This is a genomic window from Azospirillum sp. (assembly GCF_035627195.1).
Lineage (GTDB): Bacteria > Pseudomonadota > Alphaproteobacteria > Azospirillales > Azospirillaceae > Azospirillum.
In genome coordinates, this window is record NZ_DASPMG010000436.1 from 1 (window position 1) to 42011 (window position 42011).

Here is a 42011-nt window from a genome sequence, read left to right on the forward strand (position 1 = left end):
CATGTTCTCCTTCTACTGCCGCACGCCGTCGGGCTTCAACCTGGAGATCGGATACGGCGGCATCGTCATCGACGACGCGTCCTGGACGGTCGCCAGCTACTCGCAGCTGAGCGACTGGGGCCACAAGCGCTCCGCCTGACCCACATCCTCCCACACACGAGACCTTCGATGACCGCGTTTCCCCTGACGGCCGCGCCGGCCGCCTCCGATCCGGCCGTGTCCAGTGAACGTTTTCTGGCGGGCATGCGCCTGTTCGCTGCCGGCTGCACGATCATCGCCGCCCGCCATGGCGGGGTGCGCGCCGGGTTGACGGCGACGGCGCTGTGTTCGGTGACCGCCGATCCGCCGCGGCTTCTGGTGTGCGTGAACCAGAAGGTGCGCGCACACACCCTGATTGCCGCCTCGGAGGCGCTGAGCGTGAACGTGCTGGCGCACGGGCAGGAGGCGGTAGCCCGGCGTTTCGCCGGGATGGTCGAAGGGGTGGCCGGTGAGGACCGCTTCCAGGGGGCCGACTGGGTCGAGCGGGTGACCGGGGCGCCGGTGCTGAAGGACGCGCTGGTCGGCTTCGACTGCCGGGTTGCCGAAACCATCGATGCCGGCACGCACAGCGTCTTCCTGTGCCGCGTCGTCGACGTGCAGGTCGCCGCCGCTCCCGTCGCTCCCGACCCGCTTCTCTACTTCGACGGACACTTCGCAAAACTCGCCTGAGGCGACGCGCGAACATTTTCAGATATTGGAGTGCTTCTCATGAACATTGCTGTTGCTGACGCCCGAATTCCGTCGGCGGATGAACTGGTGGAGCGCGCGCGGGCCTTGATCCCGATGCTGCGCGAGCGCGCCGACGAGGTCGAGAAGGCGCGCTGTGTGCCCAAGGAGACGATCGACGCGTTCAAGCAGGCTGGGTTCTTCAAGATCCTGCAGCCGAAGCGTTGGGGTGGCTGGGAAATGACCCCGGACGTGTTCTGGCGCGTGCTGATGGAACTCGGCCGCGGCTGTGGCAGCAGCGCCTGGAACATGATGATCCTGGGCGTCCACCAATGGGAATTCGGCCTGATGGATCCCCGTGCCGGTGACGACGTGTGGGCCAAGGACAACACCGTTCTGGTCGCCTCCTCGTACGCGCCGTTCGGCACCGTCACAAAGGTCGAAGGCGGCTACGTCCTGAACGGGACGTGGGGCACCTCGAGTGGCACCGATCATGGCGACTGGGCTTTCATCGGTGTTTGGCTGAAGGATGAACAGGGCCGTCCGATCAACCGTCTCGCTCTGCTGGTGCCGCGTTCCGACTATGAGTTCCTCGACGACTGGTTCGTCTTCGGCCTGGCCGGGACGGGCAGCAAGAGCCTGGTCCTGAAGAACGTGTTCGTGCCCGAGCACCGGGCCCACAGCATGATCGACTACCACCTCAGCGATGGGGCCGATACGTATCAGTTTCCGTTCGGGATGGCGTTCTTCGGGTCCGTGTCGGCGGTCATGGTCGGGTTCGCTCAAGGCGCGATCGATATCTTCATCGAACAGATCAAGGTTCGTGAAAACATCAACGGCTGCCCGCAGGCCGCCCTCGACCACTACGCCAAGGATCGCCTCGGAAACGCGGTGGTCAGGGTCCGTTCCGCCCGCGCGCGGATCCTCCAGGTTGCCGCCGAAGCGGCATCCTACATCGCGCGGCGCGAACTGGTGCCCGTGGACAACCGTGTCCACTACACCCTTGACTTCGCCCGTGTCGGGCGCGAGTGCGAAGAGGCCGTGCTGCTGCTGTACAAGGCGCTGTCGGCCCGCGGCGTATTCCTGTCCAACCCCATGCAGCGGGTGCTCCGCGATACGCTCGTCGGCGCCAACCACATCACGCAGAACGCCGATCACAACGCCGAGGCCCTCGGCGGCTACCTCCTCGGCCAGCCTCTGCCGCCGCTGATGTACGGGCTGCCGAAGGCCTGACACGCACGACCGGGACACTGCTCTCGTCCGTCCCGCCCCACGGGCCGGGCAAGAGCAGGCACCGCGTCGGCGTCAAGAAACAAGCGAATTCCTTGGGGGGGAAACATGAAAGCGAACACCAGGAAGCGATGGGGGTGGGTGACGGCTGCGGCGCTGGGGGCCACGGTCACGTCGTCGGCGTTTGGTGCCGAGATCGACACCGGCACCGATCTCAAGATCCGCTGGGACAACACGGTCAAGTACAGCGCGGCCGCGCGCGTGGCGTCGCGTTCCGACAAGCTGTTGACCAACCCCAATTTCGACGACGGCGACCGAAATTTTGACCGGGGCCTCATTTCCAACCGCTTCGACCTGCTGAGCGAACTGGACGTCACCTACGGAAACGTCGGCGCGCGCGTCAGCGGGGCTGCGTGGTACGACACCATCTACAACCGCGGAACGGGCAACGACTTCCCGTTCACCTACAACGCCGTTTCGGCACCGTACGACTCGTTCACCCGCGACACGCGCAATCTGCACGGCCGCAAGGCGGAACTGCTCGACGCCTTCGTCTTCGGCAAGGCCGACGTCGGCGAGATGAACGTGAAGGGACGGCTGGGCCGGCACGCGCTGCTGTATGGCGAGAGCCTGTTCTTCGGTTCCAACGGCATCGCCGCCGCGCAGTCGCCCATCGACGCGATCAAGGCCATCTCGGTTCCCAACACCCAGTTCAAGGAGCTGCTGCGCCCGGTCAACCAAGTATCGGGCCAGGTACAGGTCAACGAGAACGTCTCGGTCGGCGCCTACTACCAGTTCGAATGGGACCGCCACCGCATTCCGGCGTCGGGGAGCTACTTCAGCATCGCCGACGCGGTCGACAAGGGCGGCGAGCGCGTTCATGCCGGTCCGGGCGGCCTGTCCTTCTACCGTGGCCGGGACGTGGAAGCGAAGGACAGCGGCCAGGGCGGCGTGCAGGTGCGCTGGCGCCCCGACGACGTCAACACCGACTTCGGCTTCTACGCCGCGCGCTACCACGACAAGTTCTTCCAGGTCTATGTGGAGCCCGGCGTCGGCGCCGGCGGTGCGCCGGGCAAGATCGGCGAGTACCGCCTCGTCTTCCCGGAGGCGATCCAGGTCTACGGGGCGAGCTTCAGCACCACCTTGGGCACGGCCAACGTCGCCGGCGAGGTGTCGATGCGCCGCAACATGCCGCTGGTGGCGACCGGCGGCTCGGTGCTCGCCGGTCCGGGGGCCGACAACCATTCCAATCCTGCCTACCCGGTTGGCAACTCGCTGCACGCCAACCTGTCGATGATCGACGCGTACGGTGGGAACCAGATCTGGGAAGCCGCCAACCTCATAGCGGAAATCGCCTGGAATCACCGGCTCAACATCACCAAGAACCCGCAGGCGCTCGACCCCAACAGCACGCGCGACGCCGTCTCGCTGCGCTTCGTCTTCGAGCCGACCTACTTTCAGGTGCTGAACGGCCTGGACATCAGCGTTCCCATCGGCATCGGCTACACCCCCTACGGCCGCTCCTCGGTGGTGCAGGGCTTCGGGCCCGAGCATGGCGGCGACATCAGTATCGGCATCAACGGCGACTACCTCAAGACCTGGAAGTTCTCGCTGTCCTACACGCACTACTTCGGCTCCGCCGCGCCGTCGGTCGATCCGGTGAGCGGACTCTTCACGTTCAAGCAAACCTTGAGGGACCGGGACTTCGTGGCGCTCAGCCTGTCCCGCACCTTCTGACCGGGAGGATAGGAATGAAGAACACCCGATATGGTGCGGTGCTCGGTGCGCTGTGCGTTCTGGTAGCCGGCACTGTCCAGGCCGCGGTGACTGCCCAGGAAGCGGAACAGCTCAAGACCACCCTGACGCCGTTCGGTGCCGAGAAGGCCGGCAACAAGGACGGCAGCATCCCGGCTTGGAGCGGCGGCCTGACCGCCGCGCCCGGCGGTACGCCGGGCGACCGGCGCGGCGACCCGTTTGCCGCCGACAAGCCGCTGTTCACCATCACCGCCGAGAACATGGGCAAGTACGCCGACCGCCTCAGCGACGGCGTGCAGGCGTTGCTGAAGAAGTATCCGGCGACCTTCAAGATCAACGTCTATCCCACCCGGCGCACCGCGGCGGCACCGCAGTGGGTCTATGACAACACCTTCAAGAACGCCACCAGCGCCCAGCTCAAGAACGACGGGCTGACGCTGGAAGGGGCGTATGGCGGTGTGCCCTTCCCGATCCCGAAGAACGGGCTGGAGGTGCATTGGAACCACCTGACCCGCTGGCGCGGTCAGGCGATCGAAGCCCGATACAAGGTCTGGACGGTCACGGACGACGGCCGCGCGGTCCTGGGCACGGAAGCGAAGACGCTCGAGCAATATCCCTATTACCGGAAGGATGGCCACAGCGACAGCGACAACGGCTACTTCTACGCGGTGCAGTGGACGACCGCCCCGGCCTTCCGCGCGGGTGAGGCCATTCTGATCCGCGAGACGAACGACTACTCGAAGGCGCGCCTGATCTGGCAGTATCTGGCCGGCCAGCGCCGCATCCGCCGCGCCCCCAACATCGGCTTCGACACCCCCGACTTCGTGGCCTCGGGCATCAGCTTCTTTGACGAGTCGTTCGGTGGCAGCGGCTCTCCGGAACGCTTCGACTACAAGCTGCTCGGCAAGAAGGAGATGTTCGTCCCCTACAACACCAATCGCCTGTTCGGCGTCTCGGACGAAGAGGCGATGGGAGCGCACCACCTGAAGCCCGAACTCATGCGCTGGGAACTCCATCGTGTGTGGGTGGTGGAGCAGACGCTGAAGGCTGGCAAGCGGCACGCGGTTCCCAAGCGCATCCAGTACTATGACGAGGATGCCTGGGGGTCTTCCCTCATGGACGGGTGGGATGCACAGGGGCAGCTCTGGCGCGCCAGCTTCATGCTGCCCTTCGCGGCACCCGATCTGCCGGGTCTTGTGACCCACTGCGGCGAGTCCTTCCACAATCTGCAGACGGGTGCGTGGATCTATCGCTGTGCGATGGGCGACCCCGACGCCCGGTACGCGCCCACGTCCTCCCGTCCGGACAGCTTCTTCACGCCGGACTCCGTGGTGGGTGAAACCGCCCGCTGACCCCGTGCCCCCTTTCCCGCCGCCTTCGGGCCCGTCTCGGGGCGGCGGGAGCGTCACCGTGTTCCGCCCCGTTCAGTCAGGCTTTGCCATGATGAAAACCCTGTCGCTCGCCGTCATTCTGCCGGTGGCTCTCCTGGCCGGCGCCTCCGTGGCGCACGCCGCGGCCGATCCGCTCGACCGTCCCGCGGTGGCGAGTGCGCTTGCCCCCCGCTCGTTGCTGACGGCGGTGACGCATGCCGGTGAGCGCATCGTTGCCGTCGGGGAGCGCGGGCACATCCTGCTGTCGGACGACGCAGGCGTGTCCTGGCGGCAGGTCAGCGTGCCGACCTCCGTCACGCTGACCTCCGTGCGGTTCGCCGACGCCCGGCTGGGCTGGGCGGTCGGGCACGGCGGCGTCATCCTGCGCACCGTCGACGGCGGCGCGACCTGGACAAAGCAGCTCGACGGCCGCGCCGCCGCGCAACTGGTCCTCGACGCCACGCCGAAAGGCGACGTGCAGGCGGTGGCCGAGGCCGAGCGGCTGGTGCGCGACGGCCCAGACAAGCCGTTCTTCGACCTTCTGGTGAAGAACGGACGCGAGGTCCTCGCCATCGGCGCCTACGGGCTGATCTTCGAGACGCTGGACGGCGGCGCGTCGTGGCAGCCGGTGCTGGACCGTGTCCCGAACCCGGAGCGCAAGCACCTGTACGCCATCCGCGCCGACGGCGATGCCGTCTATCTGGCCGGCGAGCAGGGGCTGCTGCTGCGCTCCAATGACGGCGGCCGACGCTTCACGGTGCTCGACAGTCCGTATGTCGGCAGTTTCTTCGGCCTTGTCGCGGCGCCTGGCGGTGCCCTGCTGGCGCTGGGACTGCGCGGCAATCTCTACCGCTCCGCCGACGGCGGCGCGGCATGGACGAAGCTGGAACTGCCCACCCAAAGCAGCTTCACCGGCGCCGTGGCGCTCGGCGATGGGTCCGTCGTCCTGCTGGACGAGGCCGGGACCGTCTGGCTCAGCCGCGACCGTGGCATGGCCTTCGACCGCCAGCCGCAAGGCCGCGCCTTCCCCTTCCTGGATGCAGTGGAACTGGCGGGCGGCGGGCTGCTCGCCGTGGGTGCGCGTGGCACCGCGACCCTGTCGCTGGCACCGGCGAAGTGAAGAACAGCCGGAGAATGGAGAACGAGTCGTCCATGTCAAGTTTCCGTACCATCTCCAGTCTAAACGATTTCGATGCGCGATCCGGCAACCTGCTGGAGCGGCTTCTGTTCAACCATCGCCAATTGGTGGTGGCGCTGTGCACCATCCTGACGGTGGTGCTCGGCGCGCAGGCCTTGGGGCTGCGGCTCAACGCCAGCTTCGTCAAGACGATCCCGACCAGTCACCCCTACATCGTCAATTACCTCAAGAACGAGAGCGAGCTGAAGGGGCTGGCCAATGCGCTGCGCATCGCCGTCGCGGTGAAGGGCGAGGGCGACATCTTCACCAGGGACTATCTGGACACGCTCCAGCGCCTGAACGACGAGATCTACCTCGTACCGGGCGTCGACCGTTCCTTCATGAAGTCGCTGTGGACGCCGGCCACGCGTTGGCTGGGCGTTACCGAGGACGGGTTCGACGGCGGTCCGGTCATCCCCGACAGCTACGACGGCTCGCCGGCCAGCCTGGAGGCGCTGCGCAACAACGTCGCGCGCTCGGGTGAAATTGGCCAGATCGTGGCGCCGGACTTCCGCTCCAGCATCATCTACGTGCCAATCCTCGACGTGAACCCGGAAACCGGGCGGCGCCTCGACTACCGCGCCCTGTCCGACACGCTGGACGCGTTGCGCGCGAAGTACGAGGCGCAGGGGGTGAGCCTGCACATCACCGGGTTCGCCAAGGTGATGGGCGATCTGATCGAAGGCCTGCAGGCCATGCTGGTGTTCTTCGGCATCGCCATCCTGATCACGGCGGCCGTGCTCTACCATTTCACCCGCTGTGCCCGCAGCACGGCGCTGGTGCTGGGCTGCACGTTGATCGGCGTCGTCTGGCTGCTGGGCCTGCTGCCGCTGCTGGGGTACGAGCTGAACCCCTATTCCATTCTGACGCCCTTTCTCGTCTACGCCATCGGCGTCAGCCATGGCGCGCAGAAGATGAACGGCATCATGCAGGACATCGGGCGCGGCACGCACAAGCTCATCGCCGCCCGCTACACCTTCCGCCGCCTGTTCCTGGCTGGGGCCACCGCGTTGCTGGCCGACGTGGTCGGCTTTGCCGTGCTCCACATGGTGGACATTCCGGTTATCCAGGAACTGGCGACCATCGCCAGCATCGGCGTCGGCATCCTGGTCTTCACCAATCTGGCGCTGTTGCCGGTGCTGCTGTCCTTCACCGGCGTCTCGCCGAAGGCGGCGCTGCGCAGCCTGAAGGACGAGAGCGCGGTGGATGAGCCCGGCCACGTGCGTCACCCGCTGTGGCGCTTCCTCGGCGCCTTCACCGAGCGGCGCTGGGCCGCCACCGCGCTGACCACCGCCCTGGTTCTGGGTCTGGGGGCTTACACGGTCAGCCTCAACCTGAAGATCGGTGACCTCGATCCCGGTGCGCCGGAGCTGCGGCCCACCTCGACCTACAACCGCGACAACGACTTCATCATCCGCAACTACCAGGCCAGCAGCGACGTGTTCGTCGTGATGGCCAAAGCCAAGGCCGGCCAGTGCGCCCAGTACGACACCCTGCTGCGTGTCGACGACCTGGAATGGCGGCTGCGCCAGCTGCCCGGAGTGGAGGGCACCAACTCGCTGGCGGCGCTGACCAAGTGGACGATGGTGGGGATGAACGAGGGCGTCCTCAAATGGTACGGCCTGCCATCAAACCAGGGGATGATCAACGCCGGCGCCGCCCGCGCCCCGCGCGAGCTGTTCAACGCCACCTGCGACCTTCTGGCCCTCTACGCCTACCTCAAGGACCACAAGGCGGACACGCTGGCCCGTGTGGTCGACGCGGTGGAAGCCTTCGCAGCCGAAAACAGCACGGCGGACGCGCGCTTCCTGATGGGGGCCGGCAACGCCGGCATCGAGGCGGCGACCAACATCGTGGTCAAGCATGCCAACGACCGCATGCTGATCGGCGTGTACGCGGCGGTGGTCCTGCTGTGCGCCGTCGCCTTCCGCTCCTGGCGGGCGGTGGTCTGCGCGGTGCTGCCGCTGGTCCTCACCTCCGTGCTGGCGGAGGCGCTGATGGTGGTGTTGGGCATCGGCGTCAAGGTGGCGACGCTGCCGGTGATCGCGCTGGGCGTGGGCATCGGCGTGGACTACGCCCTTTACGTGCTGAGCGTGACGCAGACCTGGCTGCGCCAGGGGGCCAGCCTGCACACCGCCTACTACCGGGCGCTGCTGTTCACCGGGCGCGTCGTCGTCTTCACCGGCGTCACGCTGTCCTTGGGCGTGCTGACCTGGGTGTTCTCGCCGATCAAGTTCCAGGCCGACATGGGCATCCTGCTGACCTTCATGTTCCTGTGGAATATGCTGGGGGCGCTCGTCCTCGTGCCGGCATTGGCCTGCTTCCTGCTGCCGCGCCGGGGAGGGCGGCCGTCATGACCATCACCATCGCCGCGGCGCAACTCGCCTGGGACGCCGCCCAGAGCATCGTCGGCGCCGCGTTGCGCCACGCACAGGATCTCGGCATCCGCGTCAGCGTCGCCGTGGTCGACGCCGGCGGCCGGCCGCTGGCCTTCGGGCGGATGAACGGTGCGCCCTTCCACACCGTGGAGATCGCACAGGACAAGGCGTTCACCGCCGCCAGCTTCGGTCTGCCGACCGCGGCGCTGGCCCAGGGCCTAGCGCGCCAGCCCGACCACGTGCGCCACGCGCTGACCCAGCGGCCCCGCCTCGTCACGCTCGCGGGCGGGCTGCCCATCCATGCCGACGGGATGCTGCTGGGCGCTGTTGGCGTGTCGGGCGGCAGCGAAGAGCAGGATGTCGCCTGTGCCGCCACCGGCCTCGCCTGCATCGCCACCATCTGAACCGCTACCCGGGAGCCCGGACATGTATCGCCATTTGTTGGTGCCCATCGACGGCGGCCCGTTCTCCGCCGAGATGATCAGCCAGTCGGTGTCCTTCGCCAAGGCGCTGGGAGCGGAACTCACCTTCTTCCACGCCGTGCCCGACGAGTCCGCATCGCTGCGCAGCGATGCAGCGTTGCTGCACACCATGGCCCCTGACCGTTTCGCGGTCAGCTACACGCAGCGTGCGCCGGCCGTTCTGTCGAAGGCGCAGGCCGAGGCCGAGGCGCGGGGCGTGCCGAGCCGCACCCTGGGCGTGGCTTCGGACCGCGTGGCCGAGGCCATTCTGGAAGCGGCCGCGCAACGCGGCTGCGACCTGATCTTCCTGTCGACCAGCGGGCGCGCCGGGAAGATGCCGATGATGCTCGGCTCGGTGGCGCTCGACGTGCTGGCGCGGGCCGTCGTTCCCGTGCTGGTGACCAACTTCCGCACCGCCCGCACCCCGGTCTGTAAGGTTCTCGCCGTCATCAAGGACGAGCATGACTCGCTGGCCGTCGTGCTGCGCGGATTCCGCCACCATCTGGACGAGGCGCGCGGGCGCGGTGCGCGCCCCGACCTGGCGTTGGTGCGCTCGATCCTCCTGTACCTGCGGGCGTTCCCGCAGGCGCTGCACCACCCCAAGGAGGAATCGCACCTGTTCCGCGCGCTGCGCCGCCGCACGAACGAGGTCGACGCCACCATCGCCGAACTGCAGCGACAGCACGCCGTTGAGGCGGAGCTGCTGCGCGAGGTGGAGGCGGCGCTCCCCGCGTTGGAGGGCGATGCCACCTCCGATGCCGAGGCGCTGGCACGCGCCGCACGCGCCCTTGACACCCACGTGACGGCGCACATCGCGTTGGAAGAAACAATCATCCTGCCGGCCGCGATCCGGCATCTGCACGATGCCGACTGGGAGGCGATCGACGATGCCTTCTCAGGCAACGGCGACCCCAACTTCGCGGCCAGCTTCGGCGAGGACTTCCAGTCGCTGTTCGCCCGCCTCGTCGGCCTGTTCCCGCCACCCCCATTCGCTTGAACCAAGGCGAGAGACGCATGACCACGAACACGACCATGGACGCCGCGCTGGTGCATCGCCTCGGCGACGAGCTGCACGCGGCGCTGAGCACCGGGGAGGCGGTTGACCCGCTCACCGGCCGTTACCCCGACATGACCATCGAGGACGCCTACGCCATCCAGCAGCGCTTCGTGGCACACCGGCTGGAGGGCGGCGAGCGCGTCGTCGGCAAGAAGATCGGCGTCACCTCGAAGCCGGTGATGACCATGCTGGGCGTTCACCAACCGGATTTCGGCTATCTTCTCGACGGCATGGTCTACGGCATCGGCCAGACCATCCCCATGGAGACGCTGATCCAGCCCAAGGCCGAGGGCGAGATCGCCTTCGTCCTCAAGAAGGACCTGAGCGGCCCGGGCGTTTCCACCGCCGACGTGCTGGCGGCGACCGAAGGGGTGATGGCCTGCTTCGAGATCGTCGATTCCCGCATCCGGGACTGGAAGATCAAGATCCAGGACACGGTCGCCGACAATGCCTCGTGCGGCGTCTTCGTGCTGGGCGACGCCCTGGTCGACCCGCGCCGCGTCGACCTGTCCACCTGCGGCATGGTGCTGGAGCACAACGGCGAGATCGTCGGCACCGGCGCCGGTGCGGCGGCGCTCGGCTCGCCGGTCAACGCCGTGGCGTGGCTGGCCAACACGCTGGGCCGGCTCGGCGTGCCGCTGAAAGCGGGCGAAGTGATCCTGTCCGGCTCGCTGGCGCAGATGGTGCCGGTGAAGGCCGGCGACAACCTGCGCGTGACGATCGGCGGCATCGGCGCCTGCACCGTCCGCTTCGACTGACATCGAAAGGCTGTCTTCATGACCGACGCAAAGATCAAGTGCGCCCTGATCGGGCCGGGCAACATCGGCACCGACCTGCTCTACAAGCTCAAGCGCAGCCCCGTTCTCGACCCGGTGTGGATGGTCGGCATCGACGCCACCTCCGACGGGCTGAAGCGCGCCGCCGAGATGGGGCTGAAGACCACCGCCGACGGCGTGGACGGGCTGCTGCCGCACGTCGCGGCCGACGGCATCCGCATCGCCTTCGACGCCACCAGCGCCTACGTGCACGCCGAGAACGCCCGCAAGCTGAACGCCGCCGGCGTCACCATGATCGACCTGACGCCGGCCGCCATCGGTCCCTACTGCGTGCCGCCGGTGAACCTGCGCGAGCACATCGGTCGCGGCGAGGCCAACGTCAACATGGTGACCTGCGGCGGGCAGGCGACCATCCCCATGGTCTACGCCGTGTCGCGCGTGCAGCCGGTGGCCTATGGCGAGATCGTCGCCACCGTGTCGTCGCGCTCGGTCGGGCCGGGCACGCGCAAGAACATCGACGAGTTCACCCGGACCACCGCCGGCGCCATCGAGAAGGTGGGTGGCGCCAAGCGCGGCAAGGCCATCATCATCATCAACCCGGCCGAGCCACCCCTGATCATGCGCGACACCATCCACTGCCTGACCGAGCAGGAGCCGGACCGTGAACGCATTACCCGCTCCGTTCACGCGATGATCGCCGAGGTGCAGACCTACGTGCCCGGCTACCGGCTGGTGAACGGCCCCGTCTTCGACGGCAACCGCGTCTCGATCTTCATGGAGGTCGAGGGGCTGGGTGACTACCTGCCGAAATACGCGGGCAACCTGGACATCATGACCGCCGCCGCGGCGCGCACCGCCGAGGTGTTCGCCGAAGGCCTGCTGGCCGCGGCCGCCTGAGGACCCCGACATGACCCTGAACGGCAAGACGATCACCGTCCACGACATGACGTTGCGCGACGGCATGCACCCCAAGCGCCATCAGATGACGCTGGAGCAGATGCAGCGCATCGCCCGGGGGCTGGACGAGGCGGGCGTTCCGCTGATCGAGGTGACCCACGGCGACGGGCTGGGCGGCGCCTCCGTCAACTACGGCTTTCCGGCGCATTCGGACGAGGAATACCTGGGTGCCGTCATTCCCCTGATGAAGCGGGCCAAGGTGTCGGCGCTGCTGCTGCCGGGCATCGGTACGGTCGACCACCTGCGCATGGCGAAGGACCTGGGGGTGAACACCATCCGCGTCGCAACGCACTGCACCGAGGCCGACGTGTCGGAGCAGCACATCGCGCTGGCCCGCAAGATGGGAATGGACACCGTCGGCTTCCTGATGATGAGCCACATGGCGCCGCCGGAGACAATCCTGGCCCAGGCGAAGCTGATGGAGGGCTACGGGGCCAACTGCGTCTACTGCACGGACTCCGCCGGCTTCATGCTGCCGGATGACGTGAAGGCCCGCATCGCGCCGTTGCGGGACGCGCTGAAGCCGGAGACGGAAATCGGCTTCCACGGTCACCACAACCTGGCGATGGGCGTGGCCAACTCGGTGGCCGCCGTGGAGTGCGGGGCGACGCGCATCGACGCCGCCGCCGCCGGCCTGGGGGCCGGGGCCGGCAACACGCCCATGGAGGTGTTCGTCGCCGTCTGCGCCCGGCTGGGCGTCGAGACCGGCGTCGACGTCTTCAAAATCGCCGACGTGGCGGAGGATCTGGTGGTGCCGATCATGGACCACCCGATCCGTGTCGACCGCGACTCCCTGACCCTGGGCTTCGCCGGCGTCTATTCGTCCTTCCTGCTCTTCGCCAAACGGGCCGAGGCGAAATACGGCGTGCCCGCGCGCGACATCCTGGTGGAACTGGGGCGACGCGGCATGGTCGGCGGCCAGGAGGACATGATCGAGGACGCCGCCCTCACCATGGCCGGCCAGCGTGGGCTGGCCTGATTCAACCACCAAGTGCAACCTTGATAGGGAGTGGGTAATGGTTAAGCTGAGCGAAGCCGCCACGAGCAAGTTCGCCAAGGTCGGCGACCTCGATCTGCATTACAACGAAGCGGGCGACGGCGAAGTCGTCGTCATGCTGCATGGCTCTGGCCCCGGCGCGAGCGGGTGGGGCAACTTCCATCGCAACATCGACTATTTCGTGGACGCGGGCTACCGGGTCATCCTGCTCGACCAGCCGGGCTTCAACAAGTCTTCGGAAATCGTGGTGACCGAGCCCCGCGACGTCCACCACGCCCGCGTCCTGCGCGACTTCCTGGACGTGTTGGGCATCGGCCGCGCGCATGTGGTGGGCAATTCCATGGGCGGTGCAGTTTCGCTGAGCTTCGCCCTCGAGTATCCGGACCGGATCGCCAAGCAGGTTCTGATCGGTGCCGGTGGCGTCGGCTCCAGCGTGTTCTATCCCCACCCGGCCGAGGGCATCCGGCACCTGCTCAACCTGTACCGGGAGCCCTCTCGGGAGAACCTGGAGCGCATGCTGGAGGTCTTCGTCTACGACCCGGGTTCCATCACGAAGGAGCTTTTCAACAACCGCCTGGAGAACCTGCGGCGAAGCGAGAAGCACTGCCAGAACTTCGTGGCGAGCGTCGAGGCCGTCAGCGGACGCATCGTCTCGGACCACAGCGCCCGGCTTCCGGCGATCAAGGCGGACACACTGATCACCTGGGGGAGCGAAGACCGGTTCGTGCCGCTCGATTTCGGCCTCCGCCTGGTGAAACAGATTCCCAGCGCTCAGCTGCACGTCTTCAACAAGTGCGGCCACTGGGGGCAGTGGGAGAAGGCGGACCTGTTCAACCGGCTGGTCGTCGACTTCCTGAAGCACTGACGCCGCGTTCTTCAACGCAGTTCCAAATTTCCGTGGCGGCGTAAACAGCGCACGGATCTGTTCCGGATTGGTCGACCATCACGACCAGGAACGAACGCGACGATCTGCTGCTTCGATCATGCGTGCGCGATCGAAGCAGCGTCCGCCGTCTGCCGTCTGCCGTCTGCCGTCCCGGGCGGGATAAAATAAAAGAGCCCCTTCTGTTCCGCAAAGCCCGCTTGCTCGGCCCGCCGCGACATGCGGCGTCAGGGGTAGAGGAAGGCAAAAAACATAAAGCCCTGCGGAGGCGAGCCACGACATGGCATGAGCTTCGTCATACTCGCTGGATGTTTGTCCCGGCAATAGATTTGATTAAAAACTAACGCGGGGAGGGGTTGGTGATAACTAGTCAAAATATTAAGGTGGCGGCAAAAGTCCTTTATTCGCCAATGTTGGTGATGAGCCGATGGTTGTCCAGGACTATTGGGTATGTTTCCATAGCAAAAAGAATTATCTTCTCGTTCTTTCTTGTTGTTGCTATAAATATATCGGCAACAGCGCTGATGATGCAGCGTTTTGGAGACGTTAATGAACTTGCGAGGGAAATCCATGCCAAGTGGCTGACCTCGACGTTTTCGCTCGGCCAGATCGATGCTGCGATCTCCAATCATCGTCTCCGCCTGTCGAGCTATGTTCTGTCCAACGACGAAGCAGGCCGTGAAGACGCGGCAATCGACATCGCGGAAAGTCTCGAGATGCTGAACGACGAAGTGGGCCGCTATGAGAAGCTGACGCTGTCGCAGATGGAGGTGGCCGCGCTCGAGGCTCTCAAGAAAGAGGTGGACTACTACAAGCTGGCCAACGAAAGGGTTCTTCTTGCGTACCAGAGCGGTCTCAAGGAAGACGCCGAATCCCTGCTGATGCGGGACGGGCATCAGAGCTTCGACGTTGCAAAGGGCATGCTGCAGAGGATGTTGAACTACAGCATCGTGAGTGCGCGTGCCGCCCAGGACAACGCTCAGACGGAGTTCGAGCGAAGCATGTTTATCGCCGTCGTCGTCGGTGCGGTGATGGTGGGCATGACGCTGCTGGCATGGATATTCGCCCAGAGCACCATCGTCCGTCCGATCCGGGCGATGACCCGGGCGATGTATGATCTGGCGGGGGGCGACACCGCCGTGCGAATTCCGGCCATGGAGCGCAAAGACGAGATCGGCCAGATGGCAGAGGCCGTGGAGGTCTTCCGCGACACCATGATCAAGGCCGGTCAGTTGACGGCGGAGCAAAGCGCCAGTCGCGTCGCATCCGAGCAAAAGACGCGCGCGATGGAACAGGTGGCCGCGGCGTTCGACCGGACGGTGATGGATATGATTCACTCCGTGTCCTCTGCCTGTGGCGATATGGAACGTGCGGCGCACGCCATGGTGACAAGCGCCGGAGAGGTCAGCAACCAGGCCCGGATGCTCATGGCTTCTGCGGAGCAGGCATCGGCAAACGTTCAGGCCGTGTCGGCGACGGCAAGCCAACTGACGGCCTCCATCTCGGAGATCCGCCAGCAGGTCGCCTACGCGGCGAGCAGTTCCGGTGCTGCCGCCACGGAAGCCGGGCGCGCCGATGGAATGGTCAAGGACCTGATGCGGGTCACGGGTCAGATCGGCGAGATCGTGAAGCTGATCGATGCGATCGCAAAGCAAACGAACCTGCTGGCGTTGAACGCGACCATAGAGGCCGCCAGAGCCGGCGAGGCCGGCAAGGGTTTCTCCGTCGTGGCGGGCGAGGTTAAGGGGTTGGCGATGCAGACGGCCAAGGCCACGGGTGATATCTCCGTCCATATTTCGGCGGTGCAGGCTGCGACCGGGGATGTCGTTTCGGCCATCAATGGCATCGCGGCGCGGATCGGCGAGGTCGACGGGTCATCCACCGCCATCGTTTCCGCGGTGGAGCACCAGGCCACCGCGACCGAGGACATCGCCGGCAGCGTCCGCCAAGCCGCAGAAGCGTCCCGTGACGTGACCCACACGGTTGTCGGCATGACCAACGCAGCATCAACCGCTCAGTCGATCGCGGCGGATGTCCTGGAATGCGCATCCTCTCTGTCCGCCGAGGCGGACCGGCTGCGTCTTGAGATCGATGATTTTCTCAAGAAAGTTCGCGCGATGTAGATGGTGGGGGGAGCCCCGGTGGGACGGAGCGGCGTAGAAACACGCGTGAGCATCTGCTAAACTATACGCGACAAGGGGGGTAAACTATACGCGACAAGGGGGGCGGTGACGGCGAAGTGCGAACCAATAATGCACCGCCGCAGACCAATGCCGCATCCAACCGCAAAGCCGGCGCGGCATTACGAAATCCTCCCATCAAAAAAACCCAGGAGGAAATATCATGGAGCGTGCTGCGCGCACAGCCTTGGATGCTCGGAGAGGAGAGATCTATCCGCTGACCGGTGTGCTCCGGGAAGTGCGCCAACCCGAAATCGGGGACTTGGCGGAGCGGCTTTATTTCAATCCATCCGATGGCCGGATCTGGCTCGATGATCGGCGCATGATCCTGTTGCATTCCGATGCCTTTGGAACGCTGCGCCGGCAACTGATCGACATGATCGGCGTGGAAGCGACGCGAGGGGTGCTCACGCGGATCGGATACATCGCGGGTTGCAACGACGCTGCCATCGCGTGGAAGATTCGCGGCGGCGGTTCCATGGTGGACTTGTTGGCCGCCGGTGGACAATTCCATGCGCTTCAAGGCATTGTCCGTGTCGAACCGCTTCGCCTCGACGTCGACAGCACCAAGGGACAGTGCTACGCCGAGTTCGTCTGGAAGCATTCCGTCGAGGACGAATTCGACACTGCTGAATACGGCCCCAACCATGGACCGAGCTGCTGGATGGAGATCGGCTACAGCTCCGGCTATCTCAGCACGATAATGGGAAAGCGCATTCTCGTTCGTGAGCTCGAGTGCCGCTCCATGGGCTCGGCGCGTTGCTTGGCGGTTGCCAAGCCGGTCGACGAATGGGACGACCCGGAAGCCGATCTGAAGTACATCGAAGGCCGCACCGTCGTGCGGCCGTCCCTGCCCGTGGCGGTGTCCAGCGGTGGACCTGGTCTGGGAGGTCCAGTGGCACGGTGTGCTCCCCGACCTGCCGGTGCGGCCGACGGGGGTATGGTGGGGGTGTCGTCTGCGTTCGCCTCGGTGATGCACAAGGTGCGGCGCGTTGCCCGAACCAACGCCACTGTGTTGCTCCTGGGCGAGAGTGGCGTGGGAAAGAGCATGTTCGCCCGCGAGGTGCATCGCCACAGCCGCCGCGCGGACGCAGTGTTCGTCGAGATCAACTGCGCTGCAATTCCGGAGCAGTTGATGGAATCGGAACTGTTCGGTGTCGAAAAGGGCGCCTTCTCCGGCGCGAGCGATTCCCGGGCCGGCCGGTTCGAAATCGCCGATGGCGGCACGCTGTTTCTTGATGAAGTGGCTACGCTCAGCCTGACGGCGCAAGGGAAGCTCCTACGTGTCCTTCAGACCGGCGAAATGGAGCGGTTGGGGAGTACGCGCACCAAGAAAGTCGACGTTCGCATTGTCGCCGCAACAAACGAAAACCTGCTGAAGGCGGTGAGGGAAGGGCGTTTCAGGGAAGATCTTTTCTATCGCCTCAACGTGTTTCCCATTACCATTTCGCCATTGAGAGACCGAAAAGACGATATCCCGGCGCTGCTTGAGCACTTCATTGATAAGTTCTCGCGTGCGCATGGCTGCTCCGTGAGTGGCGTCACGCCGAAGGCGCTACAGGCCATCCTGTCTCACTCCTGGCCGGGCAACATCCGTGAGTTCGAGAACGTCATTGAGCGGGGGGTAATCCTGGCTGAGGACGGAGAGGCTCTCGATGTTCGCCACCTCTCCAGCGTCGACGCCTCGTTCGAGGCCAGCGGCCTGCTGTACCTCAGCGACATGGGATCGCTGGTGGAAGGCGTGGATCTGCTGGACAGCAACTACGACGGCGGGGACCCTCAGGTTTCCGAGGACGACATCGCCGAATGGGCGCGTATGATCCTGAAGAACGGCGCGGGCTCTTTGAACACCGTTGAAGAGGCGCTGGTGCGGGCGGCGGTCCAGTTGTCGGACGGGAACATGGGAAAGGCGGCATCCATGCTCGGCGTCAGCCGCGCACAGATGTACTACCGCGCCAAAAAACTGCCGCGCTGAAGGAAGCTGGAAGCACGGCATCCGGCCAGGCTCCGGTCATATCGCAGGTGCCTGGCCGGTGCCCAACTTACGGATCAACCAAGGGGCAACCACCCTTGTTCATGGGCCGGAAGGCCGTATCACCGGGAATCGTGTCGACCAATTCGAAATAGTCCCATGGCTCCTTCGACGCCGCCGGCGCTTTGACCCGCACCAGATACATGTCATGGACCATGCGACCATCGGGGCGGATCGTGCCCTTGGCGAACCAGTCGTCGATTGGCGTCTCCTTCATTTTGGCCACGACCGCTTTGCCCTCGTCGGTCCCGGCGGCCTGGATCGCCTTGAGGTAATGCATGGTGTAGGAGTACGCGCCAGCCTGGATGAACGACGGCATCTTGCCGGTCCTGGCGAAGAACGTTCGCGACCAGGCGGTGCTTTCCGGGGTTCGGCTCCAGAAAAACGGCGACGGCAGCAGCATGCCCTGGGCGTTTTCGAGGCCAAGGCCGTGGATGTCGGGCTCGACCATCATCAGGGCGAGCAGCTTCTTGTCCGACGTGATCCCGAATTCCTTGGCGGTCTTGATGGCGTTGAGGGTATCGGTGCCGCCGCTGACAAGCACGATGACTTCGGCTGGGCTTGCCTGCGCCTGGAGAAGGAACGATGACAGATCCTGGGCGCCCAGCGGATGACGAACGCCGCCGACGATGGTGGCCCCGGCGGCCTTCAGGAAGGTACTGAGGGACTGCTGGATGGCGTGGCCGAAGGCATAATCGACGGTCAGGAAATAGTAACTCTTCCCTACCTGCTGCACGGCCGCCGCGGCCGCAGTGCCGGCCATTGAGTAGGTGTCGTATATGTAGTGGATGCCGGTGGGCGAGCAGGCGGCGCCGGTCAGGTCGGCGATGCTGGCGCCGCCCGCGATGAAGACGCGGCCCTTCCGCTTCGCGATGTCCTGGACCGCTAGGGCGACGGCCGAGTTGGGGACGTCGACGATCACATCGACGTCGTCGACGTCGAGCCATTTGTTGGCGATGTTGGCGCCCACGTCGGTCTTGTTCTGGTGATCGGCGGTCAGGATTTCGATCGGTGAGTTCAGGACCTTGCCGCCAAAGTCCTCGACGGCCATGCGCACGGCCTCCGTCACGCCGGAACCGCTGGCGGCGGAATTGACACCCGAGAGATCGGTCAGAACGGCGATTTTGACGGTCCCTCCTGACACGGGTCCGCTTTCGGCGGCCATGATTGATTGCGTGCCCAGGATGGCGGTTGCCACGGCCAGGGATCCGATGATCGCACTCGTACGCATTGCGGGCGTCTCCTTTGCTGTGTTTCTGGACGATCGAATTCTGAGCGTGGTGTTTGCGATGCTTAAAGACGATTGCAGCCACTGAGGCCAGTTCTGGGTTCTTCCAAGCAATCGTGCTCCGCGATCACCATGAATGCTGGCCAAGGCTCAAGCGCCGGACTCCCGTCCAGGCGCTTCGGCTTTCGTGATGGGGTGTGCGGTACTCGGCACGAGGCATAATTGCGAATCATGAGTCACAAACCATATACGCAACGAGTTGAGGATGCAATCAGTGTGGCCGCATGAGCCGGAAAGTGCCAAGCCGGTGCCGAGATCGGCTACGAATCTCAGCCCCGAGTCGCGGCGAAATTTCTATGACGGACCATTCATGAATATGGGCCGGCTGCGGATCGCCGGCCTTGCAGGGGGGGCTCGCGGAGAATCCGGCTCGAATGCCCCCGGCATTTAACCGGTCGTTTGGCTATCCCGCTTCTGCTGTGGCAGTCGCCGCTTGACTCCGCCACCTATGGCCGGTACCAATATTCATCTAAGAGAATTGAATTCTCAATAGAGAATTTAGGGGAGGCGCCAATTGAGTGCCGATGCTTCCGGAATTTCTGTGGGTAAGCCCGTGGGCGCGGTGCTGAGCGCGGTCGCCATTCTGCGCTACCTTGCGGCGCAGCCGGCGCCGGCTCCGAACAACCAGATCGCCCGCAGCCTCGACCTCAACGTCAGCACCTGCTTCAACATCCTGAAGACGTTGGCGGGGGAAGGGCTGGTCAGCTTCGATCCGGCCAGCAAGACCTACATGCTGGGGCCTGGGCTCGTGGAGCTGGCGAGCGGCGCGCTCGATCAGGTCGGCTACCTGCGCCTGGTCCATCCCGAACTCGAACGGTTCGCGGCGCACTGGCGCGTGACGACGACGCTGTGGTTGCGCGTCAGCCGGTCGAGGGTATTGCTGGTGGACCTGTCCCAGTCCGGGTCGGTCGTGCAGATCCACATGCGCGTCGGCCAGCGCCTGCCGATCCTCGTCGGCGCCCTCGGCCGCTGCATGGCGGGGTATGCCGACTTCCGGCCGGAGGAACTGCGCGCGATGTACGCCGAACTGCGCAGCGACAATCTCCCGCCCTTCGATCGGTTCCTGGCGGAGGTCGAGGACGCGCGGCGTGCCGGCTACGCGGTGGACCGTGACCATTTCGTCCGCGGTATCACGACCATCTCCAGTGCCGTTCTCGACACGGCAAAGCGTCCCATCCTCGCTATTTCCGCGGTGGCGCTGAGCGCCCAGTGTCCGCCCGACTCCACCGCCGACATGGGGGCGGATCTTCGCGAAACGACGCAACGCATTCAGGCGCTTCTCGCCGGCGCACCTCTGCGCCTGGGTACTTGAAAAGACAGACCGTTGAATGGAGCACCGTCATGGATTTCACCTTTAGCGCCGAGCACGAGCAGGTGCGGGATACGGTCCGCCGCTTTGCGGAAACCGAGATCGCGCCGCTCGTCCGTGACGCCGAGGAAAGCGAGCGCTTCCCCAAGGACGTCTTCCTGCGTTGGGGCGAGCTTGGGCTGCTCGGTGTCCGCTACCCCGTCGAGGATGGCGGCAGCGGATTCGACAAGATCGCCGACTGCATCGTCCGCGAGGAATTGAGCCGGGTTAGCCAAGGGTTCGCATCGGCGTGGTCGGCCCACACCCACCTGGCGCTGTGGCCTATTTGGCGGGCCGGTACGCCCGACCAGCGTGCGCGCTATTTCGAGCCCGGCCTGCGCGGCGAGCGCATCGGCGGCTTCGCCTTGTCGGAGCCCGATGGCGGATCGGACATCCGTGCCATGCGCACCCGCGCCCAGGCCGTGCCCGGCGGCTTCCGCATCACCGGTTCCAAGCTGTACATCACGAATGCGCCCTGCGCGGATTTCCTGACCGTGGCGGCCCGCACCCGGCCGGAGCTGACCCCGGACGCCGTCAGCCTATTCCTCGTCGACTTGCCCTGTCCGGGAGTGGACGTCCACAAGCTGGAGAAGGAGGGCATCCGCGCTTCGGAAACCGGGCTCATCCATTTCGACGAGGTGTTCGTTCCCGAGGAGGCGCTGCTCGGCGGCAAGCTCGGCACCTACCCGATCATCATCGACAGCCTGTCGGAGAACCGGGTCGGTGTGGCCGCCAACTGCATCGGTATCGCGCGCGGCGCCTTCGAGGCGGCGACCCGCTACGCGCGCGAGCGGCAGGTGCGCGGCCAGTCGATTGGACGCTTCCAGGCCATCGCGCACAAGCTCGCCGACATGGCGGCCGACATCGAGGCGGCCAAGTGGCTGGTCTATTACGGCGCCTGGCGCGTCGACCAGGGCACGATCGACGCGGCGACCGCGTCCAAGGTGAAGCTGGTCGCCAGCGAGTGTGCGGTGCGCGTGACCGAGGCGGCGATCCGCATCCTGGGCGGTGCCGGCATCATGCGGGAGTTCCCGGTCGGCCGCTTCCACCGCGACGCGCTGGTCTACGTCATCGGCGAAGGGACCAGCGAGATCCAGCGCAACATCATTGCCCGCTCGCTGGAGCTGTGAGCTATGAGCACGGATACCATTCTCCGATACGAGGTGCTGGACGGGGTGGCGCGGCTGACGCTGAACCGCCCGGAGACCCGCAACGCGCTCGATCTCGACCTGCGGGAGGAGATCGGCCGGGCGGTGGTCGCGGCGCGCGACGATGCCGACGTGAAGGCGGTCGTGATCACGGGGGCCGGCGGCGCCTTCTGCGCCGGCGGCGATCTGCGCAGCCTCAGCGCCGAACGCCGCGGGGCGGTCGCCAACCGTCATCGCGTGCGTCGGCTTCATCACTGGTTCGAACAGCTCGTCAACCTGGAAAAGCCGGTTGTCGCCGCGGTCGACGGCCCGGCCTTCGGGGCCGGCTTCAACCTTGCGCTTGCCGCCGATTTCATTCTGTGCACGCCGCGCGCCCGTTTCTGCGCCGTGTTCGAGCGCATCGGCCTGGTGCCGGACCTCGGCGGCTTCTTCCTGCTGCCGCGCATCGTCGGCTTGCAGAAGGCGAAGGACATCGTCCTCACCGCTCGGGTGGTCGGGGCGGAGGAGGCGAAGACCCTGGGCATCGCCTACGGCATCATACCGGAGGGGGAACTTCAGGACACGGCGCTGGCGTTTGCCGGGCGCTTCCGGCACGCGTCCACGGACGCCATCGGCATGGCCAAGACCATCCTCAACCAGTCTTTCCACCTCGACCAGCGGGCGCTGGCCGATCTCGAAGCCTATGCGCAGGCCGTCGCCATCGAGAGCGATCATCACCGCGATGCCGTCGCCACGTTCCTCGGCAAACGGCCGCTGCCGTTCGACTGGGACGCCATGACGGAACAGGTGGCGGGGCAGGACGCGAAGGAGAACAAGCCGTGAGGAACGCTGTCATTACGGGCGCCGCGGACACCGCCGTGGGCCGGTTGGAAGGAAGCAGCTGCATGTCCCTGCACGCCGAGGCCGCCCAGGCGGCCCTGGAAGATGCGGGGCTGCGTGCGGGCGACATCGACGGTGTGCTGTGCGCGTATTCGCTGAGCGAGCCGCACCTGATGCTGTCGTCGGTGTTCTGCGAATACTTTGGAATCAGGCCGTCCTACAGCGCCGCCGTGCAGGCGGGCGGGGCGACGGCCTGCGCCACCATCATGCAGGCGGCGGCGCTGGTCAGCGCCGGGGTGTGCCGGCACGTGCTGGCCGTGTGCGGCGACAACCGGTTGACCGGGATGAGCCGGGACGGGGCCGTGGCCGCGCTGTCCGAGGTCGGCCATCCACAGTTCGAGCGTCCCTTTGGCATCAGCATCCCCGCCGCCTACGGGCTGGTGGCGCGCCGTTACATGCACGAGTGGGGCGTCACGCCCGAGCATCTCGCCGGGGTGGCCGTCGCGCATCGCGCTCACGCCCGCCGGAACCCCAAGGCCCAGGCCCGCGACCCGTTGAGCCTCGAGCAGGCGATGGCGGGGCGCCTGATCGCCGACCCGCTGCGTCTGTTCGACTGCTGCCTGATCTCCGACGGCGGGGCCGCGGTGGTGGTCAGCGCGGCGGACACCGTGGCGGACCGCCCTTCCAGACCGGTTTCCATCCTCGGGTACGGACAGATGAACACCCATGAGCATGTGATCGGCATGCCGACGCTGACCGAGTTCGGCTGCAAGCAATCCTCCGCCCAGGCCTTCGCCATGGCCGGGCTGACTCCGGCCGACGTGGACGTCGCCGAGATCTACGATAGCTTCACCATCACCCTGCTGGCCGAGCTGGAATCCATCGGCTTCTTCAAGAAGGGGGAGGCCGGTCCGGCCGTGCTGGAGGGCGCCCTGGATCTTGGCGGCGTGCTGCCCTGCAACACGCACGGTGGCCTGCTGTCCTACGGCCATTCCGGCGCTGCCGGCGGCATGTTCCACGTGGTCGAGGCGGTGCGCCAGCTGCGCGGGCAGGCCGAGGGGCGCCAAGTCGACGGCGCCGAGGTCGCCTTCGTGCACGGTGACGGCGGCATCCTGTCCGCGCATTGCTCGCTTGTGCTGGGGAGGGCGTGAGATGGGCACCCAACCCAGGGTCACAGCGGAAACCGCCGCCTTCTGGCAGGGCTGCGCCGACGGCGTGCTGCTCCACCAGTGCTGTTCCGCATGCGGGCATGTGCAGTTTCCTCCGCGCTTCTTCTGCGTCCGCTGCCGGAGCCGTGCGCCCGAATGGCGCCCCTCGGCGGGAACTGGGACGGTGTACAGCTACACGGTGGTTCACCGGGCGCCGACGCCGGCCTTCAAGGACGACGTTCCTTACGTCATCGCCCTGGTCGACTTCGACGAAGGGTTCCGGATGATGGTCAACCTGCGGGGCTGCCCGGCCGGGGATCTGCGCATCGGCCTGCGGGTCGGCGCGTTCTTCGAGCCGGCCGCCGGCGGCGGAGCGCTGCCGCAGGTCCGTCCGCTGGAGGACGGCCGATGCTGACCTTCGACAGCATGCCGGTCGGCGCGGAGATGGGGCGGCGCGAGCTGGTCCTCGACGACGGTCTGTTGGGACGTTGGCTGCGGCTCTTTCCCGACGATGCGGACGGCGACCGCATGCCGGCCGGCATGATGGCGGCGGTGACCATGCGCGCTTATGCCGAGATCCTGCAGCCTCGCCCGCCCGGCAATGTCCATGGTGCCCAGCAGTTCCAGGTGATTCGCCTCCCGCGGCTGGGCGAAAGGCTGGTCACCGCGCTGACCTGCGCCGGCAAGGAGCTGAAGCGCGACCGCCGCTGGATCGACTTCGCCACGGAGACAACCGGTACCGACGGCGGCGTCCGCTTCCGTGGGCGCATGAGCATTCTGTGGGCCGCGTGAAGGAGATGCGCATGTCCGAACACCTGCACCCCGTGTCCCGGTGCGTCGACCGCTCCGCGATCCAGCTCTACGCCGAAATCACCGAGGACTTCAATCCGATCCACGTCGATCCCGACTTCGCGCGGCAGACGCCGATGGGCGGCATCATCGCCCACGGCATGCTGTCCTTGAACTTCATCTGGCAGTCGCTGCGCGCCAGCCTGGGCGACGACTTCGTCGATCATGCCGATCTGCGGGTCCGGTTCGTGCGCCCCGTGCGCGAGAGCGACGTGGTGACCGCTGGCGGCCAGCGGCGCTCGGACGATGCCGGCTATGACGTTTGGGTGCGCAACCAGAAGGGCGAGGACGTGATCGTCGGTCACGTGACCTGCCAGGGGAAAGCCGCGCCATGACCGAAGCTGTTCTCATCCACGACGACGGCGGCGTTCGCCGCCTCACGCTGAACCGCGCGGAAAAGATGAATGCCCTCGGCACCGCAATGACGAGGGTGCTCGCCGCCACCATCGTGCGCTGGTGTGTGGGGCGGATGTCTGCCTTCAAGATCCCGCGGTTCATCGCCTTCGCCGACGAGTTTCCCCGCTCCGTGACGAAGCGCGAGATCGAACGCCACAAGCTGAAGGCGCTGCCGGACGACGGCGCGTGGGACTGCAAGAGGCACAACTGAAAAGAAAACCCGGTGCCGAACAACACCGAAAAGGGAAGGAGACGATCCATGAAAAGCCTGTTGAAGCGCGTGTCGTTTGCCGCGCTGGCGCTGCTCATTGGAGCAGGCGGTGCCGTCGCGCAGCCCCAGGACGTGAAGCTCGGGCTGCTGATGCCGCTGACCGGCCGCTATGCCGAGAGCGGCGCCAGCGTCATGCGCGGCGTCGATCTGGTCATCAAGCAGGTCAACGCCGGGGGTGGCATCAAGAGCCTGGGTGGGGCCAAGGTGGTCCTCGTCACCGCCGACACTGGCTCCGACCCGGCCAAGACATCGCTGCAGGCGCGCAAGCTGATGGCGGACGACCGGGTGTCGTTCATCCTGGGCCCCTATTCCACGCCCGAGGCGGAAACCTTCATGCCCGTGGCAGACCGCTATCAGGTCGGTGGGGTGGGACTGCAAACCACGGTGATTCCCAAGACGCCGTACTTCGCGACCCTTTCCATTCCTGCCGCGAAGTTCGGCGAAGGCTATGGCGACTTGGTGAGGTGGCTGCGCGGGCGGGGCGTGACGATCAACACGGTGGCGATCACCTATGCGAACAACGACTACGGGCAGGTGGTGTCCAAGGCCGCCGCCGAGGCGCTGACCGCGCAGGGTGTGAAGGTGCTGGATGCCATTCCGGTCGAACCGACCGTGAAGGATATGACGCCCATCGTCCTCAAGGTGAAGAGCCTGGATCCAGATGCCGTGATTTCGGCGGTGTATCTGGCCGATGGTGTCCTGCTGCACAGGGCTCGCTTCAATCTCGGCTATGACAAGCCGGTGTGGATCGGCGGCTCGGCAGGCTTCTCCGACGACAAGCTGTGGGGGCTTGTGGGGGACGAGGTGGCGCGCAAGACGCTGACGGCCAGCTTCGGTCTGGCGTTCTTCAGCGCCGATGCCGCGCTGCCGGGCATGCAGACGGCCATTGCCCAGGCGAAGGAGCAGCAGACGCGGGTGATCGACCAGAGCGTCATGTTCGGCGTACAGGCGGCTCATCTGGCGGTTGAGGCATTCGAAAAGGCGGCCAGCGCCGACGCCGCCGCGGTGAACGCGGCTTTCCGCGCGCTTCGGGTCCCCGCACGCTCGGCCAAGCATGTGCTGCCCTTCATCAGCGGCGACGTGGCCTTTGACGAGAACGGCCTGCTGCGCCAGACAACGCCGCTGTTCGTGCAGTGGCGTAACGGGGAGAAGGTTCTGGTCTACCCGCCCGAGGTCGCTTCCGCTCAGCCCATCCTCAAATAGGGGAAGCGCCATGAACGCAATAACGACCACGGCACCGGGCGCGCTCGGGGCCGACGGGGGAGGCTCGCCTGGGATCCTCGTGGCCGACGGCCTTGTGAAGCAGTTCGGCGGGCTTCGGGCGGTGGACGGCGTGACGCTTGCCGTGCAGCCCGGCGAGATCGTCGGCCTGATCGGCCCGAACGGCGCCGGCAAGACCACCGTCTTCCAGATGCTGTCGGGCTTCCTGTCGCCGAATGCCGGGACGGTGCGTTTCCGCGGTGCGCGGATCGACGGCAGGAACCCGGCGCAGGTCTGCCGGATGGGGTTGGCGCGGACCTTCCAGATCGTCGAGGTCTTCCCCTCGCTGACGGTGCTGGAGGTGCTCACCATGGCCGCGTCGGTCCGGCACACGATGAAGGCCGCCCGGGCGGTCGCCCACGAGGTTTGCACCAAGATCGGTCTGGCGACCAAGGGGAGCCTGCGTTGCAGCCAGTTGACCCTGCCGGACCAGAAGGCCCTGGAAATTGGAAAGGCGCTGGCGACCGGGCCGCAGTTGGTGCTGCTCGATGAGGTGATGGCCGGCCTGCGGCCGGCGGAGACGCAGCGCGTCGTGGCGCTGATCCGCGCGTTGCGCGACGAGGGCGTCACCTTCCTGCTGGTCGAGCACATCATGGACGTGATCATGAACGTCAGCGACCGCATCGTCGTGATCGCCGCCGGCAAGGTGATCGCCGAGGGGCTGCCCAAGGCGGTGGCGAACGACCCGCACGTCATCGACGTGTACCTCGGCCGGGAGGTGGATCTTGCTTGACGTTCACGCGGTATCCGCCTCCTACGGCAACATCGTCGTGTTGCAGGACGTGTCGCTGAACGTCGGGACGGGCGAGATGGTGGCGCTCGTCGGCGTCAACGGCGCCGGCAAGACGACCTTGATGAAGTGCATTTCCGGGCTCCTGGCTCCGACGGCGGGACACGTTTCCTTCAACGGCACCGAGCTGGCGGGGCGCGGCTGCGAGGCCGCGGTCACCGCCGGCATCAGCCTGGTGCCGGAGGGCCGCATGGTCTTCCCCCGCATGACCGTGCTGGAGAACCTGCTGCTGGGGGCCTCCAACCCCCGGGCACGGCCGAAGCGCGACGACACGCTGCGGCGGGTTTTCGACCTTTTTCCGCGCTTGCAGGAACGCAGTGGTCAGCATGCGCGCACGCTGTCGGGAGGCGAGCAGCAGATGCTGGCCATCGGCCGCGGGCTGATGGCGATGCCGGACCTGCTGATCCTCGACGAACCATCGCTCGGCCTGTCGCCGCTGATGGTCCAAGAAACCTTCCGCGCCTTGAAGCGGCTGAACGGCGACGGGCTGACGATGCTTCTGGTCGAGCAGAACGTCCGCCTGTCGCTGGCCGTGTCGACGCGCGGCTACGTCATCGAGAACGGGCGGATCGCCCTGACGGGCAGCGCGGAGCAGCTCGCCGACGATCCGCTGGTCCGCAAAGCCTATCTCGGATTGTGAGGACGCCATGCCGATTGACATCATTGCCCAGGCCACCGTTCAGGGCCTGCTGATGGGGGCGATCTACGCGCTGGTCGCGCTGTCGATGACGCTCATCTTCAGCACCTGCGGCCTGCTCAACTTCGCGCATGGCGACTTCATGGTTCTGTCCATGTTCGGCGCCATGCTGCTGTTCGAGCTAACCGGGGCCGACCCCTACCTGTCGGCGCCGTTGCTGTTTCCCGCCCTGGCCGCAATCGGCGCGCTGACCTTCACCCGCCTCGTGCGGCCGGTGCTGGCGGGCGGACACTTGGCGGGGGCTCAACTGACGCTGGGGCTCGTGTTCGTGCAGCAGAACATGCTGCTCATGCTGTTCGGCGGCGACCAGCGCAGCGTGCCGACGTTCCTCAGCAACCGGCATCTGGAGTTCCTCGGCGTCATCCTGCCGATGCCGTTGGTCGTCGGCGCCGTGTGCGCGGTGGCGCTGTCGATCCTGCTGTACGCCATGTTGATGGGCACCGACTTCGGGCGGCAGATCCGCGCCATTGCGCAGAACGGCAACGCCGCCGCCCTCATGGGCATTCCGATCCGGCGGGTGCAGACGCTGGCGTTCGCGCTCGGAATTGGCCTGCTTGGCATCACGGGGGCGCTGACTGTGGCGCAGTTCTCGGTGACGCCATCCAGCGGGCTTGACTTCACGCTGGTCGCCCTGATCGTGATGGTGTTCGGTGGCATCGGCCATTTCATCGGCTCGCTGGTCGGCGGCTTGGCGATCGGCGTCGCCGAGGGCGTCGGCAGCCTGATGCTGGGCGGAACCGCTGGCGCCATGATCCCCTACCTCATCCTCGTGCTGGTGCTGCTGTTCCGGCCGCACGGCCTGTTGGGAGAACGCTGATGACTGCCGCCGATCCCCTGCGGCACCGGCTGCCGGCCGCCGTCCTCGTGCTGATCGCCGCCACCCTTCTGCCGATCCTCGGTCCCGGCAGTTGGGTCAACACCGCCATCATCACCCTGCTGTTCGCCTATCTCTGCCTGTCCTGGAACATCGTCGGCGGGATCGCCGGACAGTTCTGCATCGGCCACAGCCTCTTCGTGGCGGCCGGTGCCTACACCTCGACCCTGCTTTCGCTCACTTTCGGCGTGACGCCTTGGATCGGGATGTTCGCCGGCGGGGCGGTGGCGGCTTTGATGGGCGTCGGGATCGCGTGGCTGAGCTTGCGCTACGAGCTGCCGCCGCTATCCTTCGCCCTGGTCACGCTGGCGCTCGGCATGCTGGGCTACCTGCTGGCGTCCACCCTCGACGTGCTCGGTGCCAGCCGCGGGCTGTCCCTGCCGATCCGCGGCACGCCCGCCATGTACCAGTTCCGCAGCGATTCCACCTATTACTACGTGATCCTGGCGCATCTCGCGGCCGTGCTGCTGTTCACGATCGCGGTCTACGACTCCAGGCTCGGCCTCTACCTGCGCGGCGTCCGCGACAACGAGCGGGCGTCGCTGGGCGTGGGCATCCACGTGCTGCGCTACAAGATGGCGGCAATGGGCATCAGCGCCTTCTTCACGGCGCTCGGCGGCACCTTCTATGCCCAGTACCTGCAGTTCGTCGAGCCGCATACCTTCGCCGGCCTTACGCTCGTCATCGAGGTCATTCTGTTCACCGTCGTGGGCGGCTCCGGCACCATCTGGGGGCCGCTGGTCGGGCCGCTGCTTCTCGTCCCTTTGGGAGAAGCGCTGCGCTCGAACCTGGGGGACCAGACGCCTGGTCTGCACCTGTTCGTCTACGGCGTGCTGCTCGTCGCCGTCATTCGCTTTGCGCCGCAGGGGCTGGTCGGGCTCGCCGGGCAGGTGAAGAGTCGTATCCACATCGTCTTGGGAAGAGTCACACCATGATTGTGCGCAGTGATGCCGTCCGTCGCCTCCTGAACGCGCGCAGCGTCGCCGTGGTCGGCGCCTCGTCGGATCCGACGAAGCTCACCGGCCGACCGATCGCCTACATGCAGGGGATCGGCTTCGACGGGGACATCTATCCCGTGAATCCCAGCCGGCCCGAAATTCAGGGCCTGCGCAGCTACCCGTCGCTGTCGGCGATCGGGCGGCCCGTCGACCTCGCCATCATCGGCACGGCGGCGGAGCGGGTAGAGGAGGCGGTCACCGAAGGCATCGCCGCTGGCGTCGGCGGCTTCGTGATCTTCTCCTCCGGCTTCGCCGAGTTCGACGCGGACGGGGCGGAGCGGCAGCGCCGCCTAACCGAGTTGTCGCGCCACCACGGCGTGCCCATCATCGGCCCCAACTGCCTGGGCGTCATCAATGCCCGCAGCGGCCTCGTGGCGTCCTTCACCACGGCGATGGAAGGCCGGCCGCCTAAACCCGGGCACTTCGCCTTCGTCAGCCAGAGCGGCGCCATGGCCGCTTACTGGCTCGACATGGTGACGCAGGCCGGCATCGGCGTGTCGACCTGGGTGTCGAGCGGGAACGAGTGTGACCTCACCATCGGTGACGTCCTGGGCGGTCTTGCCGACGACGACGACACCAGGGTCATCGGTCTCTACATGGAGGACATCAAGGACCCGCCAGCCTTTCGTGCGGTGGCGCGCCGGCTGGCGGAGGCGGGCAAGCCGGTCATCGCCATCAAGGCGGGGCGATCCAAGGCGGGTGCCGACGCGGCGCGGTCGCACACCGGCGCGCTGGCCGGGGAGGACACGCTCTACGAAGCGCTCTTCGACCAGTATGCCATCGAACGGGTCGACTCCCTGACGGCGCTGATCGACCGCGCGAAGCCGTTCCTGTTCGACGCGCGTCCGCGCGGCCGGCGGCTGGCCGTCCTGTCGGTGTCCGGCGGCGCCGGCGTCATGCTGGCGGACGCCGCCGAGGCTGCGGGCATGGAGATCCTGCCCTTCGCCGACGAGACCCGGCAGCAGCTCGCGGCCGTCCTTCCGGTCTTCTCCAAGCCGCAGAACCCGATCGACCTGACTGCCATGGTGGTCCAGGACCCGGCCCTGCTGTCGAAGACGTTGACCGTCATCGGTGAGGCGTCGGAGATCGACGCCTGCGTGTTGTTCGTCGGCCTGATGGCGAGCATCGCCGACACGCTGGCGGCCGCCATCGGCGCGGCGCGCGCTGCGTCGGGCAAGCCCGTGGTTGTGGTGTGGATCGGGGCGCGCAGCGAGGTGGTGGGGCGCCTGCAGGACGCCGGCCTGCCGGTGTTCGCCGACATTCCCGCGGCCATCGATGCGCTGGCCGGAAGCCTGCGCTTCGACCGCCGGCAGCAGGCTTTGCGGAGGCTGCCGACGGGACTGCCCAGCCAAATCCAGCCGGACGGTGGCACCCGCATGCTGACGGAATGGGACAGCAAGGCGCTATTGCGCGCCGGCGATCACGCCGTACCCCTGCCGCGCGGCGTGCTGATCCGGCCGGATGAGGGGGCCGACGGCCTTGCCGGCCTGACGCCGCCCTTCGTCGCCAAGCTGCAAAGCCCGACCCTGCCGCACAAGAGCGATGCTGGCGGCGTGGTGCTGCGGCTGAAGGACGCCGCCGCGGTGATGGAAACCGTCCGGTCGTTCGAGGCGATGGCGCGGGAGCGCGGCATCCCCTACGACGGGACCCTCGTCGAGGAGATGGTGCCGTTCGACATGGAATTCCTCGTCGGCATCCGGCGGGATTCGGTGTTCGGCCCGGTCGTCGTGGTCGGGCGCGGCGGCGTCGAAGTGGAGGCCATGGGCGACGTGGCGATGGGCCTGCTGCCGCTGGACCGGGCGGCGGTGGTGCGGCTGATCCGCTCACTGCGCTGCGCGCCGCTGCTGGACGGCTTTCGAAACCGCGCCGCCGTCCCGGTCGAGGCGCTTGCCGACGCCATCGTCGGGCTCTGCGAACGTTTCCTGGCGGACGGGCGTCTGGCGGAGATCGAGATCAACCCGCTGGTCGCCGGACCGCACGGGGTCGCGGCGCTGGATGCGCTGCTGACCGTTGCCGGGAACGATCCGTGAGCGGAAGCGCCGCGGCCGGTCTCCCTGCATTCAGGGGCTGGCCTTGGCCGGTGCCGGCCGTCGTGTATCCGTCGGCCCGATGATCGGTGTTGTTTTGGGAAAGGATTGCCATGCGCTTTCTTGCCTTTGTAATGAATGGGAAGACGGGGCTGGTGATCCGCGACGGAGAATCCTGCGTCGGCCTTCCTGCGGACGATCACCACTGTCCGGGCTTGCTGGAGGATCTTCTGCGCAGCGTGAGGCGCGCGCTGACGGATGCTGCCGACGTACCGCGGAAAGGGGGGCGCTTGGCGGCCAGCCAGCTCTCCTTCCGCGCAACACCATCGTTGACGAATAGCCGGTAGGGCGCGAAAGGGGGCACGCTTTCGACGATTCCCGGTGCGCCAGTTCCGCTGACCAGGATCAAGTCATAATGTCCCAGATCGCACTGTCCCAGAACTTGCCCAGCGACCGCCGCCTCCTGTTGATCGCCAGCGTGGTCATGGCGTTTGCGCCACTTTCGATCGATATGTACCTGCCGGCTTTCCCGGCCATTCAGGCGGACTTCGGCGCGTCGTCGGGAGAGGTGCAGTTCACCCTCGCCACCTTCCTTGTCGGCATGGCAGTCGGGCAGCTTGTGTACGGACCGATTTCGGATCGGTACGGGCGCCGGCGTCCCTTGATGGTTGGGATCGCTGTCTACGTGATGGCCTCCGCCGGGATAACACTGGCACCCGACGTTGCGTCGCTGGCCTTGGGGCGTTTGCTTCAGGCCATGGGGGGCTGTGCCGGCGTCGTCATTGCGCGAGCCGTGATCACGGATCGGTTTGAGGAGAAGGCCGCCGCGCGGGCATTCTCCATCATCATGCTGGTGATGAACCTTGCGCCGGTGCTCGCCCCGACCATCGGTGGACAGATCCTCGTCCTGGCTGGTTGGAGAGCCATTTTCGGGGTGCTGGCGCTGTTCGGGGTGCTTTGCTTCGGGCTTGTGCTGAAGGTGCTTCCTGAAACTCTGCCGCAGGAGCGCCGCGCATCCAGGGCATTCATGAACCTTGGCGGCACCATTGTGGCGTTGGTCAGGAATCGCCAGTTCCTTGGCTACGCGCTCATCACCAGCCTCTCCTTTTCCGGCATGTTCGCATACATCGCGGGCTCACCGTTTGTATTCATCGGTTTTTTCGGGATGTCGCCGCAGGACTATGGATTGCTGTTCGGGATGAACGCGGTCGGCCTGATCCTTGCGGCGCAGGCGAACATCCACCTCTTGAAGGTTTGCTCCGGGCGGACGATTCTCGCCTTGGGATTGGTCCTCAATTCAGTTGCGGGGATCGTCCTGCTTGGCGCGGCGCTTGTCCAACCGTCCGAGCCGTTGCCGCTGATCGGCGCGCTTTTCGTCGTTGTTGCCAGCCTCGGCCTGATCGGTCCCAACGCCACCGCTGCCGCTATGAGCCTGGCTCGGCCGCGCGGCACCGCCTCGGCACTGATCGGCGTGATGCAGTTCGGCGTTGGCGGCATTGCTGGCGCCGTCATCGGCATGTTGGGGAACGGAACGGCGCTGCCCATGACCGTCGCAATCGCCGGGTTGAGCGTCGCAGGATTCGCAGCTCTGCTGCTCACCGTGAGGCCTGGTCCTCGCAAAACATTATAATGGCATCAGAGTTGCTGTATTTCTGCCTTCTTTTGTCTTGAATGCAGAATATCAAAAATATTTAATGCCTGGTGACGGTTCTTTTTCAGAGTATGCAGAACGAAATACTGTGATCAATAAGTATTTTTTGAGCGCGCGAATGATTTGATGATAATTGACGCTCACCCATCCCCGAGGTATGCGTCAAGCCTATTGCAACTGAGCATCCTAAATCTTCGATATCACTTTAAGAGCGGCCGCAACAGGTCCCTGTGGTCTTGCTCCCGTGCAACGCCTCCCATAGCCGGAGGATTATGCTGCCTGCGCGTTGTGCGGGCAGCGCCAAGTCTCCTCGAATGCCATGGGGCTGAGATAGTCCAGGGTCGAGTGCATTCGCTTGTGGTTGTAGAAGCCCAGCCAGTCGATGACCTCGTCCTTGGCCTGCCGCCGGGTTTCGAAACGCATGCCATGCGAACGTTCGACTTTCAAGGAGCCGAACAGCGTCTCGGTCACGGGGTTGTAGTGCGGGGGCGCTTGCCCGCACCTCCGCGTGCCGGACGAAGCGGCGGTCGGCGGCAAGAAAGCCACCCTATGCGGTCGGCGCGTCGAACTTTCAGCGGGGCTCCCGTTCCTGGCTCGGATCTACTGGAACGTCTCCGCCCTGCGGTGAGACCAGCCCGTGCGAGAGCAGCCGCATGTACGCAGTGACCGCCTCCTCCGGAAGTTCTACAGAACCATCCGGCTTCATGTAACGCAGAGCCAGGTAACCGCGTGCCGCGATCAGCATGTAGACGAGCGCCTCGATTTCCTCGTCCGACACCGCCGTGATCTCGCCGGCCGCACGAGCCTTTTTCATGAACCGGGTGTAGCCGCTCGAAATGTTGTGGAAATGCTGACGGTGCGCGACCGGAGCGAAGAACTCGGCCTCGTTCAGGATGCGCAGGAAATAGGGCATTCGCTTCAGGAAGCTGAAGAACGCGCGAAATGACCGCTCCTCCTTTTCCCTATAGCCGACGGCGCCGTTCGCCTGCTGGCGGATGTGCGCCATCATCTTGGCGCCGAGGACCGGCAGCAGCTCGTCGAAGATCTCCTGGCGGGAGGTGAAATAGTTGTAGAAGGTCCCCTGCGCCAAGTCGGCACGCTGCGTGATGCGGGAAATTGACGCTTCGGCATATCCGCATTCGCCGACAACTTCAGCGGCTGCCTGGAACAGGGCCTCACGGATTTCTTCGGATTTCTGCACCCGAGACTTACGGGCAACGCCGGTCCGTTTCATGCTGCCATACTCTCCTGTCCTCACCCGTGCACTCGTCCCGCGCACCACCGGCAGTCATAGGCTATTGTAGTTTCCTGCGAAACAGGAGAAGGAGACGAAGTCCATCGGACGGGCCGCTCACCCGTTCGTCGCCGGATCACGCAGCACGCGTTTCAACACTTTGCCGGACGGATTGCGCGGCAGGGCGTCACGGATAACGAGGTGCTTGGGAACCTTGAAGCCGGCCAGATGTGCGCGGCAGTGCCGTTCGAGGGTGGCGGCGTCGAGCGTGGCGCCGTCCTTGAGCACGATGTAGGCGGCCGGCACTTCGCCCCAGCGCTCGTCCGGCACGCCGATGACGGCGACCTCGCTCACCTCCGGCAGCAGGAAGACGACGCGCTCGATCTCGGACGACGCGATGTTCTCGCCGCCGCTGATGATCATGTCCTTCTTGCGGTCGGTGAGGAACAGGAAGCCGTCGGCGTCCAGGCAGCCGACGTCGCCGGTGCGGAACCAGTCGCCGAAGAAGCTGCGCGCCGTCTTGTCGGGATCGCGCCAGTAGCCTTTGGTGACCTTGGGTCCGCGCAGGCAGATCTCGCCCGGCGTGCCGGGGGGCAGGACGTTGCCGGCGTCGTCGCGGATCTGCACCTCGACATGCGCCAGCGCGCGGCCGGGGGAACCGATCTTCGCGATCTCGCGCCCCGCCTCCATGAGCGTGTCGCCGGAGCAGCTTTCGGTCAGGCCGTAGGCGTCGACGTAGCGGGCGCCAGTGAACAGCGTGGTGAAGTCCCGGATGCGCTGTTCGGGCGTGCGCTCGCCGCCGCCGATCGCCCAATTCAGGCTCGTGACGTCGTAGCGGCCACGGTCGGGGTACGCCAGGATGCGGCCGACCATGACCGGGGCGAACCACGCGCCGGTCAGCCGCTCGCGTTCGATGGCGGCGAGGGCTGCGTCGGGGTCGAAGTCGCGCAGGACGCAGAGCATGCCGCCCAGCCAGAGCACCGCGATACCCGGCAAGTCGAAGGCGCCGACATGGTACAGCGGGCCGACGACCAGCAACCGGTCCTGCGCCGTCAGGCCCAGGCCGATCACGTGGTCCATGCACTTCCAGTAGAAGTTCTCGTAGCTGTGCATGACCCCCTTGGGGTGATCGGTGGTGCCGGAGGTGTACATCAGCCGGAACAGGTCCTGCGTCGTGCGCACCCGCATCTCCGGCACCGGGCCTCCGGCGCCGGCCAGCGTCCGGCCGTCGGCCTGGGCCGCCGCATCGACCAGGACGGCGCGCCCGTCCCCCTCGACCAGAGCGGCCAGCTCCTCGTCGGCGAACACCAGCTTGGCCCCGGCGTTGCCGGTGATGAAGGCGACCTCGGCGGGCGCCAGGCGGAAGTTGATCGGCAGGAACACCGCGCCGAGGTGGCTGGATGCGAAGGCAAGCTCCAGGAAGGCGGCGCTGTTCTTCATCACCGCCGCCACCACGTCGCCCTCGCCGATCCCGCGCCCGGCGAGGAAGCCGGCCATGCGCAGGATGCGGTCGTGGAAGTCGGCGTAGCCGATCCGCTGCTCCCCATACACGACCGCCAGCCGGTCGGGCGTGCGCAACGCGTGGTAGCGGATGAAGGCGCTCAGGTTTACCATGGTGTCGATCCTCCCAGTCCGAACGTGCCGGCGTGTGCCGCCGGTCTCGCTCTCAGTACGACCTTGGCATCCCGAGGTCGTGCATGGCCACGAAGTTCAGGATCATCTCCTCCGAGATCGGGGCGAAGCGGAACAGGCGGGCGTCCCGCCACAGCCGCTCGACGTGGTACTCCTTGGAATAGCCCATGCCGCCCATCGCCTGCATCGAGCGCTCGGTCGCCGATGCGGCGGCCTGCGCGGCGATCAGCTTGGCGACGTTGGCTTCGCTGCCGTAGGGCAGGCCCTTGTCGCACTGGTCGGCGGCCTTGAGGTTCATCAGCCGGGCGCATTGCAACTCGGCATGCGCCTGCGCCAGCGGAAACTGGATACCCTGATAGGCAGCCACCGGCCGGTCGCTGAACACCCGGCGCTCCTTGGCATAGTCCACGGCCAGCCGGATCGCCAGAGTGCCGGCGCCGACCAAGCCGGCGGTGGTCACGATGCGCTCGGTGTTGAGCACATCGAGAAGTTCGGACCAGCCGCCGTGCAGGGTGCCGATCACCTCGTCCGGTTCGATGCGCACGTCGTCGAAGAAGACGGTGCTGGACGCCAGCGTGTTGGTACCGACCTTTTCGATCGCCTGATGGGTCAGGCCATCGCGCTCGACGTCGATGACGAAGAGGCTGATGCCCTCGGTGCGGCGGGTGATTTCGTCGAGCTTCCGGGTGCGGGCCACTACCAGCATCTTCTGCGCGTCGGGTACGGCGGTAATCCAGATCTTCTGGCCGCTGAGGCGCCAGCCGTCGCCGTCGGGTCGGGCGAAGGTGCGGATCTCCAGGGTGTTGGTGCCGGCGTTGGGCTCGGTCAGCGCCATGCAGAAGTTGATGTCGCCGCGGATCAGCGCCGGCAGCATGGCGTCTTTCTGCCGCTGGGAGCCGAACTTGGCGAGCGCCACGCCGCCGAAGATCGGGTTGATCATGTAGAGCTGCGCCACGGTGGCGCCGCCCCCGGCGGCGCACAGTGCTTCCACGATCAACGCCATCTCCAGCATGCCCTGGCCGGAGCCGCCATACTCTTCCGGCAGCGCCACGCCGGACAGGCCGGCGTCGCAGATGGCGGCCCACGCCTCCTTTGGGAATGCCTTTCGGGCGTCCTGCGCACGCCAGTAGTCGAGACCGAACTGATCGCCAACGCGGGTCGCGGTCTCGACCATCATGCGTTGCTCGTCGGAAAGCTGGAAGTCCATGACTGTTCTCCGGGTCAGGGGGTGCGGAGCAGGCGCAACGGCTGCTCCAGACACCCGATGATGCGGTTGAGGAAGCTCAGCGCGGTGACGCCGTCGAACAGGCGGTGGTCCGCCGACAGCACGAGGCCGAGTTCACGCTTTAGCGCCGGGGCGCCGGCCGCGTCGGGCCGGAACACGGAACGCACGCTGCCGACACCGAGGATGCTCGATTGGCCGGGAGCGATGATGGAGGTCATGTAGGTGACGTTGTGCATGCCGGCGTTCGACACGCTGACGGCGCCGCCCTGGAAATCCTCCTCGCCCAGGCGACCGTCGCGGGCCCGCCCGGTCAGCGCGCCGGCCGCCGCCGCGAGCTGGTCGAGCGACAGCCGCGCAGCTCCGCGCAGCACCGGGGCGACCAGCCCGCGCGGCGTATCGACGGCCATGCCGACGTCGCCGCGCCCGAGCGTCACGATCTCGCCCTCGTCCCAGACACGGTCCATCTCCGGCATCGCGGCGAGCGCGCGGGCGACGGCGGCGAGCACCATGTGGGTCACCGACACGCGCGGCGCGGAGGCGCCCGCGTCGGCGTTCAGGCGTTCCCGCAGGGCCAGCAGCTCCGACACCTCCGCCTCGGCGGCGAGGTAGAAATGCGGGACGTCGCGCTTGGCGGCCGTCAGCCGACGGGCCATGGCTGCCTGCATGGTGCCGGGCTTCGCCCGCGCGCCGACCGCGACGGGTGCGGAGGCGGGCGGCGCGGGAGAAAAGGCGGCCGGCGCCGCCTGCGCCGCAGCTTCCACATCGGCGACCTTGATGCGGCCGTGCGGCCCCGTGCCGGTCACATGCGCGACGTCGATGCCGAGTTCGCGGGCCCGTCGGCGCGCCAGCGGAGTGGACCGGATTCGTTCCCCCTCCTGGACGGCGGGCGGCGGGCTAGCCGTTACGGCCGGCGGCGCCGATGGCCGAGGCGCGGCGTCCTCGCCGTTCGCCGACCAGCGCGCGATCGTCGTGCCGACGGCCACCGTTTCGCCGGCGGGGACCACGGTGTCGATCAGCACGCCGTCGCTGTCGGCCTCGACCTCCGAAGCGATCTTGTCGGTCTCGACGACGACCAGGACGTCGCCGGTCTTGAAGGGCTGGCCCGGCTGCACCCGCCATTCGGCGAGCACCCCCTCGGTCATCGTCAGCCCCAGCTTGGGCATCACCAGATCCTGGACCATGGATCAGCGCCCTGCGAAATGGGCTTTGCGCTTTTCCAGGAAGGCGCGGCATCCTTCGTGCGAATCCTGGCTGTCGAGCACCAGTCCGATCATCGCCTGTTCATAGGCGAGCGCGGGGCCGAGCGGCATTTCCTGCCCGTGACGGAAGGTGCGCTTGATCATCTTCAGGATCAGCGGCGACTTGGCCGCGATCTTCTCGGCGGTCGCCATGGCTTCCGCCATCAGATCGGCCTTGGGAACCGCCCGGTTGATCAGGCCCCAGCTCACGGCTTCGGCCGCGGTGAACTGGTCGCCCGTGAACACCAGCTCGCGCGCCCGGCAGGCTGGGATCTGCCGCAGGATGCGCTGCGTGCCCCCGGCGCCGGGAAACAGGCCGAGGTTGATTTCCGGCAGGCCGAATTTGGCGGTGTCAGCGGCAATGCGCACGTCCAGCGACAGCAGAAGCTCGGTCCCGCCGCCCAGCGCCCAACCGTTGACGGCGGCGATCGTCGGCTTGTCGCAGGTCTCGAACCGGCGGAAGCAGCGGTGGATGACCTCGGCGAACTCCAGGTAATGGGCCAACCCCTGCCGGCTGTCGAGGTCGGCGATGTTGCCGCCGGCCACGAACGCACGGTCGCCCGCCCCGGTGACGACGATGACGTGGACGCCGTCGTCGGCCTCCAGCTCCGTCAGGGCTTGTTCCAGCGTCTGCAGCGTCGGGATGTCCAGCGCGTTGAGCGTGTCCGGGCGGTTGATGGTGATCAGGCCGACGGCACCGGTGCGGGTGGTCAGGATGGCGTTGTCTTCGGTCATGGTTTGGATCCTTCGAAGGCCGGTCAGGCAAGCGTTGTCTTGACGGCCGCAACGATGCGGTCGGCGCCGGGCAGGTAGGCGGCCTCCAGCGACTTGGCGAACGGGATGGGCATGAAGGGCGCACCGACGCGCAGGACGGGAGCGTCGAGGTCGTCGAAGGCATCGGCGGCAATGCGTGCCGCGATCTCGGCGCCGACACCGAAGGCCTGCACCGCTTCGTGAGCGATCACCACGCGGTGGGTTCGTGCGACCGACGCGAAGACCGCTTCCTCGTCCCAGGGCTGGATCCAGCGCAGGTCGATGATCTCCGCCTCGATGTCCTCGGCGGCGAGGCGGTCGGCGGCGGTGCGGGCGGCGTAGAGCGTCGCGCCGTAGGTGACGATGGTGGCGTGGCGCCCTGGCCGGTCGATCCGCGCCCGGCCCACCTCGCGCGGGGCGTTCACGTCGATGTCGCCCTGAGCGGCATAAAGGGCCTTGTTCTCAACGAACACGACCGGATCGGGCGCATCGATGGACGCGCGCAGCAGGCCGTAGGCGTCGGCCACGGTGGCCGGACAGGCGACACGCAGGCCGGGGATGTGGGCGAACCATGCCTCCAGGCATTGCGAATGCTGTGGCCCGGCGTTCAGGCCGCCGCCATGCGGCGTGCGCAGCACCATCGGCACGCTGCACTGCCCGCCGAACATGAAGCGCGCCTTGGCGGCCTGGTTGACCACAGCGTCCATGGCCAGCGCCACGAAGTCCATGAACATGATCTCGACCACTGGCTTCATGCCGGTCAGCGCGGCGCCAACGGCCGCCCCGACCATGGAGGCTTCCGAGATCGGCGTGTCGCGCACCCGCTCCGGGCCATGGGCGTCGAGCAGGCCCCGAGTCGCCTTGAAAGGCCCGCCGGCGGCGGCGACGTCCTCACCAAACACCATCACGGCGGGGTCCTCGGACATCGCGTCGGTCAGGGCCTGGGCAATGGCGTGTACATAGCGCAGCGGCTTCGACATTGGATTTCAGGCCCCGGCGGTGTGCATGGCGGGCGTGTAGACGTCCCGGTAGGCGGCGGCGAAGTCGGGCAGGGCGTCTTCACGCGCGGCGTCCAGCGCTGCGCGGACGTCGGCGTCCACCGCCTCGGCCAGGGAGGCAAGCGCCTCCTCGCCGACGCCAGCGGCCAGGAGAGCGGCGGCTGAGCGGCGCAGCGGGTCGTTCTCCGGCAGGCCGGCGATCTCGTCGGCGCTGCGGTAGCGTTGCGGGTCGCCTTCGAAATGGCCATGCCAGCGGGTGGTGACGCACTCCAGGATCCGCGGTCCGCCGGCGCGGGCCCCCTCGACCACGTCCTCGGCGGCGGCGGTCACGGCAGCGACGTCGTTGCCGTCCACGCGCCGATGCGGGATGCCGAAAGCGCCGCCGAGATCGCCGAGCGACGCGGCGAACTGCCGCGAGGTCGGGGAGAATTCCGACCAGCCGTTGTTCTCGCACACGAAGACCAGCGGCAGCGCCCACAGGGCCGCCATGTTCAGGCACTCGTGCAAGGCACCTTCGGCCATGGCGCCATCACCGAAGAACGCGACTGCGACACCACCGGTGCGGCGCGTCTGGTGGGCCAGCGCGCTGCCGGTGGCGAGCGGCAGGCCGGCGCCGACAATGCCGTTGGCGCCCAGCACGCCCAGGGCCAGATCGGCCACGTGCATCGATCCGCCGCGTCCGCCGCATGCGCCGCCGGCCCGTCCCATGATCTCCTTGAAGAAGCGGTCGAGCGCCACGCCGCGCGCCAGCACGTGGCCGTGGCCCCGGTGGGTCGTCGCGAAGGTGTCACGGTCGCCGAGGGCGCCGACGACGCCGGCGGCGACCGCCTCCTGCCCGACGCTCAGGTGGATGAAGCCCGGAATCTCGCCGTCGGCGAACAGCTTGGACAGGGCCGTCTCGGTCGCGCGGATGAGAAGCATGGTGCGATGAAGCGCCAACTGCTTGTCAGGCGTGGGTTTGGCGGGTTGGTGCACGGAAACCTCACTGTCTTATTGGGCGGCATCGGATCGTGCTCGCCGCTATTAGGTAGAATCATGACTCACGACTCATCTACGCGTCAAGCCAATTTGCAGCCCTTCTGTCGGGCTGGATAGTGCGCGCATTTTGTGGCTTGTGCTGCGGCAGGCTTCCGTGTAGGAAATGGTTTATGAGTCATTATTCATAGCATGCTCTGGCGGCCGGCTGGTTCAAAGACGTGCGGCGACGTCAAAGCAGGGGCGATTCCGATGAAATTCGACGTCATCGTCATTGGCAGCGGGCCCGGCGGCTACGTGGCGGCGATCCGCGCCGCCCAGCTCGGCCTGTCCACCGCCGTGGTGGAACGCGAACACCTGGGCGGCATCTGCCTGAACTGGGGCTGCATCCCCACCAAGGCGCTGCTGCGCTCGGCCGAGGTCATGCACCTCGC

At 66.5% G+C, this 42011-nt stretch carries 38 protein-coding genes and 1 pseudogene; 30 read left to right on the plus strand and 9 right to left on the minus strand.

The features are described from left to right. The first annotated feature begins 168 nt into the window (after window positions 1-168). The 14 genes from VED21_RS36995 to VED21_RS37060 all read left to right on the plus strand — a co-directional run bounded on the left by VED21_RS36995 (window position 169) and on the right by VED21_RS37060 (window position 17901). A complete protein-coding gene (locus VED21_RS36995) occupies window positions 169-708 on the plus strand; it encodes a flavin reductase family protein (protein ID WP_324891202.1) in 540 nt (179 codons plus the stop codon). A 39-nt stretch (window positions 709-747) separates the two neighbouring features. Beyond that, window positions 748-1938 carry an acyl-CoA dehydrogenase family protein gene (locus VED21_RS37000; RefSeq protein WP_324891204.1) on the plus strand — a complete coding sequence of 397 codons (1191 nt, stop codon included), beginning with the start codon at window positions 748-750 and terminating at the stop codon, window positions 1936-1938. Window positions 1939-2043: 105 nt separating this feature from the next. Continuing rightward, entirely contained in the window at window positions 2044-3672 is a 1629-nt protein-coding gene (locus VED21_RS37005; protein ID WP_324891206.1) for a DUF1302 domain-containing protein, read from the plus strand. 14 nt (window positions 3673-3686) lie between these two features. Then, window positions 3687-5042, plus strand: a complete 1356-nt coding sequence (locus VED21_RS37010) for a DUF1329 domain-containing protein (RefSeq protein ID WP_324891208.1) — start codon at window positions 3687-3689, stop codon at window positions 5040-5042. 88 nt (window positions 5043-5130) lie between these two features. Then, on the plus strand, window positions 5131-6180 hold the full coding sequence (locus VED21_RS37015; protein WP_324891210.1) for a WD40/YVTN/BNR-like repeat-containing protein: 1050 nt from the start codon (window positions 5131-5133) through the stop codon (window positions 6178-6180). A gap of 32 nt (window positions 6181-6212) precedes the next feature. Next, a complete protein-coding gene (locus VED21_RS37020) occupies window positions 6213-8594 on the plus strand; it encodes an efflux RND transporter permease subunit (protein ID WP_324891212.1) in 2382 nt (793 codons plus the stop codon). Next, the gene (locus VED21_RS37025; protein WP_324891214.1) at window positions 8591-9019 is read left to right on the plus strand and encodes a heme-binding protein; all 429 of its coding nucleotides are present in this window, start codon (window positions 8591-8593) and stop codon (window positions 9017-9019) included. The genes VED21_RS37020 and VED21_RS37025 overlap by 4 nt, the downstream gene beginning before the upstream one ends. A 22-nt stretch (window positions 9020-9041) precedes the next feature. Continuing rightward, complete coding sequence (locus VED21_RS37030) at window positions 9042-10073, plus strand: universal stress protein (protein WP_324891216.1); 1032 nt, start codon at window positions 9042-9044, stop codon at window positions 10071-10073. Window positions 10074-10090: 17 nt separating this feature from the next. Continuing rightward, window positions 10091-10891 carry a 2-oxopent-4-enoate hydratase gene (gene dmpE, locus VED21_RS37035; protein ID WP_324891218.1) on the plus strand — a complete coding sequence of 267 codons (801 nt, stop codon included), beginning with the start codon at window positions 10091-10093 and terminating at the stop codon, window positions 10889-10891. An 18-nt stretch (window positions 10892-10909) separates the two neighbouring features. Then, window positions 10910-11806, plus strand: a complete 897-nt coding sequence (locus VED21_RS37040) for an acetaldehyde dehydrogenase (acetylating) (RefSeq protein ID WP_324891220.1) — start codon at window positions 10910-10912, stop codon at window positions 11804-11806. 10 nt (window positions 11807-11816) lie between these two features. Then, entirely contained in the window at window positions 11817-12845 is a 1029-nt protein-coding gene (gene dmpG, locus VED21_RS37045; protein WP_324891222.1) for a 4-hydroxy-2-oxovalerate aldolase, read from the plus strand. 37 nt (window positions 12846-12882) lie between these two features. Continuing rightward, window positions 12883-13728 carry an alpha/beta hydrolase gene (locus tag VED21_RS37050; protein WP_324891224.1) on the plus strand — a complete coding sequence of 282 codons (846 nt, stop codon included), beginning with the start codon at window positions 12883-12885 and terminating at the stop codon, window positions 13726-13728. Between the two features lie 437 nt (window positions 13729-14165). Beyond that, window positions 14166-15869, plus strand: a complete 1704-nt coding sequence (locus VED21_RS37055) for a methyl-accepting chemotaxis protein (protein WP_324891275.1) — start codon at window positions 14166-14168, stop codon at window positions 15867-15869. Window positions 15870-16089: 220 nt separating this feature from the next. After that, window positions 16090-17901 carry a sigma 54-interacting transcriptional regulator gene (locus VED21_RS37060; RefSeq protein WP_324891226.1) on the plus strand — a complete coding sequence of 604 codons (1812 nt, stop codon included), beginning with the start codon at window positions 16090-16092 and terminating at the stop codon, window positions 17899-17901. Window positions 17902-17968: 67 nt separating this feature from the next. Here VED21_RS37060 and VED21_RS37065 read toward each other — a convergent pair whose 3' ends face one another. Next, entirely contained in the window at window positions 17969-19156 is a 1188-nt protein-coding gene (locus VED21_RS37065; RefSeq protein ID WP_324891228.1) for an ABC transporter substrate-binding protein, read from the minus strand. A 631-nt stretch (window positions 19157-19787) separates the two neighbouring features. Here VED21_RS37065 and VED21_RS37070 point away from each other — a divergent pair. From VED21_RS37070 to VED21_RS37140, 15 genes are all read left to right on the plus strand, one after another. Then, on the plus strand, window positions 19788-20558 hold the full coding sequence (locus VED21_RS37070) for an IclR family transcriptional regulator (protein WP_324891230.1): 771 nt from the start codon (window positions 19788-19790) through the stop codon (window positions 20556-20558). A 29-nt stretch (window positions 20559-20587) separates the two neighbouring features. After that, entirely contained in the window at window positions 20588-21724 is a 1137-nt protein-coding gene (locus VED21_RS37075; protein WP_324891232.1) for an acyl-CoA dehydrogenase family protein, read from the plus strand. 3 nt (window positions 21725-21727) lie between these two features. Further along, a complete protein-coding gene (locus tag VED21_RS37080; RefSeq protein WP_324891233.1) occupies window positions 21728-22564 on the plus strand; it encodes an enoyl-CoA hydratase/isomerase family protein in 837 nt (278 codons plus the stop codon). Between the two features lie 62 nt (window positions 22565-22626). Beyond that, window positions 22627-23712 (plus strand): thiolase family protein, encoded by a 1086-nt coding sequence (locus VED21_RS37085; protein WP_324891235.1) that lies wholly within the window; start codon window positions 22627-22629, stop codon window positions 23710-23712. 1 nt (window position 23713) lies between these two features. Beyond that, on the plus strand, window positions 23714-24124 hold the full coding sequence (locus tag VED21_RS37090) for a Zn-ribbon domain-containing OB-fold protein (protein ID WP_324891237.1): 411 nt from the start codon (window positions 23714-23716) through the stop codon (window positions 24122-24124). After that, window positions 24118-24501 carry a hypothetical protein gene (locus VED21_RS37095; RefSeq protein ID WP_324891239.1) on the plus strand — a complete coding sequence of 128 codons (384 nt, stop codon included), beginning with the start codon at window positions 24118-24120 and terminating at the stop codon, window positions 24499-24501. Before VED21_RS37090 ends, VED21_RS37095 begins: the two co-directional genes overlap by 7 nt. A gap of 11 nt (window positions 24502-24512) precedes the next feature. Further along, the gene (locus tag VED21_RS37100) at window positions 24513-24893 is read left to right on the plus strand and encodes a MaoC family dehydratase (RefSeq protein WP_324891241.1); all 381 of its coding nucleotides are present in this window, start codon (window positions 24513-24515) and stop codon (window positions 24891-24893) included. After that, the gene (locus VED21_RS37105) at window positions 24890-25165 is read left to right on the plus strand and encodes a hypothetical protein (RefSeq protein WP_324891243.1); all 276 of its coding nucleotides are present in this window, start codon (window positions 24890-24892) and stop codon (window positions 25163-25165) included. The genes VED21_RS37100 and VED21_RS37105 overlap by 4 nt, the downstream gene beginning before the upstream one ends. A gap of 48 nt (window positions 25166-25213) precedes the next feature. Next, a complete protein-coding gene (locus VED21_RS37110; RefSeq protein WP_324891245.1) occupies window positions 25214-26428 on the plus strand; it encodes an ABC transporter substrate-binding protein in 1215 nt (404 codons plus the stop codon). Between the two features lie 10 nt (window positions 26429-26438). Further along, window positions 26439-27218: an ABC transporter ATP-binding protein gene (locus VED21_RS37115; RefSeq protein ID WP_324891247.1), complete on the plus strand. Its 780-nt coding sequence runs from the start codon at window positions 26439-26441 to the stop codon at window positions 27216-27218. Next, on the plus strand, window positions 27211-27915 hold the full coding sequence (locus tag VED21_RS37120; RefSeq protein ID WP_324891249.1) for an ABC transporter ATP-binding protein: 705 nt from the start codon (window positions 27211-27213) through the stop codon (window positions 27913-27915). The genes VED21_RS37115 and VED21_RS37120 overlap by 8 nt, the downstream gene beginning before the upstream one ends. A 7-nt stretch (window positions 27916-27922) precedes the next feature. Continuing rightward, window positions 27923-28789 (plus strand): branched-chain amino acid ABC transporter permease, encoded by an 867-nt coding sequence (locus VED21_RS37125; protein ID WP_324891251.1) that lies wholly within the window; start codon window positions 27923-27925, stop codon window positions 28787-28789. Beyond that, window positions 28789-29781: a branched-chain amino acid ABC transporter permease gene (locus tag VED21_RS37130; RefSeq protein WP_324891253.1), complete on the plus strand. Its 993-nt coding sequence runs from the start codon at window positions 28789-28791 to the stop codon at window positions 29779-29781. Before VED21_RS37125 ends, VED21_RS37130 begins: the two co-directional genes overlap by 1 nt. Continuing rightward, entirely contained in the window at window positions 29778-31874 is a 2097-nt protein-coding gene (locus VED21_RS37135) for an acetate--CoA ligase family protein (protein ID WP_324891255.1), read from the plus strand. The genes VED21_RS37130 and VED21_RS37135 overlap by 4 nt, the downstream gene beginning before the upstream one ends. 412 nt (window positions 31875-32286) lie before the next feature. Beyond that, window positions 32287-33501 (plus strand): multidrug effflux MFS transporter, encoded by a 1215-nt coding sequence (locus VED21_RS37140; protein ID WP_324891256.1) that lies wholly within the window; start codon window positions 32287-32289, stop codon window positions 33499-33501. A gap of 291 nt (window positions 33502-33792) precedes the next feature. Here VED21_RS37140 and VED21_RS37145 read toward each other — a convergent pair. The 8 genes and pseudogenes from VED21_RS37145 to VED21_RS37180 form a co-directional block, all read right to left on the minus strand. After that, window positions 33793-33999: pseudogene (locus VED21_RS37145) on the minus strand (IS3 family transposase); the annotation flags it as partial. Window positions 34000-34093: 94 nt separating this feature from the next. Continuing rightward, entirely contained in the window at window positions 34094-34756 is a 663-nt protein-coding gene (locus tag VED21_RS37150) for a TetR/AcrR family transcriptional regulator (protein WP_324891260.1), read from the minus strand. A gap of 117 nt (window positions 34757-34873) precedes the next feature. Beyond that, window positions 34874-36370 carry an AMP-binding protein gene (locus tag VED21_RS37155; protein WP_324891262.1) on the minus strand — a complete coding sequence of 499 codons (1497 nt, stop codon included), beginning with the start codon at window positions 36368-36370 and terminating at the stop codon, window positions 34874-34876. A 52-nt stretch (window positions 36371-36422) separates the two neighbouring features. Further along, a complete protein-coding gene (locus VED21_RS37160; protein WP_324891264.1) occupies window positions 36423-37595 on the minus strand; it encodes an acyl-CoA dehydrogenase family protein in 1173 nt (390 codons plus the stop codon). Between the two features lie 14 nt (window positions 37596-37609). Continuing rightward, window positions 37610-38794, minus strand: a complete 1185-nt coding sequence (locus VED21_RS37165; protein ID WP_324891266.1) for a dihydrolipoamide acetyltransferase family protein — start codon at window positions 38792-38794, stop codon at window positions 37610-37612. A gap of 3 nt (window positions 38795-38797) precedes the next feature. After that, window positions 38798-39586: an enoyl-CoA hydratase/isomerase family protein gene (locus VED21_RS37170; protein ID WP_324891268.1), complete on the minus strand. Its 789-nt coding sequence runs from the start codon at window positions 39584-39586 to the stop codon at window positions 38798-38800. Between the two features lie 23 nt (window positions 39587-39609). Then, window positions 39610-40584 (minus strand): alpha-ketoacid dehydrogenase subunit beta, encoded by a 975-nt coding sequence (locus VED21_RS37175; RefSeq protein ID WP_324891269.1) that lies wholly within the window; start codon window positions 40582-40584, stop codon window positions 39610-39612. 6 nt (window positions 40585-40590) lie between these two features. Continuing rightward, window positions 40591-41523: a thiamine pyrophosphate-dependent dehydrogenase E1 component subunit alpha gene (locus VED21_RS37180; RefSeq protein WP_324891271.1), complete on the minus strand. Its 933-nt coding sequence runs from the start codon at window positions 41521-41523 to the stop codon at window positions 40591-40593. Between the two features lie 306 nt (window positions 41524-41829). Between VED21_RS37180 and VED21_RS37185 the strand changes: the two genes are divergently transcribed. Continuing rightward, window positions 41830-42011: FAD-dependent oxidoreductase (locus VED21_RS37185; RefSeq protein ID WP_324891273.1), on the plus strand; the 182-nt coding region annotated here is incomplete at its 3' end.

What these genes read in the sequence shown, in the direction of transcription:
- VED21_RS36995 (WP_324891202.1), top strand. Translation starts at nt 169, where the DNA reads ATGACCGCGTTTCCCCTGACGGCCGCGCCGGCCGCCTCCGATCCGGCC.
- VED21_RS37000 (WP_324891204.1), top strand. Translation starts at nt 748, where the DNA reads ATGAACATTGCTGTTGCTGACGCCCGAATTCCGTCGGCGGATGAACTG.
- VED21_RS37005 (WP_324891206.1), top strand. Translation starts at nt 2,044, where the DNA reads ATGAAAGCGAACACCAGGAAGCGATGGGGGTGGGTGACGGCTGCGGCG.
- VED21_RS37010 (WP_324891208.1), top strand. Translation starts at nt 3,687, where the DNA reads ATGAAGAACACCCGATATGGTGCGGTGCTCGGTGCGCTGTGCGTTCTG.
- VED21_RS37015 (WP_324891210.1), top strand. Translation starts at nt 5,131, where the DNA reads ATGATGAAAACCCTGTCGCTCGCCGTCATTCTGCCGGTGGCTCTCCTG.
- VED21_RS37020 (WP_324891212.1), top strand. Translation starts at nt 6,213, where the DNA reads ATGTCAAGTTTCCGTACCATCTCCAGTCTAAACGATTTCGATGCGCGA.
- VED21_RS37025 (WP_324891214.1), top strand. Translation starts at nt 8,591, where the DNA reads ATGACCATCACCATCGCCGCGGCGCAACTCGCCTGGGACGCCGCCCAG.
- VED21_RS37030 (WP_324891216.1), top strand. Translation starts at nt 9,042, where the DNA reads ATGTATCGCCATTTGTTGGTGCCCATCGACGGCGGCCCGTTCTCCGCC.
- dmpE (WP_324891218.1), top strand. Translation starts at nt 10,091, where the DNA reads ATGACCACGAACACGACCATGGACGCCGCGCTGGTGCATCGCCTCGGC.
- VED21_RS37040 (WP_324891220.1), top strand. Translation starts at nt 10,910, where the DNA reads ATGACCGACGCAAAGATCAAGTGCGCCCTGATCGGGCCGGGCAACATC.
- dmpG (WP_324891222.1), top strand. Translation starts at nt 11,817, where the DNA reads ATGACCCTGAACGGCAAGACGATCACCGTCCACGACATGACGTTGCGC.
- VED21_RS37050 (WP_324891224.1), top strand. Translation starts at nt 12,883, where the DNA reads ATGGTTAAGCTGAGCGAAGCCGCCACGAGCAAGTTCGCCAAGGTCGGC.
- VED21_RS37055 (WP_324891275.1), top strand. Translation starts at nt 14,166, where the DNA reads ATGAGCCGATGGTTGTCCAGGACTATTGGGTATGTTTCCATAGCAAAA.
- VED21_RS37060 (WP_324891226.1), top strand. Translation starts at nt 16,090, where the DNA reads ATGGAGCGTGCTGCGCGCACAGCCTTGGATGCTCGGAGAGGAGAGATC.
- VED21_RS37075 (WP_324891232.1), top strand. Translation starts at nt 20,588, where the DNA reads ATGGATTTCACCTTTAGCGCCGAGCACGAGCAGGTGCGGGATACGGTC.
- VED21_RS37080 (WP_324891233.1), top strand. Translation starts at nt 21,728, where the DNA reads ATGAGCACGGATACCATTCTCCGATACGAGGTGCTGGACGGGGTGGCG.
- VED21_RS37085 (WP_324891235.1), top strand. Translation starts at nt 22,627, where the DNA reads ATGTCCCTGCACGCCGAGGCCGCCCAGGCGGCCCTGGAAGATGCGGGG.
- VED21_RS37090 (WP_324891237.1), top strand. Translation starts at nt 23,714, where the DNA reads ATGGGCACCCAACCCAGGGTCACAGCGGAAACCGCCGCCTTCTGGCAG.
- VED21_RS37095 (WP_324891239.1), top strand. Translation starts at nt 24,118, where the DNA reads ATGCTGACCTTCGACAGCATGCCGGTCGGCGCGGAGATGGGGCGGCGC.
- VED21_RS37100 (WP_324891241.1), top strand. Translation starts at nt 24,513, where the DNA reads ATGTCCGAACACCTGCACCCCGTGTCCCGGTGCGTCGACCGCTCCGCG.
- VED21_RS37105 (WP_324891243.1), top strand. Translation starts at nt 24,890, where the DNA reads ATGACCGAAGCTGTTCTCATCCACGACGACGGCGGCGTTCGCCGCCTC.
- VED21_RS37110 (WP_324891245.1), top strand. Translation starts at nt 25,214, where the DNA reads ATGAAAAGCCTGTTGAAGCGCGTGTCGTTTGCCGCGCTGGCGCTGCTC.
- VED21_RS37115 (WP_324891247.1), top strand. Translation starts at nt 26,439, where the DNA reads ATGAACGCAATAACGACCACGGCACCGGGCGCGCTCGGGGCCGACGGG.
- VED21_RS37125 (WP_324891251.1), top strand. Translation starts at nt 27,923, where the DNA reads ATGCCGATTGACATCATTGCCCAGGCCACCGTTCAGGGCCTGCTGATG.
- VED21_RS37130 (WP_324891253.1), top strand. Translation starts at nt 28,789, where the DNA reads ATGACTGCCGCCGATCCCCTGCGGCACCGGCTGCCGGCCGCCGTCCTC.
- VED21_RS37135 (WP_324891255.1), top strand. Translation starts at nt 29,778, where the DNA reads ATGATTGTGCGCAGTGATGCCGTCCGTCGCCTCCTGAACGCGCGCAGC.
- VED21_RS37140 (WP_324891256.1), top strand. Translation starts at nt 32,287, where the DNA reads ATGTCCCAGATCGCACTGTCCCAGAACTTGCCCAGCGACCGCCGCCTC.
- VED21_RS37150 (WP_324891260.1), bottom strand. Translation starts at nt 34,756, where the DNA reads ATGAAACGGACCGGCGTTGCCCGTAAGTCTCGGGTGCAGAAATCCGAA.
- VED21_RS37155 (WP_324891262.1), bottom strand. Translation starts at nt 36,370, where the DNA reads ATGGTAAACCTGAGCGCCTTCATCCGCTACCACGCGTTGCGCACGCCC.
- VED21_RS37160 (WP_324891264.1), bottom strand. Translation starts at nt 37,595, where the DNA reads ATGGACTTCCAGCTTTCCGACGAGCAACGCATGATGGTCGAGACCGCG.
- VED21_RS37165 (WP_324891266.1), bottom strand. Translation starts at nt 38,794, where the DNA reads ATGGTCCAGGATCTGGTGATGCCCAAGCTGGGGCTGACGATGACCGAG.
- VED21_RS37170 (WP_324891268.1), bottom strand. Translation starts at nt 39,586, where the DNA reads ATGACCGAAGACAACGCCATCCTGACCACCCGCACCGGTGCCGTCGGC.
- VED21_RS37175 (WP_324891269.1), bottom strand. Translation starts at nt 40,584, where the DNA reads ATGTCGAAGCCGCTGCGCTATGTACACGCCATTGCCCAGGCCCTGACC.
- VED21_RS37180 (WP_324891271.1), bottom strand. Translation starts at nt 41,523, where the DNA reads ATGCTTCTCATCCGCGCGACCGAGACGGCCCTGTCCAAGCTGTTCGCC.